Origin of the sequence: Actinoplanes sp. NPDC051513 (genome assembly GCF_044454685.1) — a bacterium.
GTDB lineage: Bacteria > Actinomycetota > Actinomycetes > Mycobacteriales > Micromonosporaceae > Actinoplanes.
The window spans coordinates 1-55,118 of record NZ_JBITDW010000021.1; the positions used below are offsets into that span (position 1 = coordinate 1).

Annotated in this window: 54 protein-coding genes and 2 pseudogenes (1 of these 56 running past the window's edge); 34 read left to right on the forward strand and 22 right to left on the reverse strand. The window is 70.3% G+C overall.

Going from position 1 to position 55,118, the window contains the following annotated elements; all coding sequences use genetic code 11:
• Positions 1–123: 123 nt before the first annotated feature.
• Positions 124–933, forward strand: a pseudogene (locus tag ACIA5D_RS39630) (IS1634 family transposase); the annotation flags it as partial.
• Between the two features lie 230 nt (positions 934–1,163).
• On the opposite strand, the gene ACIA5D_RS39635 reads toward ACIA5D_RS39630, so the two are convergent.
• A complete protein-coding gene (locus ACIA5D_RS39635) occupies positions 1,164–1,700 on the reverse strand; it encodes a hypothetical protein (RefSeq protein ID WP_396035657.1) in 537 nt (178 codons plus the stop codon).
• Between the two features lie 593 nt (positions 1,701–2,293).
• On the opposite strand from ACIA5D_RS39635, the gene ACIA5D_RS39640 reads away from it, so the two are divergent.
• The gene (locus ACIA5D_RS39640; protein ID WP_396035658.1) at positions 2,294–2,896 is read left to right on the forward strand and encodes a DUF5317 family protein; all 603 of its coding nucleotides are present in this window, start codon (positions 2,294–2,296) and stop codon (positions 2,894–2,896) included.
• Positions 2,897–3,487: 591 nt separating this feature from the next.
• On the opposite strand, the gene ACIA5D_RS39645 is transcribed toward ACIA5D_RS39640, so the two are convergent.
• The gene (locus ACIA5D_RS39645; protein WP_396035659.1) at positions 3,488–4,597 is read right to left on the reverse strand and encodes an endonuclease/exonuclease/phosphatase family protein; all 1,110 of its coding nucleotides are present in this window, start codon (positions 4,595–4,597) and stop codon (positions 3,488–3,490) included.
• A 78-nt stretch (positions 4,598–4,675) separates the two neighbouring features.
• On the reverse strand, positions 4,676–5,119 hold the full coding sequence (locus tag ACIA5D_RS39650) for a MarR family winged helix-turn-helix transcriptional regulator (protein WP_396035660.1): 444 nt from the start codon (positions 5,117–5,119) through the stop codon (positions 4,676–4,678).
• An 86-nt stretch (positions 5,120–5,205) separates the two neighbouring features.
• Between ACIA5D_RS39650 and ACIA5D_RS39655 the strand changes: the two genes are divergently transcribed.
• The 9 genes from ACIA5D_RS39655 to ACIA5D_RS39695 all read left to right on the forward strand — a co-directional run bounded on the left by ACIA5D_RS39655 (position 5,206) and on the right by ACIA5D_RS39695 (position 17,435).
• The gene (locus ACIA5D_RS39655; protein ID WP_396035661.1) at positions 5,206–5,400 is read left to right on the forward strand and encodes a hypothetical protein; all 195 of its coding nucleotides are present in this window, start codon (positions 5,206–5,208) and stop codon (positions 5,398–5,400) included.
• 105 nt (positions 5,401–5,505) lie between these two features.
• Positions 5,506–6,747: an acyltransferase family protein gene (locus tag ACIA5D_RS39660; RefSeq protein WP_396035662.1), complete on the forward strand. Its 1,242-nt coding sequence runs from the start codon at positions 5,506–5,508 to the stop codon at positions 6,745–6,747.
• Positions 6,748–6,966: 219 nt separating this feature from the next.
• The gene (locus tag ACIA5D_RS39665; RefSeq protein WP_396035663.1) at positions 6,967–7,854 is read left to right on the forward strand and encodes a hypothetical protein; all 888 of its coding nucleotides are present in this window, start codon (positions 6,967–6,969) and stop codon (positions 7,852–7,854) included.
• Between the two features lie 2 nt (positions 7,855–7,856).
• Positions 7,857–9,050, forward strand: a complete 1,194-nt coding sequence (locus ACIA5D_RS39670; RefSeq protein WP_396035664.1) for a serine hydrolase domain-containing protein — start codon at positions 7,857–7,859, stop codon at positions 9,048–9,050.
• A 361-nt stretch (positions 9,051–9,411) separates the two neighbouring features.
• Positions 9,412–10,050, forward strand: coding sequence for a hypothetical protein (locus ACIA5D_RS39675; RefSeq protein ID WP_396035665.1), 639 nt, complete (start codon positions 9,412–9,414; stop codon positions 10,048–10,050).
• Positions 10,051–10,218: 168 nt separating this feature from the next.
• Positions 10,219–10,875: a maleylpyruvate isomerase family mycothiol-dependent enzyme gene (locus ACIA5D_RS39680; protein WP_396035666.1), complete on the forward strand. Its 657-nt coding sequence runs from the start codon at positions 10,219–10,221 to the stop codon at positions 10,873–10,875.
• A 63-nt stretch (positions 10,876–10,938) separates the two neighbouring features.
• Positions 10,939–15,699 (forward strand): hypothetical protein, encoded by a 4,761-nt coding sequence (locus ACIA5D_RS39685; protein WP_396035667.1) that lies wholly within the window; start codon positions 10,939–10,941, stop codon positions 15,697–15,699.
• Positions 15,696–16,097: a hypothetical protein gene (locus tag ACIA5D_RS39690; protein ID WP_396035669.1), complete on the forward strand. Its 402-nt coding sequence runs from the start codon at positions 15,696–15,698 to the stop codon at positions 16,095–16,097. Before ACIA5D_RS39685 ends, ACIA5D_RS39690 begins: the two co-directional genes overlap by 4 nt.
• 207 nt (positions 16,098–16,304) lie before the next feature.
• Entirely contained in the window at positions 16,305–17,435 is a 1,131-nt protein-coding gene (locus ACIA5D_RS39695) for a glycosyltransferase (protein ID WP_396035670.1), read from the forward strand.
• A 67-nt stretch (positions 17,436–17,502) separates the two neighbouring features.
• Here the strand turns inward: ACIA5D_RS39695 and ACIA5D_RS39700 are convergent, their stop codons facing one another.
• Positions 17,503–18,066 (reverse strand): VOC family protein, encoded by a 564-nt coding sequence (locus ACIA5D_RS39700; protein ID WP_396035671.1) that lies wholly within the window; start codon positions 18,064–18,066, stop codon positions 17,503–17,505.
• 109 nt (positions 18,067–18,175) lie between these two features.
• Entirely contained in the window at positions 18,176–19,150 is a 975-nt protein-coding gene (locus tag ACIA5D_RS39705; protein WP_396035797.1) for an LCP family protein, read from the reverse strand.
• A 437-nt stretch (positions 19,151–19,587) separates the two neighbouring features.
• On the opposite strand from ACIA5D_RS39705, the gene ACIA5D_RS39710 reads away from it, so the two are divergent.
• Genes ACIA5D_RS39710 through ACIA5D_RS39720 form a run of 3 tightly spaced genes read left to right on the forward strand, consistent with a single transcriptional unit; the run spans position 19,588 to position 23,660 of the window.
• The gene (locus tag ACIA5D_RS39710; RefSeq protein ID WP_396035672.1) at positions 19,588–21,141 is read left to right on the forward strand and encodes a sugar transferase; all 1,554 of its coding nucleotides are present in this window, start codon (positions 19,588–19,590) and stop codon (positions 21,139–21,141) included.
• A 51-nt stretch (positions 21,142–21,192) separates the two neighbouring features.
• The gene (locus tag ACIA5D_RS39715) at positions 21,193–21,957 is read left to right on the forward strand and encodes an SGNH/GDSL hydrolase family protein (protein WP_396035673.1); all 765 of its coding nucleotides are present in this window, start codon (positions 21,193–21,195) and stop codon (positions 21,955–21,957) included.
• Between the two features lie 41 nt (positions 21,958–21,998).
• Entirely contained in the window at positions 21,999–23,660 is a 1,662-nt protein-coding gene (locus ACIA5D_RS39720) for a glycoside hydrolase family 43 protein (protein WP_396035674.1), read from the forward strand.
• Positions 23,661–24,245: 585 nt separating this feature from the next.
• Here ACIA5D_RS39720 and ACIA5D_RS39725 read toward each other — a convergent pair.
• On the reverse strand, positions 24,246–24,890 hold the full coding sequence (locus ACIA5D_RS39725; protein WP_396035676.1) for a DUF4232 domain-containing protein: 645 nt from the start codon (positions 24,888–24,890) through the stop codon (positions 24,246–24,248).
• A gap of 183 nt (positions 24,891–25,073) precedes the next feature.
• On the opposite strand from ACIA5D_RS39725, the gene ACIA5D_RS39730 reads away from it, so the two are divergent.
• Positions 25,074–25,748: a TetR/AcrR family transcriptional regulator gene (locus ACIA5D_RS39730; protein ID WP_396035677.1), complete on the forward strand. Its 675-nt coding sequence runs from the start codon at positions 25,074–25,076 to the stop codon at positions 25,746–25,748.
• On the opposite strand, the pseudogene ACIA5D_RS39735 reads toward ACIA5D_RS39730, so the two are convergent.
• The 4 genes and pseudogenes from ACIA5D_RS39735 to lexA form a co-directional block, all read right to left on the reverse strand.
• A pseudogene (locus ACIA5D_RS39735) lies at positions 25,715–26,014 on the reverse strand (FAD-binding protein); the annotation flags it as partial. The gene ACIA5D_RS39730 and the pseudogene ACIA5D_RS39735 overlap by 34 nt on opposite strands.
• Before the next feature lie 78 nt (positions 26,015–26,092).
• On the reverse strand, positions 26,093–27,109 hold the full coding sequence (locus ACIA5D_RS39740; protein WP_396035678.1) for a maleylacetate reductase: 1,017 nt from the start codon (positions 27,107–27,109) through the stop codon (positions 26,093–26,095).
• Positions 27,106–27,960: an intradiol ring-cleavage dioxygenase gene (locus ACIA5D_RS39745; RefSeq protein ID WP_396035798.1), complete on the reverse strand. Its 855-nt coding sequence runs from the start codon at positions 27,958–27,960 to the stop codon at positions 27,106–27,108. The genes ACIA5D_RS39740 and ACIA5D_RS39745 overlap by 4 nt, the downstream gene beginning before the upstream one ends.
• Positions 27,961–27,975: 15 nt before the next feature.
• The gene (gene lexA / locus ACIA5D_RS39750) at positions 27,976–28,602 is read right to left on the reverse strand and encodes a transcriptional repressor LexA (protein ID WP_396035679.1); all 627 of its coding nucleotides are present in this window, start codon (positions 28,600–28,602) and stop codon (positions 27,976–27,978) included.
• Between the two features lie 115 nt (positions 28,603–28,717).
• Here lexA and ACIA5D_RS39755 point away from each other — a divergent pair, with 115 nt between their 5' ends.
• The 6 genes from ACIA5D_RS39755 to ACIA5D_RS39780 all read left to right on the forward strand — a co-directional run bounded on the left by ACIA5D_RS39755 (position 28,718) and on the right by ACIA5D_RS39780 (position 32,481).
• Positions 28,718–29,902, forward strand: a complete 1,185-nt coding sequence (locus tag ACIA5D_RS39755; protein WP_396035680.1) for a cytochrome P450 — start codon at positions 28,718–28,720, stop codon at positions 29,900–29,902.
• Positions 29,896–30,501, forward strand: coding sequence for a helix-turn-helix domain-containing protein (locus ACIA5D_RS39760; RefSeq protein ID WP_396035681.1), 606 nt, complete (start codon positions 29,896–29,898; stop codon positions 30,499–30,501). Before ACIA5D_RS39755 ends, ACIA5D_RS39760 begins: the two co-directional genes overlap by 7 nt.
• Entirely contained in the window at positions 30,498–30,689 is a 192-nt protein-coding gene (locus tag ACIA5D_RS39765) for a ferredoxin (protein ID WP_396035682.1), read from the forward strand. Before ACIA5D_RS39760 ends, ACIA5D_RS39765 begins: the two co-directional genes overlap by 4 nt.
• A gap of 96 nt (positions 30,690–30,785) precedes the next feature.
• A complete protein-coding gene (locus ACIA5D_RS39770) occupies positions 30,786–31,247 on the forward strand; it encodes a hypothetical protein (protein WP_396035683.1) in 462 nt (153 codons plus the stop codon).
• A gap of 134 nt (positions 31,248–31,381) precedes the next feature.
• Positions 31,382–31,912: an RNA polymerase sigma factor gene (locus ACIA5D_RS39775; RefSeq protein WP_396035684.1), complete on the forward strand. Its 531-nt coding sequence runs from the start codon at positions 31,382–31,384 to the stop codon at positions 31,910–31,912.
• A gap of 11 nt (positions 31,913–31,923) precedes the next feature.
• Positions 31,924–32,481, forward strand: coding sequence for a hypothetical protein (locus tag ACIA5D_RS39780; protein ID WP_396035685.1), 558 nt, complete (start codon positions 31,924–31,926; stop codon positions 32,479–32,481).
• Positions 32,482–32,524: 43 nt separating this feature from the next.
• On the opposite strand, the gene ACIA5D_RS39785 is transcribed toward ACIA5D_RS39780, so the two are convergent.
• From ACIA5D_RS39785 to ACIA5D_RS39810, 6 genes are all read right to left on the reverse strand, one after another.
• The gene (locus ACIA5D_RS39785) at positions 32,525–32,674 is read right to left on the reverse strand and encodes a transmembrane domain-containing protein (protein WP_396035686.1); all 150 of its coding nucleotides are present in this window, start codon (positions 32,672–32,674) and stop codon (positions 32,525–32,527) included.
• Between the two features lie 144 nt (positions 32,675–32,818).
• The gene (locus tag ACIA5D_RS39790; RefSeq protein ID WP_396035687.1) at positions 32,819–33,547 is read right to left on the reverse strand and encodes an IclR family transcriptional regulator; all 729 of its coding nucleotides are present in this window, start codon (positions 33,545–33,547) and stop codon (positions 32,819–32,821) included.
• Between the two features lie 44 nt (positions 33,548–33,591).
• Positions 33,592–34,389 (reverse strand): SAM-dependent methyltransferase, encoded by a 798-nt coding sequence (locus ACIA5D_RS39795; protein ID WP_396035688.1) that lies wholly within the window; start codon positions 34,387–34,389, stop codon positions 33,592–33,594.
• A 194-nt stretch (positions 34,390–34,583) separates the two neighbouring features.
• Positions 34,584–35,111 (reverse strand): GNAT family N-acetyltransferase, encoded by a 528-nt coding sequence (locus ACIA5D_RS39800; RefSeq protein WP_396035689.1) that lies wholly within the window; start codon positions 35,109–35,111, stop codon positions 34,584–34,586.
• Positions 35,108–35,731 carry a TetR family transcriptional regulator gene (locus ACIA5D_RS39805; protein WP_396035690.1) on the reverse strand — a complete coding sequence of 208 codons (624 nt, stop codon included), beginning with the start codon at positions 35,729–35,731 and terminating at the stop codon, positions 35,108–35,110. Before ACIA5D_RS39805 ends, ACIA5D_RS39800 begins: the two co-directional genes overlap by 4 nt.
• Positions 35,728–36,714 carry an NAD-dependent epimerase/dehydratase family protein gene (locus ACIA5D_RS39810; protein WP_396035691.1) on the reverse strand — a complete coding sequence of 329 codons (987 nt, stop codon included), beginning with the start codon at positions 36,712–36,714 and terminating at the stop codon, positions 35,728–35,730. Before ACIA5D_RS39810 ends, ACIA5D_RS39805 begins: the two co-directional genes overlap by 4 nt.
• Before the next feature lie 77 nt (positions 36,715–36,791).
• Here ACIA5D_RS39810 and ACIA5D_RS39815 point away from each other — a divergent pair, with 77 nt between their 5' ends.
• The 5 genes from ACIA5D_RS39815 (at position 36,792) to ACIA5D_RS39835 (ending at position 42,147) form a co-directional block, all read left to right on the forward strand.
• Positions 36,792–37,043: a hypothetical protein gene (locus ACIA5D_RS39815; RefSeq protein WP_396035692.1), complete on the forward strand. Its 252-nt coding sequence runs from the start codon at positions 36,792–36,794 to the stop codon at positions 37,041–37,043.
• Positions 37,040–37,774 (forward strand): iron chelate uptake ABC transporter family permease subunit, encoded by a 735-nt coding sequence (locus tag ACIA5D_RS39820; RefSeq protein ID WP_396035693.1) that lies wholly within the window; start codon positions 37,040–37,042, stop codon positions 37,772–37,774. The genes ACIA5D_RS39815 and ACIA5D_RS39820 overlap by 4 nt, the downstream gene beginning before the upstream one ends.
• A 91-nt stretch (positions 37,775–37,865) precedes the next feature.
• Entirely contained in the window at positions 37,866–38,963 is a 1,098-nt protein-coding gene (locus ACIA5D_RS39825; protein WP_396035694.1) for a hypothetical protein, read from the forward strand.
• Complete coding sequence (locus tag ACIA5D_RS39830; RefSeq protein WP_396035695.1) at positions 38,960–39,559, forward strand: hypothetical protein; 600 nt, start codon at positions 38,960–38,962, stop codon at positions 39,557–39,559. Before ACIA5D_RS39825 ends, ACIA5D_RS39830 begins: the two co-directional genes overlap by 4 nt.
• A gap of 320 nt (positions 39,560–39,879) precedes the next feature.
• Positions 39,880–42,147 (forward strand): hypothetical protein, encoded by a 2,268-nt coding sequence (locus ACIA5D_RS39835; RefSeq protein WP_396035696.1) that lies wholly within the window; start codon positions 39,880–39,882, stop codon positions 42,145–42,147.
• Positions 42,148–42,180: 33 nt separating this feature from the next.
• On the opposite strand, the gene ACIA5D_RS39840 is transcribed toward ACIA5D_RS39835, so the two are convergent.
• On the reverse strand, positions 42,181–42,744 hold the full coding sequence (locus ACIA5D_RS39840) for a TIGR03086 family metal-binding protein (RefSeq protein ID WP_396035697.1): 564 nt from the start codon (positions 42,742–42,744) through the stop codon (positions 42,181–42,183).
• On the reverse strand, positions 42,741–43,745 hold the full coding sequence (locus ACIA5D_RS39845) for a sigma-70 family RNA polymerase sigma factor (RefSeq protein ID WP_396035698.1): 1,005 nt from the start codon (positions 43,743–43,745) through the stop codon (positions 42,741–42,743). The genes ACIA5D_RS39840 and ACIA5D_RS39845 overlap by 4 nt, the downstream gene beginning before the upstream one ends.
• Positions 43,746–43,822: 77 nt before the next feature.
• Here ACIA5D_RS39845 and ACIA5D_RS39850 point away from each other — a divergent pair, with 77 nt between their 5' ends.
• The 6 genes from ACIA5D_RS39850 to ACIA5D_RS39875 all read left to right on the forward strand — a co-directional run bounded on the left by ACIA5D_RS39850 (position 43,823) and on the right by ACIA5D_RS39875 (position 49,447).
• Positions 43,823–45,190, forward strand: coding sequence for an MFS transporter (locus ACIA5D_RS39850; protein WP_396035699.1), 1,368 nt, complete (start codon positions 43,823–43,825; stop codon positions 45,188–45,190).
• A complete protein-coding gene (locus ACIA5D_RS39855; protein WP_396035700.1) occupies positions 45,190–46,248 on the forward strand; it encodes a serine hydrolase domain-containing protein in 1,059 nt (352 codons plus the stop codon). The genes ACIA5D_RS39850 and ACIA5D_RS39855 overlap by 1 nt, the downstream gene beginning before the upstream one ends.
• Positions 46,249–46,344: 96 nt before the next feature.
• Positions 46,345–47,793 carry a DUF2993 domain-containing protein gene (locus ACIA5D_RS39860; protein ID WP_396035701.1) on the forward strand — a complete coding sequence of 483 codons (1,449 nt, stop codon included), beginning with the start codon at positions 46,345–46,347 and terminating at the stop codon, positions 47,791–47,793.
• Positions 47,794–47,872: 79 nt separating this feature from the next.
• Positions 47,873–48,109, forward strand: coding sequence for a hypothetical protein (locus ACIA5D_RS39865; protein ID WP_396035702.1), 237 nt, complete (start codon positions 47,873–47,875; stop codon positions 48,107–48,109).
• A gap of 142 nt (positions 48,110–48,251) precedes the next feature.
• Positions 48,252–48,629 (forward strand): VOC family protein, encoded by a 378-nt coding sequence (locus tag ACIA5D_RS39870; RefSeq protein ID WP_396035703.1) that lies wholly within the window; start codon positions 48,252–48,254, stop codon positions 48,627–48,629.
• Positions 48,630–48,832: 203 nt separating this feature from the next.
• The gene (locus tag ACIA5D_RS39875; RefSeq protein ID WP_396035704.1) at positions 48,833–49,447 is read left to right on the forward strand and encodes a hypothetical protein; all 615 of its coding nucleotides are present in this window, start codon (positions 48,833–48,835) and stop codon (positions 49,445–49,447) included.
• A 16-nt stretch (positions 49,448–49,463) separates the two neighbouring features.
• Here the strand turns inward: ACIA5D_RS39875 and ACIA5D_RS39880 are convergent, their stop codons facing one another.
• Positions 49,464–50,330 (reverse strand): tetratricopeptide repeat protein, encoded by an 867-nt coding sequence (locus tag ACIA5D_RS39880; RefSeq protein ID WP_396035705.1) that lies wholly within the window; start codon positions 50,328–50,330, stop codon positions 49,464–49,466.
• Between the two features lie 79 nt (positions 50,331–50,409).
• Positions 50,410–50,841, reverse strand: coding sequence for a hypothetical protein (locus ACIA5D_RS39885; RefSeq protein WP_396035706.1), 432 nt, complete (start codon positions 50,839–50,841; stop codon positions 50,410–50,412).
• Positions 50,842–50,981: 140 nt separating this feature from the next.
• On the opposite strand from ACIA5D_RS39885, the gene ACIA5D_RS39890 reads away from it, so the two are divergent.
• Positions 50,982–52,022, forward strand: a complete 1,041-nt coding sequence (locus tag ACIA5D_RS39890) for a Gfo/Idh/MocA family protein (RefSeq protein ID WP_396035708.1) — start codon at positions 50,982–50,984, stop codon at positions 52,020–52,022.
• Positions 52,023–52,270: 248 nt separating this feature from the next.
• Here the strand turns inward: ACIA5D_RS39890 and ACIA5D_RS39895 are convergent, their stop codons facing one another.
• Complete coding sequence (locus tag ACIA5D_RS39895; protein WP_396035709.1) at positions 52,271–53,116, reverse strand: GNAT family N-acetyltransferase; 846 nt, start codon at positions 53,114–53,116, stop codon at positions 52,271–52,273.
• A gap of 18 nt (positions 53,117–53,134) precedes the next feature.
• Between ACIA5D_RS39895 and ACIA5D_RS39900 the strand changes: the two genes are divergently transcribed.
• A complete protein-coding gene (locus ACIA5D_RS39900; RefSeq protein ID WP_396035710.1) occupies positions 53,135–54,088 on the forward strand; it encodes an NAD(P)-dependent alcohol dehydrogenase in 954 nt (317 codons plus the stop codon).
• An 18-nt stretch (positions 54,089–54,106) separates the two neighbouring features.
• Here the strand turns inward: ACIA5D_RS39900 and ACIA5D_RS39905 are convergent, their stop codons facing one another.
• Positions 54,107–55,118 carry the 3' portion of an aminotransferase class V-fold PLP-dependent enzyme gene (locus ACIA5D_RS39905; protein WP_396035711.1) on the reverse strand. 638 nt of this gene lie beyond the right edge of the window, so only the last 1,012 of its 1,650 coding nucleotides appear in the window; its start codon lies beyond the right edge, outside the window; the stop codon is at positions 54,107–54,109.

A 55,118-nucleotide genomic window follows, 5' to 3' on the forward strand; every position in this document is an offset into this window, starting at 1 on the left:
CGCCGGCCCCGCGCACCCCAACTGCCCGACCAAGCCTGGATCAACCAGCCAGCAACACAGGCACAAACCGTCTCAATTTGACTTGACAAATACCGGAGTGCTCGCCGCAGCGCGGTTTCTACTATCACCGGTCGCGGCACCCGGCCGGGCAGCCGATCGTGGCGGGCTGGGTCGGCGCACGACGAGACGCAGCTGGCGGTGTTGAGGGCGTTGGCCCGGCAACGGCTGGCGGCTGGTCAGGGCGAGTTGGACCTGGGGTTGGACGACAGCCCGGACGCGGGCGGCCCGTTGGAGATCACCAGCACCCGGATGGGCCACCTGTGGGACGCGCTGTGCCGCGGATTCGATTGTCTGGGGTTCGCCGCGGCGACCGGCGGTGACGAAGTATTCCGGCAGCTGGTGCTGGCCCGGATCATCGAGCCGACCAGCAAGCAGGACAGCCTGCGGGTGCTGCAGGAGGCCGGGATCGACGCGGTGTCATACCCGACCATCAACCGGCGGCTGCCGGTCTACGCCCGGGCCGATTGGCGGCAGCGGGTGGCGGCGGCGTGCGCCGCACACGCCCGGCTCGGACCGGCATCGCTGGTGCTCTACGACGTGTCGACGCTGTACTTCGAGACGGATGCCGGCGACGGATTCCGCGAGCCAGGGTTCTCCAAGGAACGCCGCCTCGAACCGCAGATCACCATCGGGCTGCTCACTGATCAGTCCGGGTTCCCGCTGATGGTCGAGGCGTTCGAGGGCAACAAGGCCGAGACGCTGACGATGCTGCCGACGATCCGCGCGTTCATGACCGCCCATGACCTGCCGGACGTGACGATCGTGGCTGACGCCGGCATGATCTCCGTCGCGAATCAGAAAGCGATCGAGGACGCCGGGTTGTCGTTCATTCTCGGCGCCCGCATCCCTGATATCCCTTACGACCTTCGACAAGCCCTATTTTCCCTGATCAGAAGGCACTTCTGCGTTTCCAGCCCATCCCTTGGACAGCCCTTAACGAAGGGCTGAGGCTAGAGCAATGACACGGTCCGGGTACAGTCCAGCCAGCTCCGAGTCCCATGCGAGCAGCAGCAATCGGCACATGTTCGATGTCGACTACTCGTCGCCGTCATTGTCCAGTCATCCAAGCAATGCGAACTGCCGAAAATGCTGGGACAGCAGTTTCACCTGCCAGTTCGTCGAGAGCCGGGTCGCCGACCGCTACGCGCGGGCCCAGAACTGCGGGGTCGGGTCGGTTGATCAGCCGGTCCGTCGACGGCACCGGGGCTGGAGAACGACACCGAAGGCGCTGCAGGACGGGAAGACTTGGGTGGCGGCCATTGCGACGCCGTGATCTGGGCACCGGTGACTGGCAGGGTGGGCGAGATCTGGTCGAGCAAACGCTGCGCCAGAGTGGCGTCGATCGCGAGGTCAGCGCTGATGCGAACATCGGCCGTGGTTGCCAGGTCCACGACGTCGTCGCTGGTGAACGCATCAGCTCCGAGAGTACTCAGCCGCCGCGCGAACTCTTGGACATTGATCATCTGCAGCCTCATCGTCGGATTGTTGATGTCCACCGTAACCCCGCTTCGGTCGGCGGTTCCTGTGCCCACGTGCGGGCCACTGCGGCCAACAGTCGGTGCCAGCAACTGCGCCAGCTGCTCGGTGGTCCGCAACTCCTCGGTGAGCTGCTTGCGCGCGGGGGTCGGAAGGGGCGTCACGCTCTGTGTATCCCGTGCTGCCCCGCGACGCCCGGAAATGGCACCCTCTGTGTCAAGTGTTGATCTTGTGGGGTGTTCTAGGCTGTGGTTCAGCGGGTCCGGGAAGTGACTTGTCCGAAGTGCCGGCCATGGGGATTGGGTCGGCCGCGCTGGATTGCAGAGTCGCCCCCGCGTGTCCTCCCGGGCCCGCCTCGAGTCGTCTGGTGTCGGCGATCATCTGTTTGTAGACGACGTCGGACAACTGCGTTCCCGCTTCGCATCCGGGTTTCTTCACCCAGATGAAACGCACTCATTTGCCGCCGACAAAGCGCGCGGGCGTCACTCAAGGTGGCCTTGGCCCGGCGATCAGCTTCACTGCAGCGCGCCCGAAAGCCGTACGGCAAATGACCGGGAAGCTGGTTGGCTGAAGGGCAAGCGACCATGTTCTACCGGGACTGAGTATCTGTCGGCGGATCCGGCAGGATACCTGCACCGGATCCCTGGTCGTCCATTGTGTCCGGAGCCCGGGGATGTCGTCTTGGCGATGGTGGCGTGGCATACCGCGGGCTAGAAACGAGGGACTGATCTTCGATTCATCCCCGGGGGGAGGCGCCATGTCGTTCAGCTTCTTCGTGCTCACCGTCGCGCCGCCCGTTGCCGGGGTCCTGCTGGGCTATCTGTGCGGCGGGCGCCTGGCCGGGTTCCGAGCCGTGCGGATCCGCGCGCTCTGGCTGGTCTGGCTCGCCGCGGCCGTGCAGTTCACGCAGTATTTCGCGCCCGGTGTGCGGCACGTCGTCGAGGACGTGGCCGGCATTCCGATGCTCGCGCTGGTCTTTGCGATCGTCTTCGGCTGGCTGGCCATCAACCTGCGCCACTGGCCCGCCGCGATCCGCCTGGCCGGTGCCGCGATCGTCCTGGGCGCGTCCATGAACGCCCTGGTCATCGGGTTGAACGGCCGGATGCCGTACGACCCGGCGGCGTCCGCGGCGGTCGGGAACGCGCCCGGACTCGAAGGCCCGAAGAACGCCCCCGCCGGCGCCGGCACCCGGTTGGCTCCGCTCGGCGACATCATTGCGGTGCCGCTGATCCGCAAGGTGGCGAGCCCCGGCGATGTCCTGATCAGCGGCGGCACCGTCGCCCTGGTCGTGCTGGTGATGCGCAGAACCCGCCGCGACCACGTGACACCCGCACCTGCCGTCGCGCCCGCCACCGTCTGACGAAAGGAGAAGGTCCATGACCACCAAGCTCACCTGGCGGCGCCTGGCCCTGGCCACCAGCACCCTGGCCAGCCTGGCCCTGCTGCTCTACACCGTCGGCGCCCCGCACCTCAGCGTGGGCTGACCCGTCGAGCTCACCTCCACCGCTTCTCAGTCGGCCGGCGCTCCCCATCGGCGGCGGCCGACTCTTCGATCGACAAGGAGAACCGCGATGACCCGTACGCTGTCCTGGCAGCGCGTCATGTTGGCTTCCGTCACACTGGCCAGCCTGGCCCTACTGCTCTACACCGTCGGCGCCCCGCACATCAGCACCGGCTGACCGACGACGAAGCGGCGCCCGCTCCGGGTGCGCCGGCGTTCACGGAGGTACGTGACACGACGTGCGTACGGATGCCGGGATGGAGCTGAAGCGTGAGGAGGCGGCGACGATGCGGTGGTCGGAGGCGGTCGAGCGCCAACCGAGCCCACCGGCGACCAGTTCGTAACACGCTGGCCCGGCGGAGGCGAGTTCGTACGCCGCGGCACCTCCGCCACCACGCTCGGATCGCCTGAACCGCATCACGACCTTCTCGCCGGCTGAATGGCCGGTGGCTACAGGTCGATGTCGGCGTAGATGGCGGCGTGGTCCGAGCCCGCGTGCACGGCGACCGTCATCGTCGGGTAGATGGGCCACAGTGTGCCCCGCTTGCCGCCCCACACGCCGTGGCGGAAGATGCCGCCGCCGCTCGCCGCGTCGAACAACGACGGCGAGAGCAGGATGTAGTCGAGCTTGTTGCGGGCCGTGCAATAGCCGTACGTGCCGGGACGCCCGCCGTCCTCGAAGGCCGGGTGGGCCGAGATGTCGCGCAGGTCGGTGCCGGTCAGCAGCGGCGCGAGGGGCTCGCTTTCGGGGGTGTCGTTCAGGTCGCCGACGATCGCCACATGCTCGACACCGCCGGCCACCAGAGCCCGGTAGATGTCGGCGACGCGCTGAGCCTGGCGGCGGCGGATCGCGTCGGACGCGATCTTCCCGCCGTACCCCTTGCTCTTGAAATGATTGACCAGGACCGCCACCCGCGCGCCGGACGGGGTCCGGAAGTGGTATTCGGCGCAGTCGCGGCTGAAGACCCGGCCGACGTGGTCGACGTCGTCGACGTGGCTCTGCTGGCCGATCAGCGGAAAGCCCGCCGCGGCCAGCACGCCCACGTCGATGCCGCGCTCGTCGTTGCCGTCGACCACCATGACGTGCGGGTAGCGCGGGCGGCCCTCCGCGACGACGCCGGCGTCGGCGAAGCGCTTGAGCGCGAACCGGCTCTCCGCCTCGATCACGCCGACGATGTCCGCGCCGACGTCGCGCAGCACCCGCGCGGTGTGCTCGAGGGCCAGTTCGTCGCAGCGGTCGGTGGTCAGCTCGACCCAGCCGATCCACGAGGCGCGGCCCTCCGCGACCACCGTGACCGTGCCGTCGCGCGAGCGCCGCAACAGCCTTCCGCGGTTCTGCCGCAGCCGCGCGAACTTGGCCGTGTCCCCGCGGCGCAGGCCGAGCCGTCCCAGCTCGCGCAGGATCTCCCGCTTCAGCGCATCGTCGTAGACCGGCTCTTCGAGAAGACCACAGACTCTCTCGTACGCCTCGAGCACCGGCCGCCCGGCCGACCAGGTCCGCTGGTCGAGAGCTTTCGCACGGTTGAACAGGTTCTCGACGTTGAAGGCGGCGATCCGCATCGGCCCCTCCCGAGGGGAGACTGTCGGCAGTGGACATCGGGCGGTCGGTGCAGCGACCGATGGGGTGTCAGGGATGTCTCATCGGGCGGCGGCGATCACCTGGGTGAGCGCGGCGTGCAACGCGCGCAGCTCCTCGATCGGCATGCCCAGCCGCTGGACCACGGCCGGCGGGATCTTCAGGGCCTCCTCGCGCAGGGCGCGGCCCGACGCGGTGAGCGTGATGGCGAGGCTGCGCTCGTCGCCCTGCTTGCGCTCACGGCGCAGGTAGCCGATCGCCTCCAGGCGCTTGAGCAGCGGCGACAGCGTGCCCGGGTCGAGCTGGAGCAGCTCGGAGAGGCGGCGCACCGAGACCGGGGAATGCTGCCAGAGGGCGAGCATCACCAGGTACTGCGGGTGGGTGAGGCCCATGGGCTCGAGCAGCGGGCGGTAGACGGCGACCACGCCGCGGGCCGCCACCGACAACGCGAAACAGACCTGCTCCTCCAGCGCGAGCGGATTCGCGGTGTCGAGTGCGTCACTCATCGGCCGGTCTCCCTTCAGCTCATGCTTAGTGTACCGATAGTTTGTACACCAACGGTTGGGGTACAAACTATTGGTGGAGGTGCGCGATGAACCGGATCAAGCGCTGGTGGCACGAGACCTTCGACGACTGGTTCTTCCGGTCGCTGATCGGGCCCGCCCAGACCAAGGGCGCGGTGCAGGGCTGCGATCAGAGCTCGCGCGAGCAGTGGAAGCGCGACATCGAGAACCGCAAGCGATACACGCGGGAGCAGCGCGAGCGCCGCCGCGCCGAGCGGGCTTAAGCCAACGTTCACGCCGAATTCGCCGTTCCCGGTGTGCCGGGCGCACGCGTGCCGGTAGGTTTCCCTGGCTGCGGAACCGCACGAGGGAAAGGCGCCACCCGCTCCATGGCCGGCACGACGCAACTGGGCCCTCATGCCCGCAAACCCGAGCTCAAGGCGCTGACGGGCCTGCGCGCCATTGCCGCGATCGCCGTGGTCGTCTCGCACGTCGGGGTGCCCAAGAGCCTCCCCGAGCACGTTGCCAAGATCGCCCATTGGGGCTACATCGGCGTGCCGCTGTTCTTCATGCTCTCCGGCGTGGTCCTGGCGTACAACTATCCCGAGCTGCACCCGCGCAACGGGCGGCGGACGATCAAGTTCTACGTCGCCCGCATCGCCCGGGTCATGCCGCTGTACTGGGTGATGATCGCGTACTGCTTCGGGCTCTACTGGTCGGTCAACCACAAGCAATACCCGTGGGCTCTGGTGCAGAACGTGCTGGCGGTCCAGACGTGGAGCCCCGACCTGCTGGTCGCGCAGTCGTACTACAACGGCCCCGGCTGGTCGATCGGCGCCGAGCTGTTCTTCTACGCGCTGTTCCCGTTCCTGATCCCGGTCATGGCCCGGATCGCGAAGCGCTGGGGCCCGCGCGGGCTGGTCCTGGTGATCGCCGCGGTTGCCGTCCTCACCGTCGCGCTGGTCGCCTGGTTCACCATCACCGGCCGGGCCACGCTCCCGGCCGAGAACCCCGCCTCCGGCCACCGCTGGCTGTACCGCAACCCGCTCTGCCAGCTGCCGGTCTTCATCTGCGGCATGGCGATCGCGTTCCTGCTGCCGCACGCGCGCGAGTGGGGCAAGGTCACCCACAACGTCATCCAGACGGCCGTTCCGCTCTACGTTCTGCTCCTCGCGGCGTACCGGGGCGAGGGCTCATTCTGGGGCGTCGCCTCCTACGGCGCGTTCTTCGTCATCCCGTTCGCGGTGGCGCTGCTCTCGCTGGCCTCCGGCCGGGGCTGGCTGGCACGGTTCCTCTCGACCAGGACGATGGTCAGCCTGGGCGTGGCGAGCTTCGCGCTCTACCTCACGCATCGGTGGCTGGTCTGGCAGCTGAGCACCTTCGACCCGGTCGCCAAGGGGCACGGCTTCGAACCGTACGTCGGCTTTGTGCTCACCATCGCGATCCTGCTGCTGATCGGCGAGGGGGCGCACCGCTACGTCGAGGAGCCCGCCCGCCGCGGAATCATCAAGATCTCCAACAAGCTGGCCCGGCGCTTCCCGGCCCGCCACGCCGCGGCCGCGCACGGGGCGCCCACCGAGGTCCTCGAGCTCCCGGCGCTGCGACAGCCGGCCTCACCCGTCGGCAGCTGAGTCGACTTTCGGCGTTCTTCGCTGCGCCCGGCGCCGCCGCCCGGCGGGTCTCGCCGTTTTTTCTCTGCGAATAGCGCCTGGTAGACGCACGTCTGATGCCTAAGCGTAATTGCATGACTGCGAATAGTGACCACCGTATTTGACATTGCCGAGTCGTAGCCTCCGAGTACTACGCACGTGCGCACTTGAAGAAGCCTGGATTCCGACCAGAATCAGGTCATGACGTACGGCAAGAAAGACCTGCCTTACCCCTACAGCCAGGACTTTTCCGGCATCGTCACCCGCGTGAAGGGTGTCCGGGAGACCACCCGGGCCGCCCTGGTGAACTCGTTGAAGGTCGCTTCGTACCTCAAGGCCGGGGCGAATCTCGTCGAGCGCCACCTCGGCGCCCCCAAGGTGGTCACCCCGAGCGGCGACGGCTGCAAGGAGTACTGGTCCGGTCTGAACTTCTTGTCGGAACGGGCGCTCTCCCGCGAGGTGGCCAACCTCGAGGAGCCGTTCCTGCGTCAGCGCGGCACCGGGCCGTACCGCTCGACCTGGGCCAGCCACGACGACTACCTGAACGACCTGCTGGCGTTCCTGTTCCACGCCATGAACTACGACCCCCAGTACGGTGCCGAACTGGAGACCCGTGGCGACTGGCTGGCCAGCGACGACAGCTTCGTCGACGCCGTCGACCGCTCGATCCTGCACGAGATCATGGCGATCTGCCGCATGCCGCTGTTCCGGCTCCAGCTGATCGTCTGCGCCACCGCCGACCGCAACGACGGCATCCACGACACGATCGCCAGCAACTACGCCGGGGCGCTCGAGCCCTGGTCCAAGGTGTACGAGCAGACGATCGCCACCCGTGGGTACCGCTTACGCGAGGGCATCACCCTCGAGCAGTTCACCAACATCCTCGCCGCCATCGTGGAAGGCTTCGCCATCCGCCAGCTGGGCGACCCCGGCTCCGACATGCTGGGCGAAGACTCCAGCCACAACCTCGCCGGCATGGCGATCCTCGGCATGATGAACAGCTACCTGGTCCCCGCTGATGAACCAACTGGCCCCACTCTTCGTGAACAGTTCGAAGGCACTACGCAACCGATCAAGCACGGGGAGTAACCATGACCAGTACCACGGAGAGGCCCGCGACCCCCAGCGCGGCCAAACCCCCCTCCTGGTGGGACCGGCAAGGCGACCTCATCATGCGGCGGCCGTTCAACGAGTGGACGTTCACCCACATGAACTGGCTGCTGCCGACCGAGCGGGTGGCCCGCGGCGAGGTGCATCGGCCCCTTCCCTTCGATCCCCACCACCTCGACCTGACGTACCGGTTCGAGGGACACGACCGCACCCTCGCCGAGCTGCACCGCCGCACCAACACGACCACGTTCGTGGTGGTGCACGGCGGCCGCATCGTCCACGAGTACTACCCGGGCGTCTTCGCCGGGCCGCGCACGCGCATGCAGCTCTTCTCCGTGTCCAAGTCGATCACCTCGCTGCTCGTCGGCATCGCCCTGCAGGAGGGCACCATCGACGGCCTGCACGACCGCGTCGCCGACTACCGCCCCGACTTCAAGGGCACGGCGTACGAGGACGTCACGATCCACAACCTGCTGAGCATGACCAGCGGGGTCGGCGACCTCGAGGCGTGGGACGTGCCGGACGCCGGCATCAAGCGCTTCGAGCAGGCCATCATGGGCGGCGGCGACGTGGCCGCGGTGGTCCGCAGCTCGCCCCGCACCCAGCCCGCGGGCGAGTCCTTCAACTACTCCACCTTCGACACGCAGGTCCTCGGCTGGGTGCTCGAGGCCGCGGCGGGAACGCCGCTGGCGACGTACTGCTCCGACCGCCTGTGGCGCCACCTCGGCGCCGACCGCGACGCGTACTACTGGCTCACCCGGGGCAAACCGCGCTCGGCGATCGGCGGCGGCTCGCTCAACGCGACCGCGCGCGACCTGGCCCGGGTCGGCATGCTCATGATCAACGACGGCATCGTGGCCGGCCGCCAGGTCGTGCCGCGCGACTGGGTCCGCCGCAGCCGCAGCAGCGACCTCCCGCAGCTCGCGGTCGGCAACCTCGGCCCGAGCGGGTACACGCACTACGGCTACAGCAACCAGTGGTGGACGCTCGGCAGTGTCTGCCACGACGCCTTCACCGGCCTCGGCGTCCATGGGCAATACCTTTTCATCGACCACTCGGCCGACGTCGTCATCGTCAAGACCAGCGCCTGGCCGACGCAGGACGACGAGGCCCGCGACCGCGAGACCATCGCGGCGCTGCGACGCATCGCGGATCACTTCGCGACCGCTCGCTGAAACACCCCCCAGATGTCCGCCGAGGGCTCCACCGTGCCTGACACACCCGCCCCAGGAAGGGAGGAAAGCGGCGGCGCACGTCCTCGGCGGGGCAGCCCACCCCACTCTCACCTGGCCGACGGCATCCCACACGCCGACCCCCCGCGTGGGGTGCCGTCGCCAACTTCTCTGTGACGAGAGGGGAGGCAGCGAAGAGGCCTGGACCGGGCGACAGGTCCAGGCCTCTTTCGTATCTCCCGGCCCTGCCCGGTCACCCGGGCGTGCCTCGCCGACGTGACCTGCCGTGATCGGGCCACCGAGCGGGTTAGCGTAAGGAATGCCGAAATTTCAGTATAAAACGGGTAAGGTTGCCGCTGCGCTGATGTCGGGCCTGGCCCTCATGGCCCCCGTCGCGACGCCCGCCGTCGCCGCGCGTTCTGCCCCATCAGGCGCCGCGGCCACTTTGCGGCCAGGAACGCCGCGGCTTCAGGACGCGCTGCTCACCTCGGCCGACCTGCCACGCGGCTACGCGCCGACGATGAGCGGCTACATGAGCACGATCGCCGGCCTGAGCACGGACACCAACATCTGCGACCACAAGATCAGCTCGAACGGCGCGGGCACGACGGCGCAGGCGGCGTTCATCCAGGGCATTCCCGGCCCGATGCTCTTCGAGACGCTCACCGCGACGGGTCCCCGCGCGGCCCGGGCGATCGTCGCCGGCATCGCCGCCGCGCCCCGGTTGTGCAAGTCGTTCGACGATGCCCCCGGGTCCTCGCCGGCATCCGGCCTGGAGCTCACCCCGCTGCGGGTCCCGCGGCTGGGCGACGCGGCGTCCGGCATCCAGTTCCGCCTGCGCCCGGCGGGCCCCATGGCCATGACCATCCAGGGCAAGCTGATCTCGGTGGCCCGCCGCGGCGTGTCCGTGACGATCGTGCAGGTCAACCCGGCGCGCAACGACCGGCACGGGCTGAACCGGATCGCCCTCACCGCGATCCGCAAGCTCGACCGGGCGCGATAGCGAGGTTGCCGAGGTCAGGGCAGCAGGCCGCGGCGATGGCCCCGTCCGTGGGAGTGACCGGCGCAACCCCTCTGGCCGAGCGGGGCGCGATGTGCTGGGCTGGAGCGAGGACGAGCGGCGACGGGTGGAGGGATCGTGGGCAGGAGCAGGGCGGAGAGTCTGCGGTGGATGGCGGAGGGCACGACCCTGCTGCTCGCGGCGCTGGACGCGCTGCCCGACAACAGGCTCGCGGAGGACTGCGCGCTGCCGGGGTGGAGCGGCAAGCACCTCGTCGCGCACGTGGCGCTCAACGCCGAGGCCCTCATGAACCTCGCCACCTGGGCCCGCACGGGCGTGGAGACGCCGATGTACTCCTCCCCCACGCAGCGCGACACCGACATCGCGACGCAGGCCGGGCTCCCGGTGCCCGAGCTGCGCGACCGGGTCGTCGAGACCGCGGTGGCGCTCGACGCCTCGCTCGCCGGCCTCACTGAGCAGCAGTGGCATCAGGCGATCCGCACCCGGCAGGGCCGCGAGGTCACCGGCGAGGAGATTCCCTGGATGCGGGCGCGCGAGGTGATGGTGCACGCGGTCGACCTGAACGCGGCGGTGGGGTTCGACGACCTGCCGGGTGATTTCCTCGAGTCGCTCATCGCCGACATCGCGGGCAAGCGGGCCGGGGCCGGACTCGAGCTCGTCGCCACCGACCGGGACGTGCGGTGGACCGTCGCCGGGGACACCAAAACCGAGGTCAGCGGCACGGTGGCGGGGCTGGCCGCGTACCTCGCGGGGCGGGAGACGAGCGACATCGGCCGCCCGGCGCCGGAGCTCGACGCGTGGCTATGAGCAAACATCATCAGCAAGATTTCCGACATCGACCGAGGTAGAGCCGCCGCGTTAGCGTGTGCCATGCACAGCGTCGGGCGGACGGCCGAGCCGGGCGAGCCGGTGCGCGGCGTCGTCGCGCAGGCCGAGCCCGGCACGACCATGGCGCCGATCGGCAACCGGGCCGTCACGGCGCTCATGACGGCCCCCGCGCCGGTCGCGCCGATCGTGATCGCCAGGCCCGCGTCCGCCTCCATGTCACTCGACGACCCGGGTTTCAACCCCACGACCAGGGCACACGACCTGCTACGGGCCGTCGACTCGGAGCAGTACACGTACGCGATGAAAAGCTCGGGCGGGCTCTGGGGCGGCATGACCGAGGATGTCGAAGCCGAACGGCGAAAAATCGACTTCCCGGCCGTGGTCACCGCGCTCGACGGGCTGACCGCCAGTCAGGTGAAGCGGGTGGAGGAGGTCTTCTTCGAGTTCGAGAAGAAGACGACGCTGCGCGACGACCTGTTCGGGATGGGCCAGTCGGGGCGCAGGGCCGACCTGAAGCCCGACCAGGTGGCCCGGCTCCAGGCGTTGCTGGCCGGCACGAAGGCCGAGCCGATCCCGCCCGACGTGATGGCCGAGCTGCGCAAGTACCCGCCGGAGGTCGCCGGTCCGCTCAAGGCCGACCTGGAGAAGCGCGCCGACGCCGCGCCGGCGCTGCACCGGCATCAGGCCGAGGCCGCCGAGCTGCACCAGCTGCTGGCGAGCGATCTCGACGAGGGCCGCCAGGAACGGCTGATGGCGATGCACCGGCGGTCGTTCGAGGAGATCGACGCGGTCGACGCGATCTACGCGAAGGAGTACGGCCCGGCCGCGCTCATGCTCGACCTCAACAAGCGGCTCGAGGGCCTGCAGCGGATGCGGATGAGCGAGCTGCGGTCGGGCAAGTTCCCGCAGGCCGACGCGTGCGCCATCGAAGACAAGCGCCGCCGCATCGAGGAGCTGAACAAGCAGGACTCCAAGTTCGACGATCTGCTTCCCGGCGGGCTCGCGGTCGGCTACGACGTCATGCGCGAGCAGCGCAAGAAGGAGAAGCAGAGGCTCACCGGCGACATCCAGGCGATCATCGAGCTGAACAAGAAGGAGGCCCTCGCCGAGGAGGCGAGCTCCGGGAAGGCCGCCGGTGACGCCGTCGGCGAGCGGCTGCGCGCGATCCTCGGCCAGCAGCACGGCGAGGTCGGCAACACGCTGATGGATGAGCTCGGGCGGACCCTCGCCAAGGAGGACGCGGCCGTGCTCACCGCCGCGATCGATCCCTGGAACAACCACACCTCCAATCTGGTACGGGCGGCAGCGGCGCAACTTGTCGCGGACGAGAAGGCGGGCACCACCAGCGCCAAGAAGATCATCGAGACGCTCAAGGGCTTCCGTGGGCTGGCGCAGCACGACCTGACCCTCCAGGCGTACGACCCGAACATCCCGGCCGAGCAGAAGCAAGCGATCATGCGCGACGGCGAGAGCGCGATCACCCGGCTCGCCCAGCGGTACGTCGACGAGTACAAGGCCGAGTACACGAAGCTCGCCGGCGAGAAGGGCCGCGGCTACGACGAGATCATGGAAAGCAGCGACGACGCCGACGAGCGGTACATCAGCAACCTCTCGTACGGCGGCGGGCGCACCTCCGATCTCGGCGAGCTCGAGCACGCCGTGGGCAAGAAGGACGTCGACACGGTCAAGTCGCTGCTGCGCAAGCAGCCCACCCGCGAGAAGGTCGACGAGCTGATCGAGGCCTACAACAAGCAGGGCGACGGGCACGACCTGCGGCGGGAGCTGTTCGGCGCCGACCAGCTGGGCCGCACGGCGACGCCCGAGCTCGCGCAGCTGGGCAGCTCGATGTTCGTGCAGGGCGGGCTGGTCAGCGGGCGCGACGCCGCACAGGTGGCCGAGCAGCTGATCAAGCCGAGCGCCGCCGACAAGGGCGAGGGCGAGGCCCGCTGGATCGTCAAGGGCGGGATGACCGAGTACGGCGTCACGATGGACCACCGCGGCGTCACCGGGCGGCTGCGCGAGATCGGCGACGACCCCGAGACCCAGCGGCTGCTCGAGCGCACCCGGAACGACCTGGCGGCGCTCGGCCGGCAGTTCGAGACCGAGAAAAACCCGGCGAAGCGGGAGCGGCTGGTCGCCGAGATGCGGCGGTTGCGCTCGACGCTGACCGGCGACGCGGACGCGTACGAGAAGGACAACGAGCGGGTCCTCGGCGAGATCAGGTCGGCGCTGAGCTTCGCGGTGTCGATCGCGCTCGCCGTCCTCATCCCGGGCGCCGGCGCGGGAGTCGTCGCGTTCCTGCAGACCACGGCGCTGAACATCGCGGCCAACGTCGCCTCGAACTTCGTGATCAAGATGGGCGACTACTCGCTCGACGACCTCAAGGCCGACGTGCTGGGCGGTGCGCTCGGCGCGGGCGGGGCGAAGTTCGGCGAGGAGCTGATGGGCCGGGTCGCGGCGGCGGTGATGCGGCCGGCCGCGGAGGCCACCGCCGAGACCGCCGGCAAGCTCGGGGTGCAGACGGCGCTGGCCCGCGAGGTGGGCGCGATCGCCGGGGCCGGCGAGAAGACGGTCATCGCGGCCACCGAGTTCGAGATCAAGACGGCCGCGACGGTCGCGTCGAAGAGCATCGTCGAGACCGGTGCCCGCGAGGTGGGTGGCTTCTTCGGCGGCATCTACGCCCCCAAGATCATGACCGGCGACTACGGGCTGACCGTGGAAGAGGTGCTGAAGGCCCTGGCCGCGACGGCGGCGGGAAAGGCGGCGCACCGCAACAAGCCCGGCACCGTCGAGGAGGAGGCCCACGGCAAGCCCACCGAGGAGGCGCCGGGCAAGCGCGGCGAGGAGGAGGCGCAAGGCAAGCGCAGCGAGGAGGAGGCCGCGCCCAAGCCGACGGAGGAGACCGCCCTCCCGGTCCGGGGCGAGTTCGTGCCCGAGCCCGCCCCGCCCAGCTCGGACGCCTTCGGTCCGCGCACCAACAAGGAGATGCTGCTCGACAGCGGCATCCCGCCGGCGAGCGCCAAGGGCTTCCAGGACGTCGCGGACGTGTTCAACGTCGTCCTCAAGGTGCGCCCGACCAACACGGCTTCCCTGCCCGTCCTCGAGGCCGGGGGCGTCGCCAAGCCCGAGCTGATCAAGGCGAAGACCGTGAACCGCGTCGACCAGCTGATCGGCGCGCCCGCCGACGGCCTCGGCAAGGTCGGCTTCTTCGAGCCCCGGCTGCCCAGCGAGCCGATCCTCGAGGCGCTCAAGCCGGACGCGCGCAAGGCCGTTCAGGAGCGCTACCAGCAGCGCCTCGAGGAGTACAACCACTACAAGGACGAGTACGGCAAGCTCGCCGAGCAGGGCCTGCTGCGGATGAAGGACGGCGTGCTGCAGATCGCCGACCCGCGCAGCGGCGAGTTCCGCGACATCGGTGGCGACCACGACATCTTCGAGATCACCAACGCGGACGGGACGCCGCTGAACCACGACGTGCGGCGCGCGCTGATCAACCAGATGCGGTCGATGGGCATCAACGTCGAGCACCCCGACCACGTGAGCTGGCCGGTGGACAGCCCGCAGACGCACGACACGGCGGCCGATCAGAAGATCCGCAAGCAGCACGAGACCGAGGAGCCGCTGGTCGCGTTCGTCCCCAGGTCGCAGCCGCGGCAGGTGATGGCGAACGACGTGGTCACCGGCCCGCCGCGCACCGAGGGCCCGGGCGACCGCTTCATGCCGGCGAAGAGCGGCCAGGTGACCGAGCCCGGCCCGGTGGGCCCCGGAAACACGGGCGAGAGCCGCCGGCCGGGCGAGACGGGCGAGACGCAGAAGGCCACCGCCGACGAGCTGACCGGCACACGGGAGCGCGAGCCGGTGGCGATGCGGCCGGCCGGCAGCCGCAACCGGTCCCAGGGCGGGCCGGCCGACGCGCTGAACACCCGGATCGCCGGCCGGCTGCTGGAGGTGCGCGCCGAGTGGGCCCATCTCCCCCACCAGGTCCGGGCCGAGCGGCTGGTCGTCGCGATCGCCTTCGAGATCCAGAACACCGGCTGCCCGATGCCGAGAGTTCGCATGATCGCCGGGGAGAATTCGTACTTCCACCCCGACTCCTGGCTGATCGAGATCGGCCGCCCGGCGATGACCACCGACAACCCGTCGGCGGCCGAGTTCGCCGAGATCTGCGATCACATCCGCCACGAGTGGGAGCACGCGATCCTCGAGTTCCGGGTCGCCCGCCGGGAGGCCCGGATCACCGGCGAGGACATGCACGAGCTCGCCGACCGCCTCGGCATGGACGTGGGCGCCACCCAGCGCGCACTGGAGGCGAACGCCGCCCCGCCCGGGCACTTCGAGGCGATCGACGGTCTGCTGGACGCCCAGGCCGCCCTGATCAACCAGAGCCTGCGCGGCGCCGGCGAGCGGGAGCGCAAGACGATCCTCAACCAGCTCACCAAGGCCGAGAGAGCCCTGGCCCGGGCACGCGAGAAGAGCGGGCCGGGAGCGAGCGAGGCGATCGACCGGGCGCTCGAGAAGTACAACGACGCGCACGAGAAGTACATGAACCTGCCGGACGAGATGCAGGCCTGGGACGTCGGCCGGCAGGTGCAGGAGGTGGTGCGCAAGCACCACGACCTCGCCGCCGACATGGCCGCCGCCCACAAGGAGCTGACCGTCCGGGACGCCGCCGTCGAGGAGGCGCTCGCGGCCGGCCACGCCGGAGAAGACCTCGACCGCCTGCAGGAGGCGGTCGAGCGCGCCGGGAATCGCCTCGACCAGCTGGTCAGAACCCTGGCCCGCCGCACCGGGAGGAATCCGTGAAAAACTGGGACGACGAGTGGGCCGAGCTGCTCGAGGCGCTGTGCGCCGACGACGCGAGCCGGATCGGCACGGTCGGCAAGCAGGAGGGCGAGCTCGCCCCCGTACGGCCCACCAGGTTCCGTTGGCTCGACAGCTTCGACTGGTGGCCGGCCGGGCACGGCACCGGCATCGCGGTGCTGGAGCTCACCGATCCGGGAACGGTCCCGGCCGAGGCGTGGGAGCCGTTGTGCGGCCCGCTGCGCGAGGCCCGGGTGACCCGGCAGGGCCATCTGCTGGTGGGCCGGCACACCCCGGCCGGCTCCGCCCGGCGGGCGACGCTCACGCTGGTCACCGACGAGTCCGACGACGGCGTACGGGCGCGGGTCCTCACCGTACGGATCCGGGTCGAACCGGTCTGAACGGCGGGTCGTCCTGACCAGCGGTAGCGGCTCCGTGCGCCGTCCGTAGCCAAGATCGACCACGGTGCCGGGCGGGTTGACAACAGCGCGACACGGCCGACTAAGTTAGTCCCGCCGATCGAGCGCGGGGCATATGGACCGCGCATGTCACCGCACGGGGGAAAACGTGTCATTGCGCGGGGGACGCCTACTCATGGGTGATTTGCCGTGACCGTGTACGAGTCCGCGGCCCGCCTTCCCGGTCTTCCGCTGCTGCACGACCGCAAGGTGGCGATGGTCCACGAGTGGTTCGGCGCGACCGGTGGCTCCGAGGCGGTCTTCCTGGCCATCGCCGACCTGCTGCCGCACGCCGAGCGCCTGGTGCTCTGGGCCGACGAGGGCGTCGAGACCGACCGCCTGCGGCTGAGCCAGTCGTGGATGTCGCGCACCCCGCTGACCAGGAGCAAGGCGCTCGCGCTGCCCGCCATGCCGCTGGTCTGGCGCACGCTGACCAACGAGAAGTTCGACGTGGTGATCTCGTCGAGCCACGCGTTCGCGCACACGGTCAAGCTGGGCGACCCGGCCGAGACACGGCACCTGAGCTACATCCACTCCCCCGCGCGGTACGTGTGGAGCCCCGACTTCGACGGCCGCGGCTCGCACCCGGCGCTCAAGGTGCCCCGCCGGATGCTGCAGAAGGCCGACATCCGGCTGAGCAAGCACGTGCACGCGTACGCGGCGAACTCGCGCGAGGTGCAGGGCCGAATCAAGCGGTTCTGGGACCGCGACGCCGTCGTGATCAACCCGCCGGTCGATGTGGACTATTTCGCGTCCGCGCCGGCCGAGTACCAGTACCAGTCGCGCGACTATCTGCTCGGCGTGGGGCGCTGGATCCCGTACAAGAACTTCGACCTCATCATCGAGATCGCCGACGCCGCCGGCCTGCCGCTGGTGATCGCCGGCTCCGGTCCGGAGGAGGGGCGGCTGCGGCAGCTCGCTGCCGCGGCGCGCGTGCCGATCCAGTTCGAGGTGCGCCCGCCGCGTGAGCGCCTGCGCCAGCTGTACTGGGGCGCCCGCGCGCTGCTGTTCCCCGCCCACGAGGACTTCGGCATCATCCCGGTCGAGGCCCAGGCCTGCGGCACCCCGGTGCTCGGCCTGCGCCGGGGCGGCCTGCTCGAGACGGTGATCGACGGCGAGACCGGCTTCCTGATCGACTCGCGGGAGCCCGCGCCGTACGCGGACGCGCTGCGCCGGCTCGGCGAGCTGTGGCCGCAGCGCATCCAGGAGCACGCGCGCACGTTCTCGTCGGACCACTTCGCCGAGCAGATCACCCAGTGGATCGACTGGGCGGCCCGCTGAGCTTCGCCGCGGCACCCGCAGGCCCGTGACCTGCGGGTGCCGCGCTCCCGCCGTACGCGATGGCGGTTTATGAAGGCAGTGGGGCGCCGGCCTGCTCAGCGATCAGGTACTCGGCGGCCCACGTCAGCCACTCGGTGTCGGCCTTGCCGTGGGCGGCGGCCGCGCGCCGCAGGGCCGTCGACAGGTCCTCGACCGAGGTGAACGAGAACTGGCCGGGGTCGATGCGGCCCGGCAGGCGGGTGGTGACCTCCTGCAGGAGCCACTCGTTGCCGTCGGGGTCCGCGAACGTGGCCCGGGACAGGTAGCTGCCGCGGTGGGGGTCGAGGCCGGGCCGGGGGCCCTCCGCCGTGACGTGATAGATCTCATCGACCGCGACGCCCGCGGCCACCAGTTCGTTCCGGGTGGTCTCGATGTCGGCGACGATCAGGTAGTTCTTGGCGGAGCCGGGGACCGCCGACGACGGGGCCAGGGCCGAGCCGAACTGGACGGAGCACGCCGAGCCCTTGGGCGTGAACTGGACGACGGTGGGCGGCGTGCGGTCGAGGCGCCAGCCGAGGCGGCCGTAGAACTCCGTGGAACGGTCGACATCCGTGACGGGGATGACCACGACCTCGAGCTTCATGTCAGTCATGCCTATGACTCTCGCGCCGGTCGTGCCGCGGTCGCACCCGTGGACGACCCTGGACACCACACCGGCCGGGACCCTGGGGGTGCCCGGCCGGCGTGTCAAACGCGGGAGATCACTTCGAGGCGCCGCCGAGCGTCTCGATGGTGGAGGTGTCGTCCTTGCGAACCGCGTCGAAGAGGGCCTTGGCCTTCGTCTTGTCGGGCAGGACCACGCTCTGGTTGCCGATCGTGCCGGTGCCCTTGCTGGGGCTGGTGTAGAAGTGCAGGTTGCCGCTGCGCAGGTGCCGCAGCTGGGTGGCCATCGACAGCAGGTTCAGGTCTTTGTCGACGCTGACCGTGTTGGTCGTCGCCTGGAGGAAGCCGTTGATCTTGGTCGGGTTCGCCAGCGTGCCGCCGGAGGCGGCCTTGTCGAGGATCGCCTTGATCACCTGCTGCTGGTGGCGGATGCGGGCGAAGTCGCCGTCCTTGAACGAGTACCGCTCGCGGGCGTAGTCGAGGGCGGCGGCGCCGTCCATCTCCTGCGGGCCGGCGTCGAAGTGGCGCTTGCCGTTGACGCCGCTCAGCGAGTGGGTCGACGTGAAGGAGGTCTCGACGTTGATGTCGACGCCGCCGAGCGCGTCGACGATCTCCTTGAAGCCGGCGAAGTCGACCAGGGCGACGTGGTCGAGGCGGACGCCGGTGTAGTTCTCGACCGTCTGCACCATCAGCGGGATGCCGCCCCAGGCGTACGCGGCATTGATCTTGGAGTTGGTGTCGCCGTGCTGCCCGTTGGCCGACTTGGGGATGTACACCCAGGTGTCGCGCGGGATGGAGATGAGCTGCGCGGCGGACTGGTCTTTGTTCAGATGCAGGATGATGATCGTGTCGCTGCGGGAGCCGCCCAGATTGTCGGGGTCGCGGGTGTCGCTGCCCAGCAACAGGAAGTTCATCGACTTGCCCGCGGCCGCGTCTTTCTGCGGGCGACTGGCCTCGGGGACCTGGGTGAACGCGTCCACCCGGTCGACCTTGCCCTCGACGCTGCGCAGGTAGAGACCGCCGGCGATCAGACCGACACCGACCAGGATCAGCGGCACGAGGACGCAGATCAGGATGATCTTCTTCTTGTTGCGCTTGCGCTTCGGCTTCTCACCAGGGAAATTGTTCCCGTCGTCGAGGCCGATCATTTCGGTGGCGTCGCGGTCGTAGGTCGGCTGATGGGTCGGCATGCGAGAGATCGTACTGACGGACGCAAACCCGCACTGCCCCACCTTCGGTCTGAACTGGCCGTACGTGAAGATGTGATGAATCGCAAGTGTCCGATGGTGGCGGCTCACCGTCCGATTTTCACCATTGACCCGAAAAGCCCCCCCCACAACGTGCACAATGCGCATGAAACCGACATTGTTTCGAAATGCATCGAAGCCTAGCAACCGTGCCGGGCCGGGTGGTGCCGGACCGCAGCAACCTTTAACATTCCGCCTCGATCGCGGCTACATGAGCCGCTTTCGCAACACGGGGGAAGCTGATGGTGCAGGCGGGTTCCAAGTTGCCGCGTCCGTCAACCGACGATGGCACGCCAGGCAGCGAGATTTTCGATTGGTGGGCGCCCAGCGGCGAGACGCCGCTGGACCCGGTGCTGGTGCCCGCGCCGCGGCGCAGTCTCGAGCGGCGCGGTCCGGACGAGCCGCCGACCGAGCGGCTGATCTTCGACGGCAACTCGCGCTCCACCGTCGTCCTTCCCTATATACCTTCGGCGAAGGCTAGCCGTACGCGTCCACTCCGCGCCTGGATGCTGGCGCTCCCGATCGACCTGGCGGCGCTGCTCGCCCCGATCACCTGGAGCCAGCAGTACTGGAAGGGCACGGTCACGGTCGCGCTGCTGACCATCGGCGCGTTCTCGATCGGCGGCCTCTACCGCGCCCGCCGGCACCTGAGCGTGCTCGACGAGCTGCCCAGCCTCTACTACCGCTTCCTGGCCGCGACCGCGGCGGTCGCGATCGTGGTGGCCGCCCGGCACGGCTCGATCAACTACGTCGACGGCTTCCTGCGGGTCGCCGCGATCTCGGCGGTGCTGATCCTGCCGGCCCGGGCGCTGAGCCGGGCCGCCGTGCTGCTGGCCCGCCGCAAGCGCTGGGTGGAGCACAGCGCGATCATCCTGGGCGGCGGCCCGATCGCCATCGAGCTCGCCCGTCTGCTGCGCCGCTACCCCCAGTACGGCCTGCGCTTCGCCGGCTTCGTCGACGTGCCGCAGACCGCGCACGACAAGCGCGAGATGAAGCCGCTGATCGGCGAGCCCGAGCAGCTCGAGGAACTGGTCCGCTACACCGAGTGCGACGTCGTCATCATCGCCGACATCGACTGCGCCGAGAGCCGGCTGCTGCGCGCGGTGCGCGCGCCCGGCCTCAAGAACACCGACCTGTGGATGGTGCCGCGGCTGCGCGAGTTCCCCGGATCGACCGGCTCGCCCGACCACATCGGCGCCATCCCGGTGGTGCCGCTGCGCCAGCCGACCCTCTCCGGCCCCAAGTGGGCGATCAAGCGCACCACCGACATCATCTTCTCGTCGATCGCGCTGATCCTGCTCAGCCCGATCATGCTGGTCTGCGCGATCGGCACCCGCCTCGAGGGCGGCAAGGGCATCATCTTCCGCCAGCAGCGGATCGGCCGCTACGGCAAGCCGTTCGACGTGATGAAGTTCCGCTCGATGCGCCCGGTCGACGACGCCGAGTCGCAGACCAACTGGAACATCGGCCACGACCCGCGGGTCGGCCCGTTCGGCAGGTTCATGCGCCGCACCTCGCTGGACGAGCTTCCCCAGCTGTGGAACATCCTGCGCGGGGACATGACGGTGGTGGGTCCGCGGCCCGAGCGGCCGTACTTCGTGGACCGCTTCTCGGTCGACTTCCCGGAGTACGCGATGCGGCACCGGGTGCCGGTGGGCCTGACCGGTCTCGCCCAGGTGAGCGGCCTGCGGGGCGACACCCCGATCTCCGATCGGGCGCGCTTCGACAACTACTACATCGAGAACTGGTCGCTCTGGCTGGACGTCAAGGTCATTTTGCGTACGGTCGGGGAAGTGTTCCGCGGAGGCGGTAGATAAGTTAACGGCGGCGTGGCCTGCCGCATCACCAATCCCGCCACAGTGACATTCATGGTGATGGTCAGGTTCGCGGCGCTCGGCGACTCGGTCACCAGCGGATACGGGGACCCGATTCCCGGCGGCGGCTGGCGTGGCTGGGCGGCGATCCTCGCGCAGGCGCTGGGTGAGAAGGCCGAGTTTCACAATCTCGCGGTCAGCGGGGCGCGGATCGGCGATGTGGCCGAGAAGCAGCTACCGGTGGCGCTCGACCTGCGTCCGACGCTCGCGTCGGTGCTGATCGGCATGAACGACACGCTGCGCGGCGACTTCGACCCGGTGGCGCTCGGCTACCGGCTCAGCGAGATGGTCGCCCGGCTGACCGAGGGCGGCGCGACCGTGCTGACCGCGCGGCTGCCGGATCCGGGCCGGATGTTCGGCCTGCCCGGGGCGATCGCGCGTCCGCTCGGGCGGCGCATGGAGGCGCTGAACGAGGCGCTCGACCGGATCGCGGTCGAGTACCGGACCCTCCACATGGATCTCGCGGGCGGCGCCTACTCCCGGAACAACTGGAGCGTGGACCGGCTGCACCCGAGCGAGGTCGGCCACCGCCTGCTGGCGTTCCGCTTCGCGACAGCGCTGCGCGATGCGGGCCATCCGGTGGCGACGCTGCCCGGCCTGGCCGCGAGCAACCCGGAGCCGACCGTCGGGCAGCGGGTCTGGTGGATGGCCACCCAGGGCAACAAATGGCTGCTGCGGCGCTCGACCGATCTCTTCCCCACGCTGGCCCGGATGGTCTACGAGGAAATCGCCACGCCGCAGATTCGGAACTTGCGGTAGAGTCACGGAACTTACGGTCCGTGACTAACAGGGGTACGCAGATGACAAGCATCGAGGCCGCGACCGCGACCCTGACCGGCCGCGCGATCCAGAACCCGGTGCTGACCGGCTTCCACCCCGACCCGTCGATCCTGCGGGTGGGCTCCGACTACTACATCGCCACGTCGACCTTCGAGTGGTACCCGGGCGTGCGCCTGCACCACTCCACCAACCTGGTCGACTGGGCGCCGCTCGGCGGCGCGCTCAACGAGAAGCGTCTGCTCGACCTGACCGGCACCGCCGACTCCGGCGGTGTCTGGGCGCCCAGCCTCACCTACGCGCACGGCGAGTTCTACCTGCTCTACACCGACGTCGCCACGTTCGCCGGCGGCTACTGGGACCCGCAGAACTACGTGGTCACCGCGCCCGGCATCGAGGGGCCGTGGTCCGACCCGGTGGTGCTGCACGGCCGGGGCTTCGACGCCTCGCTGTTCCACGACGAGGACGGCTCGACCTGGATGCTGTCGATGGTCGCCGACGCCCGTCCGGGCCACAACCGCTTCGCCGGCATCTCGATCCAGCGGTACGACCGCGCGTCGAGGAAGCTGACCGGCGACGAGCACACGATCTTCAAGGGCACCGAGGCGAAGGTGACCGAGGCGCCCAACCTCTACCGCAGGGACGGCTGGTACTACCTGGTCACCGCCGAGGGCGGGACGAGCTGGCAGCACCAGGTCACGGTCGCCCGCTCGCGCGACATCCTGGGGCCGTACGAGGCCGACCCGGCCGGACCGCTGCTCACCTCGAACGGGCGCCCCGAGCTCACCCTGCAGAAGGCCGGGCACGGCAGCCTGGTCGAGACCCCCGCCGGGCAGTGGTACCTCGCGCATCTGGTCGGCCGGCCGTACACGCCGCTGGGCCGCTGCGTGCTCGGCCGCGAGTCGGCGATCCAGGAGGTCACCTGGACCGAACAGGGCTGGCCCCGCATCGCCGGCGGCATCCCCGCCGACACCGTGCCGGCCCCGCTCGGCGTCACCGTGCCGCCCGAGCGCCCGGTCTCCTCCGAGCGGCAGGAGACCGACGACTTCGAAGCCCCGGCCCTGGGCGTGAACTGGTCGACCCTGCGCCGCCCGGCCACCCCCGACTGGATCGACCTGACCAGCCGCCCGTCGTTCCTGCGGGTCACCGGCGGCCAGTCCCCGATGGCCCGGCACCGCCCGAGCCTGGTGGCGCGCCGGGTGGTGGCGCGCTCGAGCGAGTTCGAGGCGGTGCTGGAGTTCGCACCGCGCAACTATCGGCAACTCGCCGGAATCACCGCGTACTACAACAGCAGGAACTGGTACTTCCTGAACGTGACCGCCGAGGACGACGGCACCCCGGTGCTGGGGCTGCTGGCCTGCGACAGCGGCACGATCGGCGTGGTGCCCGGCGCCCGGGTCGACGTGACCGGCATCGCACGGCTCGGCCTGAAGACGAGGCTCGACGGCGAGGCGCTGACCTTCGCGTACGCCACCGACCCCGACGCCGCCGAGCCGCAATGGCACAATCTCGGTCCGGCGTTCGACGCCACCACGCTCTCCGACGAGTACGCGGCCAAGGTCGTGGCCGGCGAGCCGGAAGCATGGGGCTTCACCGGCGCGTTCGTGGGACTCTGGGTGCAGGATCTGGGCGCCGAGGGCGGCTACGCCGACTTCGATCGCGCCACCTACAAGACCTCTGGGTGAAGAGGGGTGTCCGGGCTGGGCGGGGCGCGCCCGGCCCGGGCATTAACCACTTCGCACCTTTTGGCCGGGTCGGGATTGAACAGGTTGGGCTGCCGCGGCCCGGGTCGCGCTGTGGTCACTGTGGGTGCGGCCCGTCGCGGCAAGCCTCTGGCTGAACTGGAGTTGCCATGGCCGGGGCCGTGCGCGGTCACTGTGGGTGCGGCCCGTCGCGGCGAGTCGATGGCCGGGCTGGCTGCCCATGGGCCCGGGGCCGTGCGTGGTCACCGTGAGTGCCACCGCCTCCTACGCCAGCTTCAACCTTTGGCTCGCGCAGGTGGCCGGGACGTCACGGGATCTTGACAAGTCGCGGTTCGCGGCGAACGGATACTCATCATCCTTGGCGACCCTCGATCAACCGCTGGCGGATATTCCCTCGCCCCCAGCGCATTTCCCGCATTGTGGGCCATTCGTCCAGCGGCCGGGAGACACGGCCAGCAGGTGGGAGTGAGTCCCGCGGGCTGAGAGCGATAGCCACATTGCGGGATCCCCCCGGCTCGGCGCGACAGGCCGCACCCACCGCACCCACCGACCTCGGATGATGTCCGGCTACTTCGAACCGGTGGCGATTGCCAGCACCTTGCCGGTGTTGGTGCCGCTGGACGAGCAGGCGGTCGTCACGCCCTTCACGAAGATCGAAGTCGTCTCCTGCGGCGGGGTGACGCGGTAGCCCTTCACCGCCACCGACTTGCACTTCGTGGGGTCGACCTCGCCGGGGTGGTGGTAGGCGAGCGTCGCGTGGGCCGACTGCTTGGACGGGACCGTCACCGTCGGGAGCGCCTCGCCGGCGCTCGGCGCGAACGGCTTGTTGATCAGCTTGCCGGTCTTCGCGCTCACCCACGACACCGTGGGGTATCCGGAGAGCGTGCACGGCTTGGCCGATTTGTTGGTGAAGACGAGGTTCACGTAGAGCACGCCCGCGATGGACTCGGCGGCGCCGGTGGCCGCCTTGAGGTCTTTGGTGCGGCAGCGGGTGGCGCCGCCCTGCGTCGCCGTCGCGCCCGTGCCCGAACCTTCCGCGGACGCGCCCGGCTGGCTCGTGCGGTTGGACGGGATCGTCGGCTCGCTCGCGGCGCCGGAGGGGACGACCCAGGTCGCCTGGCCGTCGGCGGTGACCGGCGGGTCGTCGTTGGAACAGGCGGCGGCCGCGAACAGCAGAGGGGCGGCGGCCAGCAGATGCAGAAGACGTCTCATGAGAACCTTGCTGTCGACCGGGGTGAAACCCATCAAACCCCATCGGCACCACCCTCGCACACCCGCCCCCGGCCAGGACCGGGTCACCCGGACGGGCGATCCGAACACGTTCGTCACGAACGCAGCGGGAGGCATACGATCGCGCCGGTAAACAACGTGAAGCCGGTAAACAACGTGAAGGACGTGAGGAATGTGAGGAAGGCGCCCGTCAGCCGCCGTGATCGGCCCGCCAAGCCGCCGCTGAGCCGCGAGGGCGTCGTCGCCGTGTCCCTGCGGATCATGCGGGACGAGGGCCTCGAGAAGGTCACCATGCGCCGCATCGCCGCCGAGCTCGACACCGGGCCGGCCTCGCTCTACGTCTACGTCGAGAACGTGGCCGAGCTGCACGGCGCGTTGCTCGACGAACTGCTGCGCGACCTGCCGGAACACGACGACCCGATCGGCCTGCTGAGCGCGTACACGATGATGTTGAACCGATATCCCAGCCTGGCCCGCTCGATTCTGCTGTTGCGGCCCGCCGGCCCGCGATATCTGCGGTTGATCGACACGGTGCTCGGCATGCTGCTCGCCGATGGTGTACCGCCGCGGCCGGCCGCCTGGGGCGTCGACCTGCTGTTGCAGATGGCGACCGCCTCGGCCGCGGAGCACGGCGGACAGGAGCAGCCCGCCGGCCAGCAGCAGATCGAGGCGGTGAAGGAGGCGGACCCGGCCGACTTCCCCCATGTCGACCGGGTCCGCGAAGAGCTCTTTTCGGGTACGGGCGAGGAGCGTCAACGCTGGGCGTTCGCGGCCGCGATCGCGGGGATGAAAAGCACTGCGGGAGCTCAGAGCGCCGCCGCGGCCGCCCGGCCCGCCTGACGCCCCGAGAACAGGCAGCCGCCGAGGAAGGTGCCCCCCAGCGACCGGTACCCGTGCACGCCGCCCCCGCCGAAGCCGGCCACCTCGCCGGCCGCGTAGCGACCCGGGATCGGCGCGCCGGCCGCGTCGAGCACCCGGCCCTGCAGGTCGGTCTGCAAACCGCCGAGCGTCTTGCGGGTCAGCACAGGTCCCGGGCGTCGATCTGCCGCAACAGGGCGTCGAGCTTGATCAGGTCGTTCCCGGCGATCCGGTCTCGGGGCCCTGATCGCTCGGCCTCATCGTGACTGACATGTTGACGTGTTGACGCATCAATATTGATTCAGTCAACACGTCAACATGTTCGTTCACGCGGCCGGTGGTGCGCCCGCCCACGCGGCGCGCAGCAGATCGCGTACACCCTCGGTGGTCACCGGCCGGGGGTTGGGGAACGTGGCCGACGCCACCTGCCCGGCTATCCGGTCGATGTCGGCCTCGGCCATGCCGAGCTCGCGCAGCGACCGGGGCGCGCCGAGCCGGCCCGCCAGCTCCCAGAGCTCTGCCGGAGAAGGCTCCCCGGCGCCGTTGTAGGCGAGCGCGTGCGGCAGCACGACCGTGTGGGTCTCGGAGTGCGGCAGGTTGAGCGTGCCGCCGAGCGCGTGGCACAGCTTGTGGTGCAGGCCCATCGTGGTGGCGCCGAGGACCGCGCCGCTCAGCCACGCGCCGTAGAGCGCCCCGGCCCGCGCGTCGAGGTCGTCCGGGCGCGCGACGATCGCCGGCAGGGCGGCGGTCAACGCGCGGACGCCCTCGCGGGCCATCAGCGAGACGATCGGCGACGCGTCGGGGGCGTAGAGGCCCTCGGCGGCGTGGGCGACGGCGTTGATGCCGCTGGTCACGGCCAGGACGACCGGCATGCTCAGGGTCAGCGACGGGTCGTAGACGACGCTCACCGGCAGCACCTTCGGGTCGCGGCCGGTGCGCTTGACCCCGTTCTCGGTCAGCCCCCAGACCGGCGTCATCTCCGATCCGGCGTACGTGGTCGGCACCGCCACCACCGGGAGACCGTGCGCCAGCGCGACCGCCTTGCCCAGCCCGATGGCCGACCCGCCGCCCACCGCGACGCAGCCGTCCGCGCCCAGCTCCGCCGCGACCTTGCGGGCCCTGGCCGCGACCTCGACCGGCACATGCATGGTCGCCTCGGGCAGCAGGCCCGCGCAGCGGTCGCCGAGCGCGTCGGCGACCTGTTTGCCGACCGCCTCCTGCCGCGGCCCGCAGAGCACGAGAACTTTCTCGAGCTTCAGAAAGGAAATCTCGTCGGGCAGGCGTTCCAGCGATCCGGCGCCGAACACCACGCGCATCGGCAGGGCCGAGTAGACGAAGTTCATCGCTGCAGCACGATGTCGAAGGTCAGCGTGCGGAACGGGTTGTCGAGGCCGAGCGAAGCGGCCCGCTCCGGGTCGTCCACCTCCGGGACCTCGCGGATCAGGCTCTCCTTGACGCCGAAGACCGCGTCGGAGTCGAGGTACGGGCTGTCGGCGACGAAGACGTGCGTGGTCACCGGCCGGTAGCCGAGGGCTTCGACGATGAAGTGCAGGTGCGCCGGCCGGTAGGGATGGCGGCTCGTGGCCTGCAACAACTGGCCCACCGGCCCGTCGTCCGGAATCGGGTAGTACCGCGGCACCACCGACCGGAACCAGAACCGCCCCTCGGCGTCGGTGCGGAACAAGCCGCGCAGGTTGCCCGGCGGCTGGATGCCGGGCTGCTGCACGTCGTAGAAGCCGTCCTCGTTGGCCTGCCACACGTCGACCACGGCGCCGGGCAGCGCCTCGCCCTCCGGACCGGTGACCTGGCCCGACACGAGGCACGGTGTGCCCTTCTCGTCGAGAGCGATCTCGTCGCCGAGCTCGCGGGGCGGCGACTCGACCATGTGGAAGGGCCCGAGCACCGTCGACTCGGTCGATCCGCCCCCGGCGCGGTGGTTGATCGTCTCGACCAGCATCGAGACGCCCAGCACGTCGGAGAGCAGGATGAACTCCTGCCGGTTCGCGTCGCTCTTCTGCCCGGTGCGGGTCAGGAAGTCGATCGCGGTGGCCCACTCGGCCTCGGTCAGCTCGACGTCCTTGACGAACGCGTGCAGGTGCTTGACCAGCGAGGTCATGATGTCGTGCAGCCGGGCGTCCGGCGTGCCGGCGAAACTGGCGGCGACGACCTCGGCCGACCGCTCTTCCGAGAACATGCTCACAGCTTCAGCCTAGGTCCGGCGCAGGACCGAGACGACCTTCCCCAGGATCACGGCGTTGTCGCCGTCGATGTCCGGGTACGCCGGGTTGCGCGGCTCCAGCACCACGTGCCCGCCGCGGCGGCGGTAGACCTTCACGGTGGCCTCGTCGTCGATCATCGCGGCCACGATGTCGCCGTTGTAGGCCTCGTGCTGCTGCTTGATCACGACGAGGTCCCCGTCGCAGATCGCCGCGTCGATCATCGAATCGCCGCGCACGCGCAGCGCGAAGTGGTCGGCGCCGCGCCCGAGCAGTTCCCGCGGCAGCGACAGCACTTCGTCGGAGGTCTGCTCGGCGAGGATCGGCGTGCCGGCCGCGATGTCGCCGAGCACCGGCACGCTCACGGTCTCCGGCTTTCGCTCCTCTTCATCAAGAGGCTGCAGGAACATCCGTACGTCAACCGGCCGGGTCGCCCGCCCGCGCCGCAACAGCCCGTGGTCCTCGAGCGCCCGCAGATGCCGGGAGACGGACGAGGCGGCCAGCCCGACCGCGTCGGCGATCTCCCTGGTCGACGGCGAATAGCCGTGCCGCAGGGCCGACTTCTGGATCACGGCGAGAATCTGCCGCCGGCGTTCGGAGAGCAGGGACGTGTCGATCACCTGCGGATTCTTCCTGATCGTCGACCGCCGGTCACGGCGGCGCGCCGCCTCGGGCCCGGTCGATTCATATCGAGAGGCATTGATGTCGATCAGTCAACTGACTTAAGTTGCCACCATGGACTATCCGTTCGCGCCACCCACCGCGCTGGATCCGCCCGACGAATGGGAGCGGCTGCGCGCCGAGTGCCCGGTCTCCCGCATCCGGATGGCCAGCGGCGACGAGGCGCTGCTGCTGACCCGCTACGACGACGTGCGCACGCTGCTCGCCGATCCGCGCTTCACCCACCACCTCACCAAGCCCGGCGCCGCCAAGGTGGCCGACTCGGAGAGCGGCGGCGTCTTCAACGACCCGGGCTTCGCCTCCGACATGACCAGCGGCGAGGGGCATCGCCGCTGGCGGCGGATGATGAGCCGGTCGTTCACCGCCAAGCGGGTCGACGAGTTGCGCCCGCGCATCGAGGAGATCGCGCACGGCCTGCTCTCGGAAATGGACAATCCCGGCGACCTCATCGCAGCACTCGGCTTCCCCCTCCCGGTCTCCGTCATCTGCGAACTGCTCGGCGTGCCCGAGGAGTACCGCGACCGCTTCTCGCACTGGTCCGACGCCATGCTCAACCTGACCCGCTACCGGCAGGACGAGCTCAATACCGCGGCCGCCGAGTTCCGCGCGTTCATGGCCGGGCACGTGCGCGCCAAGCGCGAGAATCCCGGCGACGACCTGATCAGCGAGCTCACCGTCGTCGTGGACAGCGAGGACGGCCGGATGAGCGAGCTCGAGCTGATCGCGACCGCGCAGGGCCTGCTGGTGGCCGGGCACGAGACCACCGCCAGCATGATCGGCAAGATGGTGGCGATGCTGCTGACCGACCGGTCGCGGTGGGAGCGGCTGCTCGCCGACCGCGGGTTGATCCCGAGCGCGGTCGAGGAGACGCTGCGCTTCGACGCGAACCCCAACTTCGGCATCCCGCGCTACGTCAGCGAGCAGGTCACGCTCGGCGACGAGACGATCCCGGCCGGCAGCACGGTCATCACCAACCTCGGCTCGGCCAACCGGGACGCGTGCGCGTTCGCCGACGCCGCCGACATGATGCTCGACCGCCGCCCCAACCCGCACCTCGCGTTCGGGGCCGGCCCGCATTCCTGCCTCGGCCAGGCGCTCGCCCGCGTCGAGCTGCAGACGGTGCTGGCCGTGCTCCTCGACCGTCTGCCCGGTCTCTCGCTGGCGGTCGAGCCCGGCGAGCTGCGGCGCCGGGAGGGTCTGATCGTCGGCGGCCTCGAGGAGCTGCCGGTGCGATGGTGACGGCGACTGCCTCCCTTCTGTTGCGTACGGCCGAGCGACTCTTCGCCGAGCGTGGCGTGCACGCCGTCTCGGCCCGCAAGATCGCCGAGGCGGCCGGGCAGGGCAGCAACTCGGCGGTCGGCTATCACATCGGCGCCAAGGCCGACCTGGTCGCCGCCATCATCCGTGCGCACGCCGTGCCGATGGACCGGACGCGTGCGCGGATGCTGGCGCGCGCCGAGCGCTCGCCCTCCGCCCGTGCCTGGATCGCCTGCTTGGTCCTGCCGGTGACCAGGCACCTCGACGATCTGGGCGTGCCCAGCTGGTACGCCCGCTTCGCCGCCCAGGTCAGCGTGGATCCGGTGCTGCGCACCGTGGCGGTGGCCGAGGCGACCTCGACGCCGGCCATGCAGCGCACCATGGACGAGATCCTGTCGTTCGTGCCCGGCCCCGCACCGTCCGCCGCCGTGCGGGCCGGCATGGTCCGCCACCTGATCATCCATACCTGCGCCGACCGCGAGCAGGATCTGGCCGACGGCAACGCGCCGGTCGCCAGAGCGTGGCCGCGCACCGGCGCCCTGCTGGTCGACGCCATCGCCACCCTGCTGGAGGCCCGATGAAGGTGACCGTCGACCAGGACAGGTGCTGCGGCGCCGGCCAGTGCGTGATGCTCGCCCCGGACGTCTTCGACCAGCGCGAAGAGGACGGCGTGGTCGTCCTGCTCGACCCGTCGCCGCCCGGCGAGCTGCTGCCCGACGTGGAGAGCGCCGCCGCCATGTGCCCGGCCGAGGCGATCGCCCTCGAATAAATTTCCGGGCGGGTGTCATACATCCTCGGGTCCCCAGTCGTGTACCGCTCGAGGCCGCACCACAGCGGCCAGGAAATCCGAGTCATTGGGGGGCTCATGCGACTCATCAAGCGACTGTCCACTGTGGCCACAACGGCCGCGCTCGTGACCGCCGGCGTGGCCGCGGCAACCGCCGCGCCGGCCGCGGCGGCGGCCACCGACGACCAGCCGTGCGCGCGCCCGCAGGTCTCGCGGGCGAGCCACTGGGTGCAGTACTGCCCGCTGTGGAAGGCGAACGTGCCCGTGTACTCCTCGCCGGACCTCGGCAACGGCGCGCCGGTGGTGGGCTACCTGGTGCAGGGCGGCTCGGCGAACTGGTTCGTCGGCGACCGCTACCGCTCGAACTACACGTACTCCGGCTACAGCAACCACTGGTGGGCGTACACGCTCGCCGACAACGGGCGCTGGGGCTGGACGCCCGAGGTGTTCTTCGCGGGCGGTGGCGACAACGAGACCGACGGCGGGCTCTACCTGTGCGACGCCGGGCCCAAGTTCAACGACTGCCCGACCCTGCCCTGACCTCTTTGCCGGCGGGTGGCGGTGTCGCGTGTCCGACGCGCGCCGCCACCCGGCGGCATCGACGTCTATCGTTGGCCGAATGATATGCGAAGAAATCTGGGGGATCTTCGTGTTTCGGGTACACGGGGCGACGCATGGACCGCGATGAGACCGTTCAGCAGCTCGGCCGGAGCCGATTCGACGAGACGTTCTGCGAGCTGCTGCCGCGCCTCTACCGGCGGGCCGCGATGATCTCCGGCGATCGCCAGGCCGCCGAGGACGCGCTGCAGGACACGTACGTGAAGCTCGCCGGACGGCCCGACCGACTGATCGGGCATCCGCAGCCGTACGCGTACGCGTTCACGGTGATGCTGAACATCCTGCGCGACGGCTGGCGGCGGAATCGCCGCCAGGTCCTCTCCGCGGACGTGGAGCGCGGCAGCTGGGACGGCGGGATCGCCGACCTGGAGAGCTCGCTGGAGGCGACGCAACTGCTCGGCACGCTCACCGGCCGGCAGGCGGCCATCGTCCTGCTCGTCGACGTCGACGGTCTCACGCTGGACCAGACGGCCGAGGTGCTCGGGGTGCACCGGGGCACGGTCGCCCGCACCCGCGGGCGGGCCCTGCGCAAGCTGCGCGGCGTGCTCGCGCGCAACGACGACGCGAATCGGGGAGGTGGATGGTGAATCCCCGGCGCATGAGTGACGAGCAGGTCGCGGCCGAGGTGCGTGACCGGGTTCTCGCCGCGGAGAGCCGGATTCCGGTGCCGCACGACCTCATGGATCGGGTAACGGCGCCCCGGCGCCGATTTCGCCCTGTGCCGCGCCGGTGGTCGACGGTGGTGGTGGCCGCGGCGGCGGTGATCGGCATCGTGGGCGGGGCGGCGGTCACCGCGTACACGCTGCGTGACCGGGGTCCGCGGGCCGGGCCGGCGGCCGGGAGCACCGACGTGACGATCACCGTCTACAACGCCGAACGGCCGTGCCAGTCGCTGCGGACGATCGAATGCAGCCTGGGCGTGCTCAGCGACCCGTACAAGCCGGCCCCGGACAAGGTGGTCGGCCGGGTCTGGCACGGCGACCGGCTCACCGCGCTGTGCGCGGTGGCCGACGGAAAACGGGTCACCGACGAGACCGCGATCTCGTCGACCCGCTGGTACCGGATCCGCACGACGGACGGCGTGGTCGGCTACGTGCCGGGGGTGCGGTTCCGCAACACGGTCGAGGTGCAGCTCTGCCCGCCAGTCAACCGTTGAAGGTGAGGAAGACCAGTCAACCGTTGAAGGTGAGGAAGACCAGTCAACCGTTGAAGGTGAGGAAGAGCAAGGCAACCAGCGCGCCGACCATCAGCACGATCAGGCCGCCGACGACGAGGGTGGCCGTGGTGCCGCCGCCGTCGTTCTCGTACTCGATGTTGTCCGGCCGGCTCTCGGGTTTCTTGGGCTGCACGGCGAATCCTCCTGCTCACGATGGAACCCGCGGAGGTTAGCCAGCAAGATCGCCCCAGAACGAGGCTCGATTCCGCACTGCGAAACGCGTGACCAGCAGCGACGTCACGGTTTCGCTGCGTCAGGCCGTTCTTCCGGCCGTTCTTCAGGCCGGCCGGTGCTGTGCCAGCATGCTGCGCACGAGGCGGCCGGTGCGGTGCAGCTTCGGGCTCGGATAATGCTGCGCCGTGCCCACCACGGCGAGGGCGCCCACGACCCGCCCGGAGACGTGCACGGGTACGGCGGCGCCCGCCATCCCCACCAGGAACTCGCCGGACTGGATGGCGTACCCGCGGTCGCGGCTCGCCGCCACCTCCGCCGCGAGCAGGGCGGGGTCCACGATGGTCGTGGCCGTGCGCGGCGTCAGGCGCAGCTTCGGCACGACGGTGGCCACGCTCGCGGGCGTCAGCCCGGACAGCACTGCCTTGCCGATGCAGCCGCTGGTCAGCGGGTACCGCCGGCCGACCGGCGAGGTCGCGGCGGCCGGCGGCTGCACCGGCTGGCGCTTGCCGATGATCAGCAGGGAAAGTGACTCCCAGTCGACCTCGGCGATCAGCACCGTCTCGCCGGTCATGCGGGACAGCTCGTCGGCCGCGGCGCCGGCCCGGTGTGTGATCGCCGAGCTCTCCGAGACCTGGCTGCCCAATTCCAGGAGCCTGACGCCCAACAGGTACGCGCCGTCGGGGTCCTGCCGCAGGAAGCCGCGCTCGATCAACGTCACCGCGATGCGGCGAACGCTGGGTCGCGGCATCCCCACAGCCTCGGCGAGCTCGGACAGCGTCAGCCGCGGATGGACCGAGCTGAACGCGCTCAGGATGTCGAGCGCCCGGGCCACCGACCGAACCTCGCCTCGGCGGTCCGGGCCATCGCCCGCTGCGGTCATGACTTGCGGCCGACCGCCCCGTACGCGTCGATGTGCTCGACCTCGCCCGGTTCCGGACGCCACGACGTGATCGGCACGAGGCCCGGGTCGACCAGGTCGAGTCCGTCGAAGACGGTGGCCAGCTCCTCGGGGCTGCGCAGGATGTACGGCACGCCGCCCATCTCGGCCAGCCGGTCGGCGCCCGCGACGACCTCGGGGCTGGTGTTGGTGCCGTCCCAGAAGACCAGGTGGCTGCCCGGTACGGTCGCGGACATCATCTGGCTGACGATCGAGCGGATCACGGCGAGGTCGGGCTCGTACCCCATGACGCCCATGAACATGACCGCCATCGGCTTGCTGAAGTCGAGCGACTCGGCGGACTTGGTCAGGATCGTCTCGGGGTCGTGGTAATCCGACGGCACGTAGTTCGTGATGCCCTCGGCGGTGGTGCCACGCAGCAGGGCGCGGGCATGCACCAGCACCATCGGGTCGTTGTCCACGTAGACGATCTTGGCGTCGGGGTGGATGTTCTGGGCCACCTCGTGCGTGTTCTGCATGGAGGGCAGGCCGGTGCCGACGTCGAGGAACTGCTTGATGCCGGCCTCGACAGCGAGGTAGCGCACCACGCGGATGAGGAACTGCCGGGAGAACCGCGCCATCAGCGCGATCTCGGGGTAGATCTGGGCCACGGCGTCGCCGGTGGCCCGGTCGGCGGCGAAGTTGTCCTTGCCGCCCATCCAGTAGTTCCACATGCGAGCGGCATGCGGGATGTCGGGCTGAAGCTGCGAGGACAGTTCCTCGTCGGGGTGCGTCATGGCGCCCTTTCTATGTCACCGGCGGTTCGACTTCAAGCGTATGTCCACCAAGGACCGTCACATGTCGGCAACTCATGACGACCTCCCGCATTGTAGGCCGTCTGCCCAGCTCAGAACACCTACCGGAGGTAAGCGTTCGCACCCGTACGGTGATCCGTGCCGCGAACATTTCGTACCTTCCCGAGCCACACCGGTCACAGTGCCTTGTGGAAGATCAGGAAGTCGCAGGGGGTGGCCAGGCGCGACACCAGCTCGGGGTAGTCGTCGGCCAGGTCGCCGGCGCCGATCACCTGGTAGCCGAGGCGGGTGTACCAGTCGTACAGGAACTTCTTGACCGGGTGGGTCCACGTGCTGGGGTACAGCAGCTCGAGCTGCATCGTGGTGAGCCCCTGCGTGCGGGCCCAGCTCTCGCCGTACGAAATTAGGTCTTTGCCGATGCCGGCGCCGCGCCGCTGAGGGTGAGCCACCAGCATGCCCAATTCGCCCTCGCCGGTGGGCAGGCGCTGCAGCTGCATGGCGCCCACCAGCTCGCCGCCGGGGTCGCGTGCCACCACGAGCCGACCGACGGCGATCAGGCCGGCGATCTCGCCGGGCGTGGCGCGGTCGGTGCCGTCGAGCCACATGCCCTTCTCGGCGACGGCGTAGACCTCGTTCACCAGATCGGTCACCTCGGCGACAAAGCTGGCATCGGCCGATAAAGGGTGGTTTATCTGGAAGGTCATCGCTTCCCCGCTTTCATGATGACGGACAGGGCTTCTACCGGAGGCGGCGGCGCGGGCAAGGGCGGGCGGCCGGCCGCGCGCAGGCCGTCGAGCATCAGCGTCAGGTAACGACGCCACAGATCGGGGGCGACCTGCCGGCTCATCTCGAACGCGGGGCCGAGGAAGGCGAAGATCGCGGCGATGTCCTGCGGCGCCGCGTCCGCCCGCACCGCGCCGGCCCGCTGCGCACGTGTGAAGAGCTCGGTCACGGTGGAGATGATCGATGGCCAGATGCGAGCCTGGGTCTCGTCGTCGCCGCGGCCGGTCAGCGCCTCGTACAGGCCGCGGTCGCGCGCCTGCCGCTCGGCGTTGCGCTCGAAGAAGGTCACCAGCGCCACCCACGGATCGTCGATCGCGAGGCACTCCCGGGCGTCGACCGCGATCTGCTCGGTCGCGCCGGCCAGCACCTCGGCCGCGAGGGCCTGCTTGTTGGGGAAATGCCGGTAGGCCGTGCCGGTGCCGAGACCAGCGTGGCGGGCGATGTCGTCGAGGGTCGCCCCGAAGCCGCGCTCGGCGAAGACCTCGCGCGCCGCCTCGATCAGACGTGCCCGGTTCCGGGCCGAGTCCCTGCGCACGCTCATGAGGTGGCCATCGTATCGGGCACCACCTTCCAGGCGACCAGGCTGCGGGCGCAGCCGACGACCGTGTCCGCCGCGGGGCGGGGCTGCCAGCCGAGGATCCGCTTGGCCTTGGCCGTGCTGTGGCGGTTGCGACGGCCCAGCGACACCGTGATCGAGCGCAGCTGCGGATCGAAAAGAGCGATGACGCGTACGAGGAGATCGGGCAGTTGCCGCCGATGCACGCCCAGCGCCTGCGCCATCTCGGACATCCACATGAACTCGCCGGTCCCGAGGAACCGCTCCCCCGCGGCTTCGGGCGCGAGCATGGCACGGACGTGCAGGTCAGCCAGGTCGCGCACGTCGACGATCTCGAGGCCGATCCGGGGCGTGCCGGGCATCTTGCCGGTGAGCAGGCGCTCGACGATCCGCACCGAGCCGAGGTTGCCGGTGCTCAGAATCGGCCCGAAGACCGCGCCGGGCAGGATCGTGGTGAGCTCGGTCGGTCCGTCGTAGGCGGCCATGAAGTCCCAGGCCGCGCGCTCGGCGACGGTCTTCGCCCGCCGATAGGGAATCAGCGCGGGGTCGGCGGGATCGGTCCAGAGGGTCTCGTCGGTGACGCCCTCCTCCGCGTACGAGGACGGGCTTGCCGCGTTGGCCGCGGAGGTCATGACCACGCGCTTCACGCCGGCCTTCGTCGCCGCGCGCAGCACCCGCAGGGTGCCGTCGCGGGCCGGGACCAGGCTGTCGCCGCTGAGCGGGGACGCCACGTGCACGACGTGGTCGACGCCCGCGACCGCTTCGTCCCAGCCCTCGTCGCCGGTGAGGTCGGCGGCCGCGAAGGTGAGCCGCTCCGCCGGATCGATCCCGGTCGCCACCGCCGTCCGCACGGCGTCCGACTTGTCGAGGCTGCGAACGGTGGCGCGTACGTCGTACCCCCGGCGCAGCAGTTCCACGATCACCCAGCCGGCGACGTAGCCGGTGCCGCCCGTGACCAAGACCTTCATATCTGTCTGCCTCCCACAACGAAACGGAGATTCTGTCTCCACATGGTAAACGGAGATGCCGTCTCCGGAAGCGGCGGGTGACGGGTTTCACCTGGCGAGGCCCCGCGGTCGGCGTGGTGCTGCACGACCTCGACCAGGCCGCCGCGGTCGCCGACGAGCTCGTGCTGCTGCACCAGGGGGTCGTCCGGGCGGTCGGCGAGCCCGCCGAGGTGCTCACCGCTTCGCTTCTCACCGAGATCTACGGCCTGCAGATCGACGTCAACGTCGACGAGGGCGGTCATGTCCGCACCAAGCCGCTCGGCCGGCACAACAGAAAGGTCCCCCTGTGAAACTCCGCGCCTTCGCGACGGCGACCGCGCTCACCGCGTTGTTCCTCGCCGCCTGCGGCACCACCGAGGAGCCGGCCGGCACGGCCGCTCCCGCGTCCTCCGCGCCCTCGGGCCCGGTCGACCCCACCGACGAGCGCGGAACCGTGCACCTCGACGCGCCCGCCAAGAACGTGGTATCGCTCGAGTGGGGCCTCACCGAGAACCTCGTGGCGCTGGGCGTGAAGCCGGTCGGCCAGGCGGACGTCAAGGGCTACAACGTCTGGGACTCGGTCTTCCCGATCGACGCGAGCACCCCCGACGTCGGCCGGCGCGGCGAGGCCAGCCTCGACTCGATCGTCGCGCTCGACCCCGACCGGGTCGTCACCACCACCGATCTGCAGGAGACGGTGATCGCCCAGCTCGCCAAGAAGGTGCCGGTGCTCGCGCTGCGCGGCTCCGACGGCAGCGACCCGATCGCGGTGGCGGCGGTGCTGACCGCCGCGGCGGCGTGCGCGGTGGGGGCGCTCCCCTTCGTCGGCCTGGTCGCCCCGCACGCCGCGCGGGCGCTGGTGGGCGGCAAACACGCCCGGTCGGTGCCGGTGGCGGTGGGGCTCGGCGCGGTGCTCGTGAGCGTCGCCGACACCGTCGGGCGCACGGTGCTGGCCCCGACGCAGCTGGCCGCGGGGCTGGTCACGGCCCTGATCGGGGCGCCCTACTTCGTGTGGTTGCTCTGGCGCAGCCGTACGGCCTGAGGTCGCCCGAATTCCGGCCGATCGCCCCGGTCGGCGCGCTCTGTCCGTGATTTGGCTGCCGAAAGGCGGGCGACCATGGACCGTGGGTTCGATGCCTCGCGTTCTGAACCGACTCGTGGTCGCGCTCGCGCTGGGCGCGGCGTCGATGACGGCTGCCGCGGCGGCGCCCGCCCCGGTGCTCACCGCCACTGAGGAACGGACCAGCGGCCTGCCCGGCCCGGACCTCGCGGTGACCGTTCAGCCGCCGGCGGCACGGCCCGGAGAAACCGTCACGCTGGAGTTCACCTCCCTGGTTCTGGGCGTGAAGATCGTGGGCTGCATCGTGTTCTTTCCGCATGCGCCCGGCGACACGTGTCAACGGTCGCCACAACGGTGGTTCGTCCGCACCACGGTGCCCCCGGACGCCCGGCCGGGCACGACGCCGCTGCGCTGGGGCGTCGCGTCGGTCGACGCCGCCGGGCGGGCGGGGGCGGACGACGACGTCATCCCGTACACCGTCCTGCCGCCCCTGCCGGCATCGAAGAACCCCACCACGGAAACGGCCGGCAACGAGCCGGGCACGGGAACGGCCCGCGACGAGCCGGGCACCGGAACCACGGGCAACGAGCCGGGGACCGGAACCGCGGGCGACGAGCCGGGCACGGGAACGGCCGGCGACGCGAAGGGCCCCGGCCGGCTGGTCACTGCGGGCGGTGTCCTGTGGCCGACGGCGCTCGGCGGCGCGCTGCTGCTCGGGCTGCTCGGGCTGTTCGCCGTCCGTGGTGTCCGCAAGCCGATCCTCGACCGGGTCCGCCGCCGCCCCGTCGCCGAACCCACCGGCCGCCGCGCCGTCACCGAATCCACCGGCCGCGCCATCGCCGAACCCACCGCCCGCCGCGCGATCGCCCAATCCACCGGCCACCGCGCCATCGCCGAACCCACCAGTCACCGCGCCATCGCCCAACCCACCGGCCACGCCGCCGCCGAACCCACCAGCCGCCGCCCCGTCGCCAATTCCCCCGGCCGCCGCGTCCCGGCCGGTGCCCACGACGATCGCCGGGTGCCGGATTCGGTGCACGTCGTCGCGGTGCTCGCGCCCGAGCGGATGTCCCTGCTGGTCCAGCGCCCGGACGCGGCGCCCGCCCAGGACATCCAGGTCCTGATCCGCCGCCCCCGCCTCGCTCCGCAGATCCCGGAGGAGCTCTCATGACCATTGCCGACCAGCCGGCCGCGCCGATCCGCGCGGTGTTCTTCGACAGTCCCGGCGAGACGGCCGGCGCCCTGGCCGGCGCGCTGCGCTCCGCCGACTCGGCCGGCGAGATCCGTGACGGGCTGGGCCGGATGGCCGAACCGGCCAAGGACGCCGTCGTCGATCACGTGGGCACCGTGGCCGGCGAGATCCTGGACATGGACGTCGGCGCGATCTTCGATCGGACCTGGCCGAAATACGCGGCGCTGGTCCGGGCGGCCGAGGAGACCGCCGGCGACCCGGACACGGTCCGGCTGATCGAGCTGATCAACCACCAGGTGTCGGTCGGCTACGAGCCGCGCGTCGAGCTGTACCTGCGCAGCCGCCGGATAGCGACGGTCGTCGTGCAGGTCGATCTGCTCCTGACCTTGCGCGGCGTCCTCATCGAGATCCGCGACGGCTGCATCACCGGCATCCGCGCCGGCGACTGCATCATCGACGGCGCCCTGGCATTCGCCGGCCGGCCGGTGGCCAGCCGGCACGTCATTCTCGACATGCCCCGCGCCTTCGCGTGCGCCTCGCCGACCCGCCTGGCCGGCCAGACCACCATCGCGTAGCACGGGCGGGCGTCAGCGTCGGAGGTCCTTCGGGAGGTCGCCACAGGCCGAGCACCCCAGGCGGCGGAGGCGTTTGTGCTCGGCCAGCAGGGCCCGGGGCCGCGAAGGCTTCCCACCGCGTCCGACCAGGAGGATCAGGAACGCCCTCCCACACCCCGGCAAGGCTATCGATCATCAACTGACCTGGCATCGTTCACAGTGGGTGGTGTATCCGCTGTACAGACAGCTCGTCGACGCGAACGACGGATGGGGTCCGGATCGCGCGCTGCGATAGTTGGTTCTCCCTTTCTCAGCATGTTTCTCAGCGGGCGGAGCCATCGATGGCCGAGACGATCCTTCTCGACGTCCCCTTCAGCGTCCCGCGCAAGGTCGTGGACGAGTCCATCGAACGAGCGCTGGCGAGCTACTCCGCCGACGCCTTACCGGTGCAGCGAGATTGGCTCCGTGGAAAGGTCAACGCAGCTCACGACTCGATTCGCGAAACGGTCAAGCCCGAGAACGAGGCCGTGGTCGACGCCGGGGCGACACTGGAGAAACTGATCCGGGCGCGGGGCGCTCTCCGAGGTCGCTGGGGTTGGCTCCGGCTCCTGCTCGGCCTGCTGTCGCTCGCCGCGATCCTCGTTGGCCTCTGGGCCCTCTTCCGATGGACCTGGCCCGTTCACTACCTCGACTTCCAACAAGCATTCGGGATGAGCCGGCAGGCCGGCATCACCTGGACGCTGGCGGCCGGTGGATTCCTGCTCAGCACGGTCGTCCTGCTGGCCGTGCTCCGTCGGCAGACCTATGCCCCTCTCATCGAGGCCGCCCGCAGCGACCTCGTGACCAAACACGCACGGCGCACCGAGGCGATCCGCGTTCACATCCAGGAGTTCGTCCGCGCCGCGATCAGCACCCAGGTGAGCCAGGAACAATCCAGCGGCGCCCTGCTCTACGAGACGGACTCCAGCGGCCTCGTCGAGACGACCGCGCCACTGGTGATCGGCTCGGAGAATGTCGATGAGGTCGAGCAGTTCGTGCACGACCATTCCACATCGGCGATCGGAATCGCCGGTCCTCGCGGTTGCGGAAAGACCACCATCATCACCCGACTGACCGCCCCTCGCGAGAGCGTTCTCGGCGTCTACATCCAAGCGCCGGTCTACTACGAGGCCGCGGACTTCGTACGGCTGATCCACGCCGAGATCGCCAAGAAGATATTGCGCCGCAGGGACGTCGACGAGGTCATGCTCGACCGGCGCGCCGCCCGCTACGGCCACCTCATTCGCTTCCTGACCGGCGGCAGTCTCGCGCTCTTGGGTGTGGGCGTCGTCCTGCTCGGGAGCAGGCAAGCGCCGTCCTGGATGCTGAACAACGCGTTCGGAACCGCTGGAATAGCGCTTGTCGCCATCGGGCTCTATCTCATGGCTGCTGTCTATCTCCGCGCGTTTGTCCCCAGGTCTCCGCGAATTCCCGCGGGCGCCGACACGCCGCTGATCCAGTTGGCGTCCGATGAGCTCCGGTCGCTGCGCTGGAAGACGAGCCTGCAGGCTAAGGACAAGAGCTCGGTCAAGCTGCTGCCGGCCTTCACCCTCGACAGCGAGGACCAGGTCGGGCTGGATCAGCGCGAGCGCAGCCATCCCGAGCGGGTCGGCGATCTCCGCGATTTCCTGCTCAAGCTCCGGGACTACCAGAACTTTCCGCCGGTTCTCGTCGGGATCGACGAGCTCGACAAGATCGCCTCCGCCGAGAAGGCCGTCGATGCCGTCAACGGGCTCAAAGACCTGTTCCACATCACCGACACCCATTTCGTGGTGTCGGTGAGCGAGGACGCCCTGGACAGTTTCGCGCTGCGCGGCGTACCGGTGCGCGATGTGTTCGACTCCTCGTTCGACACGGTGATGCGGATCCGGCCGTTCACCGCAGCCGAGTCGTGGCAGCTGATCGGCCGCCGAGCGCCGCTGTTCAACGAGTGGGCCTCGCTGCTCTGCCACGTGATCGCCGGCGGACTGCCGCGGGACCTGATCCGGGCGGCCCGCCGCTGCGTCGACCTCTGCCGGGCGAACCGGAACCCGCTTCCGATGGCGACCCTGACGGCTCAGCTCGTCCGGGAGGAAGCGTCGGAGGTGATCGAGGCGGCGATCCGTCGCACTCGCAGCAACGGAAGTCCCAGCGTCTGGCTCATGGCAGCACGGCGCCGACTCGAAGGCAGCCCCGGCCTGGGTGCGATGTCGCCGGACACGTTGTTCGCGGACTGGCGGCCGGCCAAGGTGAGCGCGGACGATGACTCTGCCGCCGCAAAGGCGGCATCCGCGCTGACGGACGTCGAGGCAAACGTCGGTGTCTTCCTGCTGATCATGGGGACGGCGGCCGAGCTGTTCGGCGTCCCGCGTAGCCCGGCGCAGTGGCGCGAATTCGCCGACGCGTCGACCGCCCAGCTCGAATGCTTGGCGGCGGCGCGCGCCGCGATGGGGGTCTCCCGCATCGACGCCCTGGGCCGCCTTGCCGACGCACGCATGGGGCTCGGCCTGCCGGACCTCCCGATCGAGCTGGTCGATCGACTGAATACCGTCGTCGCCGCCACGCAGCCGGAGGCCGCCGCGGTGACCTAGCGCCTGGTTCATGACTGAGGCGGGGCTTCGGCCTCAGCCGGGGGCCCGGCCCAGGAAGGACAGCAGGCGGTCGCTCGGGGAGGCGCCGGCGGGGAGCGGAAGCGGCCGGGCGAAGCGGCCGGGGCGGTCGCCGGTGCGGATCAGGACCACCGCCAGGTCGAGGAGCTCGTCGGCCAGGTCGGGTGGGATCGGGCGGTGCTCGCCGCAGGCCTGGGCCACGTCCCAGCCGTGGACCGCCAGCTCTATAGCGCCCGCCCCTGCCACCAGCGGGGCGCTCAGGTGCGCCTGCTCCACCCGTACGGTGAAAGCGCCGCGGGCCTGGGACCACGCACCCAGCAGGAGTGTCGCGCGTTGCCGGACCACGGCAATCACGTCGCCGGCGTCGGCCGGCGGCGTCGAGGCGACCTCGGCGCGCGTGGCGGCCTCCTCGAGGGCGGACATGGAGTCGATCACGTGCTCCAGCAGGTCGCGCAGGTCCCAGCGCGGGCACGGGGTCGGGCGGATCAACAGCGGCTCCGAGACCGGGGTGACGCATCCCAGGAAATAGGCGACCGACCGCTCGAGGACGGCCACCCCGGCTCGCAGCGCTGTGTTCATGGGACCGGGATCGACGCGGGTAGGCCGAAAGTCTGGAACAGGCGCAGGTCGAAGAAGCTGGAGACGTGGCTGACGCCCTCGGCGGTCAGGGTGAGGACGGGCAGGTTGAAGGGGCGGTACGTGTCGCCGTCGCGCATGTACAGGCCGAAGGCGAACTGGCCGTTCGCCATGGTCGGGACCAGTTTCATGTCGCCGGGGCCGTCGGCGGGGCAGCGGGTGTCGATCAGCCTGGCGATGGTCTCGGGGCCCTCGTACCAGCCGGTGAACGGCGGCATCTCCCAGACGGCGTCCTTGGTGAAGATGTCGACCATCGCGGCGATGTCCTTGGCCTCGAAAGCGGCCACGAAACGGTCGAGCAGCGCGCGCTGGTCGGCCCCGCTGGGCTCGGCCACCTCGTCGGCGGTGACCGTGACCTGCTGAAGCTGGGCTCGGGCGCGCTGCAGGGCGCTGTTGACCGAAGCGGTGGTCAGGTCGAGCATCTCGCCGACCTCGGCGGCCGGCCACTGGAGGACGTCGCGCAGGATCAGCACGGCGCGCTGCTTCGGGGGCAGGTACTGCATCGCGGCGATGACCGCCAGGCGGATGCTTTCCCGCTGGGAAACGACACCGGCCGGGTCGTTGCCGAGCATCGAGTCGGGCATCGGCTCGAGCCAGGGGACCTCTTTCTGCTCGATCAGCGCGTCGGCCGGGTCGGAGCTGGGCGCGCCGAGGCCGATGGGCAGGGGGCGGCGGCTGCGCGACTCGAGGGCGTTCAGGCACGCGTTCGTCGCGATCCGGTGCAGCCACGTACGCATCGAGGAACGGCCCTCGAAGCGGTCGTACGAGCGCCATGCCCGTACATAAGTTTCCTGCACCAGATCTTCGGCGTCGTAGACCGAGCCGAGCATCCGGTAGCAGTGGGCGAGCAGCTCCCGCCGGTAGGGATCCGCCTGCTGGACGAACTCGGTGTCCACCGCGCCACCTCCTCGTGAGTACCGACCGGGGTCCGCCGCGAAACTCATCGCTCGGCCGGCGATGAGTTTTCCCGCCGGGGTCGGTCTGTCCTGGCGATCGTAATGACTAAGGGAGGTCGGCGGCCGTGCCGAAGACGACGGACAACAGGTGGATCGCGCTGATGGTGCTGTGCGCCGGGATGTTGATGATCATCCTGGACGTCACGATCGTGAACGTTGCCCTGCCCGCCATCCAGGGTGACCTCGGGTTCTCGCAGTCGGGGCTCGCCTGGGTGGTCAACGCCTATCTGATCCCGTTCGGGAGCCTGCTGCTGCTCTTCGGCCGGATCGGCGACCTGGTGTCGCGGAGGGGCGTGTTCACCGGCGGCCTGGTCTTGTTCACCGTGGCGTCGGCGCTCTGCGGGCTGGCGGAAAGCCAGGAAATGCTGATCGCGGCGCGCTTTCTGCAGGGCGTCGGCGGGGCGGCGACCTCGGCCGTCATCCTCGGGATGATCGTGACGATGTTCCCCGGCGCCCGCGAGCAGGCGAAAGCGATCGGGGTCTACAGCTTCGTGGCATCGGCCGGCGGCGCGGTGGGCCTGCTGCTCGGCGGCGTGCTGACGTCGGCCGTGAACTGGCACTGGATCTTCTTCGTGAACGTGCCGGTAGGGGTCGGCACCATCGCCGCAGCCCGGAGGTTGATCACGGCCGATCGGGGGCCGGGGCTGCGGCGAGGTGCGGACGTTCTGGGCGCCATGCTGATCACCGGGGCGCTGATGGTGACCGTCTACACCGTCGTCTCGCCCGGCGGGTCGCTCCGGCTCGCGCTGCTGGCGCTCGGGCTGGGCGTGGGGTTCGTGGTGCGGGAGGCCACGGCCAAGCAGCCGCTCGTGCCGCTGCGGATCTTCAAGTCGGCCACGCTCGCGCAGGCCAACCTGGCGCAGCTGCTGAGCGCGGCCGGAATGTTCGGGATGTTCTTCGTGGGCGTCCTGTACTGCCAGCACGTCCTCGGGTACGACGCGATGGCGATCGGGCTCGCGTTCCTGCCGGTCACGGTCGTGATGGGCGGGCTGTCGCTGTGGTACACCGACCGGCTGATCGTACGGTTCGGGGCGCGGCGCCTGGTGATCACGGGGCTGGCGCTCGTGGTGGCGGGGCTGGCGTACTTCGCCCGGGTGCCGGCCGGCGGGTCGTACGTGATGGATGTTCTGCCCTCGATGTTGCTGCTCGGGATCGGGGCCGGGCTGGCGTTCCCGTCGCTCGCGGCGCTGGCCATGTCGTCGGCCACGCCGGAGGACGCGGGGCTGGCGTCGGGGGTGTTCAGCACCACGGCCGAGGTCGGGTCGGCGCTGGGACTCGCGGTCCTCGCCACGCTTTCGTCGGGCGGGTATCGGCTTCCGTTCGTCGTCGCCGCGGTCATGGTGGCGGCTGCGCTCGCGGTCTTCCTCCGCCGCCCCGCGCCTGCGCCTTCCGTCTCCCCGGAAATTGATCGCTGCCTAGAAGGAGTTTCTTGATGCTGCAGAAAGTTGTTCAGGACGCTATCGACGAGCAGGTGTCGTCGGGGCGGGAGGTGGCGGTGCAGGTGGCCGTCTACCGCGACGGCGAGCTGATCGTGGACGCGGTGGCCGGGCCGGCCACGTCGTCGACGCTGTTCTACACGTGGTCGATGGGGAAGGCCATGACGGCCACCCTCGTGCACCGCCTGGTTTCGCGGGGCGCCCTCGGTTACTCCACCCCGATCGCCGAGGTGTGGCCGGAGTTCGGCGCTCGGGACAAATCCGGCGTCACGTTGCGGCACGTTCTTCAGCACACCGCCGGCGTTCCGGGCATCGGCGCCACGACCACCGTTGCCGACGTCTGCGACTGGGACCTGATCTGCCGGCGCATCGCCGACAGTGAGCTCTGGTGGGAGCCGGGCACGCAGGTCGGGTACCACGCGTACACCTTCGGCTACATCCTCGGCGAGGTCTGCCGCCGCGCCTCCGGCAAGCCCCTCGGCACGCTCCTGCGCGAGGAGATCGGCGACCCGCTCGGCGTCGCCGACGACCTGTGGTTCGGCATGCCCGCCTCCGAGCAGCACCGCCTCGCGCCGCTGGTCGACCCGCCACCGCCGCCCGGCATGTCCTTCGAGCTGCCCCCGGACTCGCCGATGGCCCGCGCCTCCTCGCTCGAGCTGTGGCCCACCGCCGCCCTGGGCAACCGCCCCGACGTGCTTGCCGCCGACATCCCGGCCGGCGGCAAGATGAACGCGCGGGCCATCGCGCGGCTGTACGCGTCGCTGATCGGCGAGGTCGACGGCGTACGGCTGCTGAGCCCCGGCACGATCGAGGCCATCCAGGCCGACACCTTCGCCGGCACCGATCAGGTCTTCGGCAACCCGGCCCGCTTCGGCCTCGGTTTCGCGCTGAGCCGCCTCGGCGACGAGAACAGCGACGCGTTGGCCTGGGGCGGCATGGGCGGCACCTTCGGCTACGCCGACCCGTCGACCGGGATCGCGTTCGCGTACTGCAAGAACCTGCAGACCATGGACTTCGAGAACGCCACCGAGATCATCAACCTGGTCAACGGCTGATCGCCGCCCGCCGCCGCAGCAGATCCGCGCGGCGGCGGGCTGCCAGGTTCGCACGACGGCTGAACCCCGGGAGGTTACTTCTCCGTAAACAACGACATGACCGAGGCTTACCGCGCGGTGCACCTCGCCCGCCGGTTCCGGAAGAAATGGATCGCCGTGGCCGTCAGCGCCGTCGTGCTGGTGCTCGCCGCCGGCATGCTCTCGCTGGCCGTGCCGCTCCCGCTGGTCGAGGGCTACCTCAGCAACAAGGTCGTCGATCGGGTGAGCAGCCAGGTCGCCTGCCCCGGCGCGCTTGCGCAACAACCCCGGGTCACCGTCGCCGGCGGGCCGCTCGTGCCCCAGGTGCTCCACGGGACCCTCGACGAGCTGCGCATCTCCGTGCCCGACGCCACCCTCAGCGGCGTTTCGCACGCAAGTTTCACGGCCACCATGCGAAAAGTGAGCCAGCCCGCCGCGAACAGCACCCATGTGGAAAGCATGGAAGCCTCCATCACGGCCGCTTTCCAGAACCTTCCGGCCGCGCCCGGCGCCACCATGCCGCAATTTCGCCGCGCGGCCGACGGCGGACTCACCGTCGATGTGGTCATGCCGCCCGAGGCCGCCGAGAACGTCCGGGCGAAACTTTTCCTGAAGATGAGCCTGCAAGGCGAGACGGTCCGATCCACACCGCAGAGCCTGCGCATTTTCGGCCAGACCATTCCCGCCGCGAAGGTGAGCGACCTGGCCGGTGGGGTGCGCACCGAACGCCTGCCGCATCTACCGGACGGCGTGGCGTACACATCGATAAGCCCTCGCCGGGACGGCCTGCACGTCGCTCTTGCCGGCGTTTCCACCACGCCACTTTCGTCCTTGCCGACGCAGGTCGGCGGCCGGGACGTGACCTACGCGGCGTCGGGCGGCCTGCTCGGCATCAACACCTCCGCGATCGGCGTGCCGCTCACGATCTTCACCAAGCCCGTCCTTTCCGGCGCGACGCTCACCCTGACACCCAGCAAAGTCCACATTCTCGGCGGCGACCACGCCACCAACGACCCGATCGCCAAGCTCGTGCTGTCGCAGATCGATGCAAAAGATCTTTCGCGTACGCTGCCCGCACTACCCGCCGGAGTCACCTATCGCTCCGTTGTGGTGGATTCCGGCGGTATCCGTCTGACGATCGGCGGGGCGACGGTCAAGCCGTTCTCGGCGCTCGCCCAGCCGCCGGGCGACCACCCGACCGTTTTCGGCGCGGAGGACGGTCTCCTGACGGCGACGCAGAAGGGCGGCTCGGGCGACGCGACCCCGATCTCGCTGCACGGCCGCCCGCAGATCCGCGGCGCCACGCTGGACATCTCCCCGAAGGAGATCGAGATGTTCGGGGTGCGCTTCCCGGCCGCGAACGTGCTGGCCGAGGTCGCGCCACAGCAGACGACGTTCCCGCTGCAGGCGCTGCCGGCGAACCTGGCCTATGACCGGGTCGAGGTGCTCCCGGACGCGCTGCGGATCCACCTGACCGGCAAGGACGTGACGCTGGTGAAGGGAAGCCTGACCGGCGGCGGCTGCTGAGTCGTCTATCTACAGTAGTCAGACGGTCGCGGACTGTGACAGCATCGGCCCTGCCCGGCTAACGAGGGAGGACAGTGCAGTGGCCGTTTCCGTGAACCTTGACGCGGTTCTCGACCCGGAATTCCAGAACAGTCAAATCGGGGACCTCGTCGGCGCGCCGGTGTCGGCGTTCGCCGGCGTGTCGGAGGAGGAAGCCGCGGGGTTGCAGCAGGCGTTCGGCATCGAAACCATCGGGGATCTCGCCGACAATCCGCTCGTGCGGGCGGCGCTCGCCATCCGGGAGATGGCCAGGATCGCCGAGCCGCCTCCCGTCTGAGGATTCCCTGGGGCGGCCGGCGGCCTTTCGTGCCGCCGGCCGGTCAGGCCCACGCTTGCCGACAGCCGCTGCCCGCCGAAAGAGTGGCCCGATTTGCGACAGCGGTCAGATAGTGACCGCAATGGTTGGCACGATGAGTGGCATGACAGCAACGTGGAAGATCGAGCTCATTCCCGTGCCGGTCACCGACGTGGACCGGGCCAAGGCGTTCTACGAGCAGATCGGGTTCAACGCCGACCATGACTACAAGGTGCATGACGGGCTGCGGTTCGTGCAGCTGACGCCGCCCGGGTCGGCCTGCTCGATCGTGCTCGGCGAGGGCATCACCGAGAAGACGCCGGGCACTCAGGAGATCCAGATAGTGGTGGCCGACGCGCACGCCGCCCGCAAGCAGCTGGCCGATGTCGGCGTCGAGGCCAGCGATGTCGACGCGCAACCGTGGGGGAACTTCGTCCACTTCCAGGATCCGGACGGCAACAAGTGGTCGCTGCAGGCCCTGGAGTCCCGGCCGAACGGCTGACCACCGCGAGTCGGAGCGCGCGGCCCGGGCCTCGCCGAGCATGTCGCGCGGCCGGCCCGAGGGCGCCGGCCTCGCTTGACGGACACCTGCGCTCGCGGCACCTGATATCTCCGGTGCCGCGGGCGCGGTCGCAGGGGCGATGGGGGCGAACTGGTTGATCTACGATGACCCGTAGCGATCATGTTCGATGCGGGGAGAACGGGATGTCGTACGGGGGTACGCCTGCCGGCCAGGAGATGGAACGGCCGCAGGTGGTGGAGATCGGGGCCAGTCTGGTCGCGATCGTGGGAGTGTTCGGCGTCGGGCGGGTTGCCTACGGCGTGGTGATGAACCTGGCGCAGGACGACTGGAGCGGTGGAGCCCGGGCAGTGTTCCTGGTGCTCAACTCGATCGTGCTGCTCTTCTCGGCGTTCATCCTGGCGCTCGGCTACCAGGTGCGGCAGGGGCGGATGTGGGCCTGGATCGTGAGCTTGGTGATGATGCCGCTCTCGATCCTGTTCGGCGGGTTGATGCTGCTCATCACCGTGGCGGGCAAGAGCGTCCCCTGGGCCGGCACGGGCATCGTGCTGGCTGCCGCGGCGGCGATGCTGATCCTGACGGCGCCGCGCACGGCCCGTGACTACTTCACCCGCAAGATGGGACAGGCGAGGCCGCCGGCCTGGGCGGGCGTTCCGGGTCAGCCGTGGATGCCGGGCCAACCACCCGCGCCGGGCCAGCCATGGATGCCGGGCCAACCACCCGCGCCGGGCCAGCCGTGGGTTCCGGGGCAGCCGTCCGCCCCAGGCCAGCCCTCGGGACCGACGAACCCGCCGGCATAGCGTCCGGGCCTGCCAGCTACCAGCGGCGGCGGACCCAGCGGCGAACCAGTGGGGGCACCACCCAGGAATAGACGCAGAACGCGAGCCACGCCAGCCCGACGGGGAAGGCCAGCTGGGGCAGGCCGATCAGGCGGAGGCCGAAGATCAGGGCGACCGCGGTCAGCCAGACCTTGAGGGCGCCGAAGCGGAGGATCGGGCGTAGCGGAAGCATCAGCGGGTGTGCCGCCATCCGCATCTCCAGGGCCGACTCGGCGTAGGCGCGGTCCGTGGGGTCCTCGGCCACCGCGCGGCGGAAACCGTCGTAGGCGGGCCGTATCTGGCCGCGGACGGCGCTCACGCCGCCGAGCAGGGCGTTCGCCACCGGGTTCGCGGGGTGGTTGGCCACGAACTCCTGGCTGATGCGCTGGGCCTCCCGGTCGTGGCCGCCGGCGTAGGCCACCTTGACCCTGGTCGCGTAGACGATGGCGGCCTGGGGGTCCTGGGCGGCGGCCAGGGCGACCAGCTTGGCCGCCTTGTCGAGCTGGCCCTCGCCGGCGCAGAGGTCGGCGTAGGCGCAGAGCAGGTCCACGTCGTGCGGGGAAACGGCCAGGCCGTCGAGGAGGATCTGCTCGGCCCGGGAAGCGTGGCCGGCGTCCTGTTCGGCGCGGGCCAGCCAGTACAGCAGGTCGGGGTCGGGGCCGTTGGTGGCCAGGGCGGCCCGGGCGGCCTCGCCGGCCTCGGGCCAGCGGCCCAGCTGAGCCAGGGCGGCGCAGCGCAGGCGGGCGGCAATCGGGCCCATCACGTCGGACGCGGGCAGGGTGGCGAGCGCGGACAAGGCCTCCTGGGGACGGCCGACCTCGAGCATCGCCTGGGCGCGGGCCAAAACCGGCGCCGGGGCCGTCATCGGTTCGGGCCGAAGGTCACGGCGGCCAACTGCACAGTCATCGGACCAGACCGGACGCCGGAGCGGGGAGCTGTGGCGGTCATCGGACCAGACCGATGATGAGGACGGCCTCGAGGAGGCCGCAGCCGATGGCGGCCAGCAGGCCTGGGCCCACCAGGCTCGCGGGGTCGCCGCCGCGGAAGACGTAGGCGCGGAAGGGCCGGCGCTCGACGGCCGCCACCACCAGCGCGACCAGCACACCGGTGACCGAGCCGAGCAGGCGGAGGGCGGAGTTGCCGTCGATCGTGGCGCTCAGGACGACGCGGGTGGCGAAGCCGATCGCGCCGGCGGCGGCGATGGCGAGCAGCGTGCCGCGGGTGAGGCCCAGGCGGCGGGCATTGAGCAGGCCGAGTACGGCGGCTGCGATCGGGCCGCCGAAGAACGCGGGATAGAAGATCGAATCGGGGCGCCACGGGGGCCGGGCGGAGTTGTCCCGCTCGCGGATCGTCGGGCTGAACAGCTCGTCCTGCATGGTTCCCGTCTCCTCGGCGTCACGGCACGAAAGACGGCCGGCGGCGGAACATAGCCTAAACGCCTGGCGGCGGTGGCCGTCAACATCGACGAAGGAAAAGGTTTTCCGAACTATTCGCCGGGCGACGTAGGTTGGAGGCCATGACGTCGTTCGCTCTGGTCGGGTTCGGGTGGCGGGCCGCCACGTTCTGGCGCGTCGCGCAAGGACTGTCCGAAGTGACGTGTGTGGGCGCGGTGGTCCGGTCGGCGCGGGCGCTACCGGTCCCGGCCTTCACATCGCTCGACGAGTGCCTCCGCGAGGCCCGGCCCGACTTCCTGGTGACGGCCGTGCCGAGAGCCGCCAACCCCGATGTGATCAGGGCGGCGGTCGCTCACGGCGTACCCGTCATGGCGGAAACCCCGCCGGCGCCGGACCTCGAAGGTCTCCACGCGCTCTGGCGCGACGCCGGCGCCGAGGGGCTGGTGCAGGTCGCGGAGCAATACCTGCTGATGCCCTCGCACGCCGCCCGCCTCGCCGCCGTGCACACCGGCATCATCGGCACGCCCACCCAGGTGCAGGTCTCCTCGACGCACCAGTACCACGCCGTCTCGATCATCCGGGGCTTCCTCGGCGCCGGCGACGCGACGGCCACCGTGCGCGCGAGCCGGACCGTCGCGCCGCTCGCCGACCCGCAGAACCGGCAGGGCTGGACCGACGAGCCCGGCCCCAAGCCGGCCACCACCACGATCGCCACGCTCGACTTCGGCGACGGGCGCAGCGGCGTCTACGACTTCACCACCAACCAGTCACGCAACCTGCTGAGATTCCGGCGCATTCTGGTACGCGGCACGCACGGCGAACTCCGCGACGACGAGATCGTGCACCTCGCGGGGCCACGAGCCATCACGCGTACGGCGCTGGTCCGCCGCCAGACCGGCCACGACCTCGACCTCGACGGGTTCGACACGCAGACCATCACGCTCGGCGACCGGATCCTGTATCAAAACCCGTTCCCGGGCCGCCGCTGGAACGACGACGAGATCGCCACGGCGTCGCTGCTGACGGCGATGGCCACCTGGGTGCGCGGCGACGGCCCGGAGCCGTATCCGCTGGCCGAGGGCGCCCGGGACCACCTGATCGCGCTGGCCGTCGAGGAATCGGCCGATCTGGACCGCACGGTGACATCGACAACGCCCGGCTGACCATCCATCGGCGAAGGTAGAGGATCACCAGCCACCGCCCGGCGGCAGAAGGGGCACCAGGCGCGGTGCCGCAGCCCTGATGATCTGCCGTTCGCCTCGAACCGCCAATCATCAAGATCCCAAAGCGGGCGAGCAGGGCGGCGCGGGCGGGCGGGCTCGCGGGGCGGGCTCGCGGGGCGGGCTCGCGGGGCGGGCTCGCGGGGCGGGCTCGCGGGGCGGGCTCGCGGGGCGGGCTCGCGGGGCGAGGCTCAGCCGGCGGCGTTGTACTGGTAGAGCAGGCTGCGGTGGGTCGGGCGGTAGCCGAGCGACTCGTTGACGCGACGCATGGCGGCATTGCTGTCGGCCGTGTCGGCCAGCAGACCGGCCACCGACGGGAAGCGGTCACGCACCTGGCCGATCTGCTCGGCCTTCATCCAGCGGGACAGCCCTCGCCCCCGATGCTCGGGCAGCACGCCGGTCCCGTAGTGCTGAGCGTCGCCGGCGCCGTCGGCGGGCACGACCAGCTCGGTGAAGGCGGCCATCTCGCCCTCGGTGGTCAGCGCGGCCGTGACGCACAGGAACTCGCCCCGGTCGGCGACGGCCTTCGTGACGGCGTCCAGGCGCGACGCGTCCCACGTGTCCGGGACGTAGTCGGCGTCGTCCATCGGCATGTCGTCCATGGCGTGCCGGGCCCGTACGAAAGTGTCCACCAGCTCCGGCGGGGTCGAACCCACCCAGTGGATCAATCGGTAGCCGGGCACCGGGTCGGAAACAACGGGTCCGCCCAGCTCCAGGCGCGTGTAGGTGAGCCGAAGCACCGCCCGCAGGCCGCGCGCGGCGCAGAAGTGGTCGCCGGGCGAGCCCTCCTCGACCGCCTCGGTGAGCACGGTGCCGGGCGCGGCCGCGATGGCGGCGTCGAGCAGCCGGGTGCCGACGCCGGCCCGCCGCTCCGCCGGGTGCACGTGGATCTGCAGATCGGCCGCCCCGCCGTCCGCCGGGATCCGCAAGGACGCGGCGGCGAGCGGCCGGCCGTCGTCGCCGGTGGCGAGCCAGGTGAGGCTCCGCGACGAGGAACTGTCGGAGGGATCGACCAGGGCCTTGATCTGTACCGTCACCCTCGACATTCTGTCGGCATGAGAGCGGTCGTCCACAACCGGTACGGGCCACCGGACGTCCTACGGATCGAGGATGTGGCGAAACCGGCGCCCCAGCAGGGACAGGTACTGATCGCTGTCGCGGCCACCTCGCTCAACCTGAGCGACTGGGAGACGCTGCGCGGAACCCCGCTGTACTCGCGGATCGGCGGGTTGCGCACGCCCGCGCGGCCGACGCTCGGCTCCGACATCGCCGGCGTGGTCGAGGCGGTCGGCGCGGGCGTCACCCGGTTTCGTCCGGGCGACGACGTGTACGGCGACAACCTCGCGCTCAAGGGCGGCTTCGCCGAGTTCGCGGTCGCGCCCGCGTCGGCGCTGGCGGTCAAGCCGCCGGAGCTCTCCTTCGCCGAGGCGTCCACGATCCCGCAGGCCGGGGTGATCGCGCTGCAGGGAACGGCCGGCGCCGCCGAGGGCAAGCGCGTGCTGATCAACGGCGCCGGCGGAGGGTCGGGCGCGTTCGCGATCCAGCTCGCCAAGCGCGCCGGCGCCCACGTGACCGGCGTGGACAACGAGCACAAGCTCGACTTCATGCGCACGCTCGGCGCCGACGAGGTGATCGACTACCGGGTCGGCGATTTCACGCGCTCCGGCCCGTACGATCTCATCCTCGACCTCGTCGCCCACCGATCGGTCTTCGCCTACCGGCGGGCGCTCGCGCCGGGCGGCCGCTATCGCTGCGTCGGCGGCGACGTCTCGGCGCTGCTGCGCGTGCTGACGATCGGCGGGCTGGCCGGCCTGGTCACCGGCCGGCGCATCGGCGTACTGGCGGTGAAGGAAGGGCCGAAGCACTTCGAGCCGGTCGCCGCCCTGTGCGTGAACGGCGACCTCGACATCCACATCGACCGCACGTTCACCCTGGACGAGACGCCCGCGGCCCTGGCCCACGTCGGCGAGGGCCACGCGCTCGGCAAGGTCGTCGTCACGGTGCCGTGAGCGACCGGCGCACTGGGTTCAAAGGCCGCCGGCCAGGCAGGCGTCGGGCAGCAGGAACCAGCGCAGCTTCTCGAAGGCCGGCGGCAGGTCGAGGCGCACCCCGTCGACCGGCGCCGGCCGCGAGCTCATGATCTCTTCCGCCTCGAGCAGGTAGCCGGCCAGGGCGTCCTCCCCGGCGAACACCGACGGCACGGGAGGCGAGGACACCGAGCCATCGGCGCCGAGCCGCAGATCGGCGAGATGGACGGCCGGGGCGACATGCCGGACATGGGCCCAGATGCCGGTCCGGGGGTTGAACCGGTATTCCGGCACCAGACGGGCGCCGTGCCGGGCGATCAGCGAAACCGCGGACATCACGTAGTCGGCGACGGTGTCGGAGATGAAGTAGTTGAAGTTGAGCCGCGACCACCCCGGCTTGATGCCTTCCCACCCGTCGATGATCTCCCCGCGGAACTCCCGCGAGTGCGCCTCGTCGATTCCCAGCAGCCGATGCCCATAAGGCCCGGCACAAGAGCACCCGCTGCGGGCCTGAATGCCGAACACGTCGTTGAGCAGAGCCGCCACGAAATTGTGGTGCAGATGTTTCTCCCCGGCCCGCACCTGGAACGACACGATCGACAGCCGTTCCGCGTCGAGGTCTCCGAGAATCTCGATCTCCGGCACCGCACCCCACCGCGCCCGCGCCCTTTCCCAGAGCTCTTTCTCGCGGGCCACGATCAGGGTGGTCCCGACGGCGTCCTTGACCGAGAACGCCAGCCCGGCCCGGATGGATTCGACGATCGCCGGCGTCCCGCCCTCCTCGCGCGCCACCGGATCGGTGAGATAGCGGTGCCCGGTCGGATCGACGTACGCCACCGTGCCGCCACCGGGAACCACCGGCACCCGATTCGTCAGCAGCCGCCGATCGACCACCAGAACGCCGGGCGTCTGCGGCCCACCCGCGAATTTGTGCGGCGACACGAAAATCGCGTCCTTGTCCGCCATCGAGATCGGCACGTACGGCCCGGCGGCCGCATAGTCCCAGACCGAC

What these genes read in the sequence shown, in the direction of transcription:
- ACIA5D_RS39860 (WP_396035701.1), top strand. Translation starts at nt 46,345, where the DNA reads ATGACCGAGGCTTACCGCGCGGTGCACCTCGCCCGCCGGTTCCGGAAG.
- ACIA5D_RS39800 (WP_396035689.1), bottom strand. Translation starts at nt 35,111, where the DNA reads ATGACCTTCCAGATAAACCACCCTTTATCGGCCGATGCCAGCTTTGTC.
- ACIA5D_RS39845 (WP_396035698.1), bottom strand. Translation starts at nt 43,745, where the DNA reads ATGAGTTTCGCGGCGGACCCCGGTCGGTACTCACGAGGAGGTGGCGCG.
- ACIA5D_RS39760 (WP_396035681.1), top strand. Translation starts at nt 29,896, where the DNA reads ATGGTGACGGCGACTGCCTCCCTTCTGTTGCGTACGGCCGAGCGACTC.
- ACIA5D_RS39765 (WP_396035682.1), top strand. Translation starts at nt 30,498, where the DNA reads ATGAAGGTGACCGTCGACCAGGACAGGTGCTGCGGCGCCGGCCAGTGC.
- ACIA5D_RS39715 (WP_396035673.1), top strand. Translation starts at nt 21,193, where the DNA reads ATGGTGATGGTCAGGTTCGCGGCGCTCGGCGACTCGGTCACCAGCGGA.
- ACIA5D_RS39775 (WP_396035684.1), top strand. Translation starts at nt 31,382, where the DNA reads ATGGACCGCGATGAGACCGTTCAGCAGCTCGGCCGGAGCCGATTCGAC.
- ACIA5D_RS39670 (WP_396035664.1), top strand. Translation starts at nt 7,857, where the DNA reads ATGACCAGTACCACGGAGAGGCCCGCGACCCCCAGCGCGGCCAAACCC.
- ACIA5D_RS39840 (WP_396035697.1), bottom strand. Translation starts at nt 42,744, where the DNA reads ATGAACACAGCGCTGCGAGCCGGGGTGGCCGTCCTCGAGCGGTCGGTC.
- ACIA5D_RS39660 (WP_396035662.1), top strand. Translation starts at nt 5,506, where the DNA reads ATGGCCGGCACGACGCAACTGGGCCCTCATGCCCGCAAACCCGAGCTC.
- ACIA5D_RS39835 (WP_396035696.1), top strand. Translation starts at nt 39,880, where the DNA reads ATGGCCGAGACGATCCTTCTCGACGTCCCCTTCAGCGTCCCGCGCAAG.
- ACIA5D_RS39720 (WP_396035674.1), top strand. Translation starts at nt 21,999, where the DNA reads ATGACAAGCATCGAGGCCGCGACCGCGACCCTGACCGGCCGCGCGATC.
- ACIA5D_RS39890 (WP_396035708.1), top strand. Translation starts at nt 50,982, where the DNA reads ATGACGTCGTTCGCTCTGGTCGGGTTCGGGTGGCGGGCCGCCACGTTC.
- ACIA5D_RS39645 (WP_396035659.1), bottom strand. Translation starts at nt 4,597, where the DNA reads ATGCGGATCGCCGCCTTCAACGTCGAGAACCTGTTCAACCGTGCGAAA.
- ACIA5D_RS39655 (WP_396035661.1), top strand. Translation starts at nt 5,206, where the DNA reads ATGAACCGGATCAAGCGCTGGTGGCACGAGACCTTCGACGACTGGTTC.
- ACIA5D_RS39680 (WP_396035666.1), top strand. Translation starts at nt 10,219, where the DNA reads ATGGCGGAGGGCACGACCCTGCTGCTCGCGGCGCTGGACGCGCTGCCC.
- ACIA5D_RS39740 (WP_396035678.1), bottom strand. Translation starts at nt 27,109, where the DNA reads ATGAACTTCGTCTACTCGGCCCTGCCGATGCGCGTGGTGTTCGGCGCC.
- ACIA5D_RS39825 (WP_396035694.1), top strand. Translation starts at nt 37,866, where the DNA reads ATGCCTCGCGTTCTGAACCGACTCGTGGTCGCGCTCGCGCTGGGCGCG.
- ACIA5D_RS39880 (WP_396035705.1), bottom strand. Translation starts at nt 50,330, where the DNA reads ATGACGGCCCCGGCGCCGGTTTTGGCCCGCGCCCAGGCGATGCTCGAG.
- ACIA5D_RS39855 (WP_396035700.1), top strand. Translation starts at nt 45,190, where the DNA reads ATGCTGCAGAAAGTTGTTCAGGACGCTATCGACGAGCAGGTGTCGTCG.
- ACIA5D_RS39640 (WP_396035658.1), top strand. Translation starts at nt 2,294, where the DNA reads ATGTCGTTCAGCTTCTTCGTGCTCACCGTCGCGCCGCCCGTTGCCGGG.
- ACIA5D_RS39875 (WP_396035704.1), top strand. Translation starts at nt 48,833, where the DNA reads ATGTCGTACGGGGGTACGCCTGCCGGCCAGGAGATGGAACGGCCGCAG.
- ACIA5D_RS39755 (WP_396035680.1), top strand. Translation starts at nt 28,718, where the DNA reads ATGGACTATCCGTTCGCGCCACCCACCGCGCTGGATCCGCCCGACGAA.
- ACIA5D_RS39810 (WP_396035691.1), bottom strand. Translation starts at nt 36,714, where the DNA reads ATGAAGGTCTTGGTCACGGGCGGCACCGGCTACGTCGCCGGCTGGGTG.
- ACIA5D_RS39805 (WP_396035690.1), bottom strand. Translation starts at nt 35,731, where the DNA reads ATGAGCGTGCGCAGGGACTCGGCCCGGAACCGGGCACGTCTGATCGAG.
- ACIA5D_RS39770 (WP_396035683.1), top strand. Translation starts at nt 30,786, where the DNA reads ATGCGACTCATCAAGCGACTGTCCACTGTGGCCACAACGGCCGCGCTC.
- ACIA5D_RS39745 (WP_396035798.1), bottom strand. Translation starts at nt 27,960, where the DNA reads ATGTTCTCGGAAGAGCGGTCGGCCGAGGTCGTCGCCGCCAGTTTCGCC.
- ACIA5D_RS39685 (WP_396035667.1), top strand. Translation starts at nt 10,939, where the DNA reads ATGCACAGCGTCGGGCGGACGGCCGAGCCGGGCGAGCCGGTGCGCGGC.
- ACIA5D_RS39795 (WP_396035688.1), bottom strand. Translation starts at nt 34,389, where the DNA reads ATGACGCACCCCGACGAGGAACTGTCCTCGCAGCTTCAGCCCGACATC.
- ACIA5D_RS39830 (WP_396035695.1), top strand. Translation starts at nt 38,960, where the DNA reads ATGACCATTGCCGACCAGCCGGCCGCGCCGATCCGCGCGGTGTTCTTC.
- ACIA5D_RS39885 (WP_396035706.1), bottom strand. Translation starts at nt 50,841, where the DNA reads ATGCAGGACGAGCTGTTCAGCCCGACGATCCGCGAGCGGGACAACTCC.
- ACIA5D_RS39780 (WP_396035685.1), top strand. Translation starts at nt 31,924, where the DNA reads ATGAGTGACGAGCAGGTCGCGGCCGAGGTGCGTGACCGGGTTCTCGCC.
- ACIA5D_RS39725 (WP_396035676.1), bottom strand. Translation starts at nt 24,890, where the DNA reads ATGAGACGTCTTCTGCATCTGCTGGCCGCCGCCCCTCTGCTGTTCGCG.
- ACIA5D_RS39675 (WP_396035665.1), top strand. Translation starts at nt 9,412, where the DNA reads ATGTCGGGCCTGGCCCTCATGGCCCCCGTCGCGACGCCCGCCGTCGCC.
- ACIA5D_RS39900 (WP_396035710.1), top strand. Translation starts at nt 53,135, where the DNA reads ATGAGAGCGGTCGTCCACAACCGGTACGGGCCACCGGACGTCCTACGG.
- ACIA5D_RS39665 (WP_396035663.1), top strand. Translation starts at nt 6,967, where the DNA reads ATGACGTACGGCAAGAAAGACCTGCCTTACCCCTACAGCCAGGACTTT.
- ACIA5D_RS39870 (WP_396035703.1), top strand. Translation starts at nt 48,252, where the DNA reads ATGACAGCAACGTGGAAGATCGAGCTCATTCCCGTGCCGGTCACCGAC.
- ACIA5D_RS39700 (WP_396035671.1), bottom strand. Translation starts at nt 18,066, where the DNA reads ATGACTGACATGAAGCTCGAGGTCGTGGTCATCCCCGTCACGGATGTC.
- ACIA5D_RS39650 (WP_396035660.1), bottom strand. Translation starts at nt 5,119, where the DNA reads ATGAGTGACGCACTCGACACCGCGAATCCGCTCGCGCTGGAGGAGCAG.